This is a genomic window from Pseudomonas sp. GM55, assembly GCF_000282395.1.
In the GTDB taxonomy this organism is placed as follows: Bacteria; Pseudomonadota; Gammaproteobacteria; order Pseudomonadales; family Pseudomonadaceae; genus Aquipseudomonas; species Aquipseudomonas fluorescens_CC.
Window position 1 is genome coordinate 1 of the sequence record NZ_AKJJ01000031.1, and the last position, 57,192, is coordinate 57,192.

Sequence of the window (57,192 nt, forward strand, 5' to 3'; positions counted from 1 at the left end):
CGCTCTGCCAGCCACTGGTACTGGCCGTTCGGTTCCGACGACAGCGCCGGCAAGCCTGCGGTCAAACCGGAGGTGAAACCTGAAGTCAAACCCGTTGCGGTGACCAAGGCCGAAACCGATTCCGGCAGCAAGTGGTGGTGGCCGTTCGGCGGTAGCAAGCAGAGCGCAGCCAAGGCTGTGCCGATGCCGGATCCGAAAGTCACCCAGGCCTGGCTTGACGACTACGAACCGCGCCTGCGCGAGGCGGTCAAGGGCAGTAACATGCAGCTCGAACGCCGCGAAAACGTGCTGGTGGTGACTGCGCCGGTCGATGGCTCGTTCAACCCTGATCGTCCGGCCATGCTGCTGCCGGTCACCCTCGGTCCGTTTACCCGCGTTGCCAAAATCCTTGAAGCCGATCCAAAGACTGCTGTCTTGATCCTCGGCCACAGCGATACGTCTGGCTCTGCACCTGCCAACATCAAACTGAGCCAGGAGCGTGCCCAGGCCGTTGCGGCGATTTTCCGTCTCAGTGGTTTGCAGCGTGATCGCCTGATGCTGCGTGGCCTGGGCGGTGATGCGCCACGTGCCGCCAACGACAGCGTGCAAGGGCGTGCGTTGAACCGTCGCGTGGAGCTGCTGGTGACCCCGCAGAACACCATGGCCGCACTGCTGAGCAAGTACAACATGCCGGCGCCGGCCCCTGTGGCCAAGGTCGTTGCCACTGACATCAAGCCGGTCGCCAAGCCTGTGACTCCGGCCCCGGCGGCTAAAAAGGCGGCTGTTCCAGCAACGAAAAAAGCCCCCGCGAAAAAGGCCCCGGCCAAGAAAACTCCTGCGAAAACCGCAACGCCGGCGAAAAAGACCACGCCAGCCAAAGCCTCCACGGCTGACAAGAAAGGCGCCGCCACCGATACTGCAAAGCAGTGATTCGTTAACCAAAAGGAATGCGCCATGACCAAGGGCCTGGCTGATATGCGTCGTGACTACACCCGTGATGGCCTGACCGAGGCGCAAGCCCCGGCCGAGCCGTTTGCGTTGTTCCACCAGTGGTTTGCCGACGCGGTGAAAACCGAACAGGCGCCGGTGGAAGCCAACGCCATGACCCTGGCCACCGTTGACCAGGACGGTCGACCGCACTGTCGCATTCTGTTGCTCAAGGGCCTGGACGAGCAGGGCTTCACCTTTTTCACTAACTACGAAAGCGCCAAGGGCCAGCAACTGGCCGCGAATCCGTTCGCGGCCATGACGTTTTTCTGGCCGGCCCTGGAGCGTCAGGTGCGCATCGAAGGGCAGGTGGTGAAGGTGACGCCTGAAGAGTCAGACGCCTATTATCAGGTTCGTCCCCTCGGCAGTCGCCTGGGGGCTTGGGCATCGCCGCAGAGCCGCGTGATCGCCGATCGTGGCGAGCTCGAAGCGCTGCTCAAGGACACCGAGCAACGTTTCAGCGACACCCAGCCACATTGCCCGGAACACTGGGGCGGTTATCGCCTGCTGCCGGAGCGCATCGAATTCTGGCAGGGCCGCCCAAGCCGCCTGCACGACCGCCTCAACTACCGCCAGCAGGGCGCCGACTGGATTCTTGAACGTCTGGCACCCTGATCAGTCTACCGACCGGGATAGTCTGCCGCAGCGGCCTCCAGCCACTTCGGCAGATCTCGACGCTTGATCTTCTGCACCCGGGCACTCGCCAACCGTTCGAGCATGAAGGCTTTTTTCTGCTCGTCCTTGCCGGCCAGCGCCAGTGCGAGGTCGCGGTCCATCCAGCGCTTGATCCGCACGTACAGCCACCAATGGAAGTACAAACCGGCAACAGTCGTGACGACGATGATAAAGTAGTCCATAAAAATCCTTGGTCAGCGGGGCAGTTTTCCGATTTTGCCGCTACTGTGTGAGTTCGTGGGGGCGCCTTAACGGGACCTGAATCAAACCAATTTTACCCGGGTGGTGCCGTGACAGACGTCAAGCCGCGGGGTCTAATGAACATCTGTTTCTTTGGAGTTGATGCTATGCGTAAGTCTGTTCTGCTGGTTGCTTCCTTTTCCACGATGGCGATGTTGCTCACTGGTTGCCAATCGAGCCTGACCGGTGACTCCTACTCCCGTGACGAGGCGCGTCGTGTGCAGACCGTTCGCATGGGCACTATCGAAGCATTGCGTCCGGTGAAAATCGAAGGCACCAAAACCCCGATCGGCGGCGCTGCAGGCGCAGTGGTCGGCGGCGTTGGCGGCAGCTCCGTCGGTGGCGGCAAAGGCAGTGTTGTTGCTGCGGTCATCGGCGCAGTCGCTGGTGGCCTGCTCGGTTCGGCCGCTGAAGAAGGCCTGACCCGCACCCAGGGCGTGGAAATCACCGTGCGCGAAGACGATGGCAGCATGCGCGCCTACGTTCAGGAAGTTCAGCCAAACGAAGTGTTCCGTGTTGGCGAGCGTGTGCGCATTGCCAGTGTGAATGGCACCAGCCGCGTTTCGCACTAAGCGCAAACAGTGGATAAAAAAACCCGATCAGGTGACTGATCGGGTTTTTTGTTTTTCAGCTGAGGGGCGTCTTGATTGGCCCCAGGCGTTATCAGTGTTTATCAGGAGGCCAGCGCGGTGTTCTTGCGGCTCGCCATCGCCGTCACCCCATAACCGATCAGCGCAGCTAGAATCGAGCCGGTCAGGATCCCCATGCGGTCCATCCCGGCGAACTCACTCACGCCCGGCTCAAAGGCCAGCGAGCCGACAAACAGGCTCATCGTGAATCCAATGCCGCAGAGAATCGCCACGCCCAGTATCTGGCCCCAATTGGCGCCTTGGGGCAGGGCGGCGATACCGGTTTTCACGGCCAGCCAGGTCAGGCCGAAGACACCGACGGTCTTGCCCAGCAGCAGCCCGATGGCGATGCCCATGGGAACATGGTGAGTGAAGCTTTCGACGGTGACGCCGCTCAGGGACAGGCCGGCGTTGGCGAAGGCGAACAGCGGCAGGATGCCGTAGGCGACCCATGGGTGCAGGGCGTGTTCCAGGGTCAGTAGCGGCGAGGGCTCGGCATTTTTCGTGCGCAGCGGAATGCAGAAAGCCAGGGTCACGCCGGCCAGGGTGGCGTGGACACCGCTCTTGAGCACGCAGACCCAGAGGATCAAGCCAATGATCATGTACGGCCCGAGCTTGACCACCCCAAGCCGGTTCATCCCGATCAGCGCCGCAATACAGGCTGCGGCCAGTGCCAGGGATAAGGTCGACAGCGCGCCGGAATAGAAGATCGCAATGATGATGATCGCGCCGAGGTCGTCGATGATCGCCAGGGTCATCAGGAACAGTTTCAGCGAAACCGGAACGCGCTTGCCCAGCAACGCCAGCACGCCAAGGGCGAAGGCGATGTCAGTGGCGGTCGGGATTGCCCAGCCGTTGAGGGCCGGTGGCGTGTCGCGATTGAGGTACCAGTAGATCAGCGCCGGCACCACCATGCCACCAATGGCGGCGGCACCAGGCAGGACAATTTGCGACGGTTTTGACAGCTGGCCATCGAGGACTTCACGCTTCACTTCCAGGCCGATCAGCAGAAAGAACAGCGCCATCAGGCCGTCGTTGATCCAAAGCAACAAGGGTTTGGCGATTTTCAGCGCGCCGATCTGGGCCACCACGGGGGTGTCCAGCAGGCCGTTGTACAGCCATGCCAACGGGGAGTTGTTGATAATCAGAGCCAGAACGGCAGCGGCGATCAGTAACAGACCGCTGGCAGCTTCCAACTGAAAGAAACGCGTGAAAGTGCTACGCAGAGGCAAGGTCGCTCTCCATCTGTGAATTCAAAAGGTGTTACACCCTAACAAGTACTGTTAGTTGTTAAAACAAAAGTTATATTCTTTTTTGTTATATGTCGTTACAACGTAATCCGGCAGCAGGGACCTGAGCCTAGCAGTTGCCGGGCGTATTGGATCTCAGCTGTACCTGTGCTGTATGTAGGTTTTTTCCTAAGCTTGATGGTTGAGCCCTGTGACAAGGCCGACTCCTGCCTGATTCAACGAGAACACCATCATGAGCGACAACCGACAGTGGTCCCGCGAAGCGATCCGGATCATCGAAGCCGACTTCCAGCGCAGCGCCGACACCCACCTGATTCCCTTGCCGCTACCGGGTTTTCCAGGCATCGAGTTGTACTTCAAGGATGAATCCAGCCACCCCACGGGCAGCCTCAAGCACCGCCTGGCCCGCTCGCTGTTTCTGTATGCACTGTGTAACGGCTGGCTCAAACCCGGTGCGCCGGTCATTGAAGCGTCCAGCGGTTCGACGGCGATTTCCGAAGCCTACTTCGCGCGCATGCTGGGCTTGCCGTTCATTGCGGTGATGCCGGCGACCACGTCCAGGGAAAAGATCGCGCAAATTGCCTTCTACGGTGGCCAAAGCCACCTGGTGGACGACCCAACCCAGATCTACGCCGAGTCCGAGCGACTGGCTCGCGAACACGACGGGCACTTCATCGACCAGTTCACCTACGCCGAGCGCGCCACCGACTGGCGGGCGAACAACAACATTGCCGAGTCGATCTTTCATCAGATGCGTTTCGAGCAGCATCCCGAGCCGAGCTGGCTGATTTCCAGCCCCGGTACCGGGGGCACCACGGCCACCCTGGGCCGATACGTGCGTTATCGCCAGCATTGCACCCGCGTGCTGTGTGCCGATGCCGAGCGTTCAGTGTTCTTTGATTACTACCAGACTGGCGATGCCAGCCTGCGTCTGGACCACGGCTCGCGCATCGAAGGCATCGGTCGGCCGCGTGTGGAAGCGTCGTTTCTGCCCAAGGTGATCGACGCGATGGTCAAGGTACCGGATGCTTTGTCACTGGCGGCCATGCACTACCTTGCGGAGCGTCTGGGGCGCCATGTGGGCGGGTCGAGCGGGACCAACCTGATCGGCGCACTAATGGCCGCTCAGCACATGAAGGCGACGGGGGAGACGGGGTCGATGGTAGCGATTCTGTGTGACGGCGGTGAGCGCTACGCCACGACCTATTACGATCCGAAGTGGCTCAAGGCCCAGGGGTATGAGTTGAGTGGCTTGATGGCTGCGGTAGCGGCGACGGTGGAGCGGGGTGAGGCGCTGCCGGCCTCGGTTTTGCGCGCCAATATCTGAACTTACAAACGCTGAATAAACCTGTGGGAGCGGCGGTGCGGCGATCCGACTTGCCCGCGATGACGGCATCATATCCAACATAATTGTTGGCTGATCTGCCGCTATCGCGGGCAAGCCCGCTCCCACAGGGTTTCGTGTTGTTACAGGGATTGCGTATCAGGCCTCGAGACCGAGGATGTCCCGGGCCACCGCTTCAGCAATGCGAATCCCGTCGACACCCGCCGACAGAATCCCGCCCGCATACCCGGCACCTTCACCGGCCGGGAACAAGCCTTTCACGTTCAGGCTCTGCATCGACTCGTTGCGGGTAATACGCAATGGCGACGACGTACGCGTCTCGATCCCGGTCAACACCGCATCGTGCAGCGAGTAACCGCGAATCTGCTTCTCGAACGCCGGCAAGGCTTCGCGAATCGCTTCGATGGCGAACGCCGGCAACGCCAGCGCCAGATCACCCAGGGCAACGCCCGGCTTGTAGGACGGCTCGACGCTGCCCAATTCGGTGGACGGTTTGCCTGCGATAAAATCGCCGACCAGTTGCGCCGGGGCTTCGTAATTGCTGCCGCCCAGCACAAAGGCGTGGGATTCCAGGCGTTCCTGCAGCTCGATACCGGCCAGCGGGCCACCCGGGTAATCGACTTCCGGAGTGATACCGACGACGATACCGGAGTTGGCATTGCGCTCGTTACGCGAGTACTGGCTCATGCCATTGGTCACGACGCGGTTCGGTTCGGACGTCGCTGCAACGACCGTACCGCCCGGGCACATGCAGAAGCTGTAGACCGAACGACCGTTCCTGGCGTGGTGCACCAGTTTGTAGTCGGCGGCGCCCAGTTTCGGGTGGCCGGCGTACTTGCCCAGGCGCGCGCGGTCGATCAGCGACTGCGGGTGCTCGATGCGGAAACCCACCGAGAATGGCTTGGCTTCCATGTACACGCCACGACCGTGGAGCATGCGGAATGTATCGCGGGCGCTGTGGCCGAGGGCCAGGATTACGTGTCTGGAATGGATCTGCTCGCCGCCGTGGAGCTCGACGCCGACCAGTTGGCCGTCCTCGATCAACACGTCGGTGACACGCTGCTGGAAGCGCACTTCGCCGCCAAGGGCGCGAATCTGCTCACGCATGTTTTCCACAACACCGGTCAGACGGAACGTACCGATGTGCGGTTTGCTGACGTAGAGGATTTCTTCCGGCGCGCCGGCCTTGACGAATTCGTGCAGGACCTTGCGACCAAGGAACTTCGGATCCTTGATCTGGCTGTACAGCTTGCCGTCGGAGAATGTCCCCGCGCCGCCTTCACCAAATTGCACGTTGGATTCCGGGTTGAGCACGCTTTTGCGCCACAGGCCCCAGGTGTCCTTGGTGCGCTGGCGTACTTCGGTGCCGCGTTCGAGGATGATCGGCTTGAAGCCCATTTGCGCCAGCAGCAGCCCGGCGAAAATCCCGCACGGACCGAAGCCGACGACGATCGGACGCGCATTCAGGTCGGTCGGTGCCTGGCCTACCGCTTTGTAACTGACATCCGGCGCCACGTTGACGTTACGGTCGTCGGCGAACTTGTGCAGCACCGCCGCCTCGTCGCGAACTTCAAGGTCGATGGTGTAGATGAAACACAGTTCGGAGGACTTTTTACGCGCATCGTAGCTGCGCTTGAACAAGGTGAAATCGAGCAGGTCATCGCTGGCAAGCCCTAAGCGCTGCACGATGGCAGGGCGCAGGTCTTCATCGGGATGGTCGATCGGCAACTTGAGTTCGGTGATTCGTAACATGGCGGGATCCGGTTCGCGGGGCGCACAACTGCGCCAGGGCGTTTGAAGCCCGCGATTATAAGCCCCAAAGGCAGCGTCCAGTGAGGCAAAAACCGCCTCTCGTCGAATCAGTCGTCGCGCGATCCGCCGAAATAACCGCATCCGCGCTGAACCTGGCCGTCAATTCGCAGCTCGGCGCTCATGTGCTGGATGCTGCCGGTGCTGCTGTCGACGCAACGTTGCGGTGCAACCCACAGTTCGATGTGCTGGTTGTTGGCTTCGGTGCTGAGGTTGAAACGGCCATCGCCCAGTTGCTCCTCGACGTAAGGTACGGCCAGCGGCTGGCCGGCGCGGTCGATGACCATGCCTTTGCCGCTGACTTTCACGTTCCACTCCGGGGTGTGGCCGGCGGCGCGCAGAATCAGCAGTTTGAAGTTCGGATCATCGCACGCGGTGCCCGAACGCTCGACGCGGTACAACTGCTCCAGATCGAGCTGGCCGTCGCCACCACTGCCGGCCACAACCCGTCCGCGCACGTCGGCAAACAGCTTGCCCTGCTTGTCCGCCAGGTTTGCGGCCTGCTGCAGGACACTGGTACCGCCCGTGTCGTTGACCACGTAACGGTTTGCCTGGTTACACGGCTGGAACACCAGTTTGCCGTCCGCTGCGGTCAACTGGCCTTGCATGCGTGTCTGGCCGACATGGGAGGTGCTCTGCCGTTCCCCCTCGAACAACTGGCAAGCGGCGAACAGCGGAAGCAGGGCAACGAGGACTAAGGAACGGGCAACACGCATCTTGGGGTCTCCTGACAGGTGCCGCCACGTTACTCAGGCTGACCGTTCATCACAAGGCTGGAGTTGGTCTCTGGCAAAGTGGAGGGCGATTTCCGGCAACATCTTGTGAATTATTTCGATGCCGAGTATCAGGATGCCAAAGCTAAGCTGCCGCGTTTTTGCAGGGGGCGGATATGAAGAACGCAATGGGCTGGAAGATCTGGTTGTTTTTGATTGTGATGACAGGAGCCTCGGGCAGTCAGGCTGCCGAGATCAATTTGTCTTCGGCAACCGACTTCACCCGAATGGAGTTGCTATTGAAGGACAACGACAGACTTCATTCGGCGTTTGAAATGAACGTCACGCTCAGTCCTGAAGCAACTGAGCGTATGCAGCGCATTACCCGTGAGTCGATAGGCCATAAATTGACGCTATCGATCAATGGCTGGAAGGTTTCTACGGCGACAGTGCATTCGGTCTTGGGCTCGCAGTTCAGGGTGTCCATCCCGAAAGCCGTCGCCAAAGACCTCTTGCCCACGTTGGTTGATTGAGCTTGAACCGGCTCAGCCTACGTGAAAGGTCTGACCCGTTTGCAGGCCTTCCACGCTCTTGGCGTAGGCCAACGCCACGTCCGCCGCAGGAACCGGCTTGAAGCCGCGGAAGTATGGCGCGTATTTGCCCATGGCTTCGACGAGGACGTTAGGGCTGATCGAATTCACACGCAGGCCGCGCGGCAGTTCGATGGCGGCGGCCCGGACGAAGCTGTCCAGCGCACCGTTGACCAACGCCGCCGAGGCACCGCTGTAAATCGGATCGTGGCTGAGCACGCCAGTGGTGAAGGTGAACGAAGCGCCGTCGTTGGCGAACTCGCGGCCGATCAACAGCAGGTTGACCTGGCCCATGAGTTTGTCTTTCAGGCCCAGGGCGAAGCTCTCTTCGGTCATCTCATTGAGCGGGGCAAAGGTCACGTTGCCGGCGGCGCACACCAGTGCGTCGAATTTGCCGGTCTGCTCGAACAGTTTGCGAATCGAGGCGCTGTCGCTGATGTCCACTTGGAAGTCGCCGCTGGTGCGACCGATGCGGATGATTTCATGGCGTGGCGAGAGTTCTTTGTCGATGGCCGAACCGATGGTGCCGCCTGCGCCGATCAATAGAATTTTCATGGAGGTTGATCCTCGTTGTGGATTGAACGAGGTATCAGTTTAGGGTGGTTTTTTTCGTAGATAAGCGCGCTAATAGGCAACCTTTGGTTTTCAAATGGAAACAATCCGTGAGCGAGATGGATGACCTGGCCGCGTTCGCCGTATTGATCGAAGCGGGAAGTTTCACCCTGGCGGCGCAGCAGCTCGGTTGCAGCAAAGGCCAACTGTCCAAACGCATCAGCCAGTTGGAAGCGCAGTTCTCCGTGGTGCTGCTGCAACGCACCACCCGCCGCCTGAGCCTGACCGCGGCCGGTGCCGCGTTGTTGCCTCAGGCACAGGCGCTGGTGGTGCAAGTCGAGCGGGCGCGCCAGGCCCTGGCGCGTCTGAAGGACGACATGGCCGGCCCGGTGCGGATGACAGTGCCGGTATCACTCGGGGAAACCTTCTTCGATGGCCTGCTGCTGGAGTTTTCCGCCAAATACCCTCAAGTGCAGATCGAACTGGAGCTCAACAACAGCTACCGCGACCTGTCCCGTGACGGCTTCGACCTGGCGATTCGCTCTGACGTGGCCATTGACCAGCGACTGGTGGCGCGCCCGCTGCTGGCGTGGCAAGAGCTGACCTGTGCCAGCCCGGCTTATCTGGAGCAATACGGTGAACCGCAAACGCCCCAGGCGCTGGCCGAACATCGTTGCCTGCTCAACAGCCATTACAGCGGCCGCGAAGAATGGCTGTATCACCAGCAGCACGAGTTGTTGCGGGTGCGGGTGTCAGGGCCGTTCGCCAGCAACCACTACAATCTCTTGAAGAAAGCCGCACTGGTCGGTGCCGGTATTGCGCGCCTGCCATCCTACTGTTTGCCAACAGAACTGGCCGACGGGCGTTTGCGATGGCTCCTGCGCGATTATCAGACCCGCAGCATGCCGATGTACCTGGTGCATCCGTATCAGGGCGGATTGCCCAAGCGCACGCAGGTGCTGGCGGATTATTTGATTGGGTGGTTCAAGCGTAGTGGGGAGGCGTTGGATCGGCTGTAAATCTTCACTCGCACGTCCTGTAGGAGCGAGCCGGCTCGCGATGGACGTTAATGATGACGAGGGCTGCCTGAATGTACGTGGCGCCCTCCAGTTCTTCGCGAGCAAGCTCGCTCCTACAGAAGAGGGTTTGCGTAGTCAGGGAGGTTGGCAGGCATAAAAAACGGCCCGCGAAGGCCGTTTCTTTTGTTTACCGCAAAGGCTTAGCCACCGAGGTACGCGTCACGTACTTTCGGATCGGTCAACAGTGCTTCACCGGTGCCTGTCATCACCACCCGGCCGTTCTCCAGAACGTAGGCGCGGTCAGCGATTTTCAGCGCCTGGTTGGCGTTCTGCTCGACCAGGAACACGGTCACACCGTCCTTGCGCAGCTGTTCGATGATGTCGAAGATCTGCTGGATGATGATCGGTGCCAGGCCCAGGGAAGGCTCGTCGAGCAGCAACAGCTTGGGCTTGCTCATCAGCGCCCGGCCGATGGCGAGCATTTGCTGTTCGCCGCCGGACATGGTGCCACCACGCTGGGCGAAGCGCTCTTTCAGGCGTGGGAAAAGTCCGAGGACCTTGTCCATCTGCTCCTGATAGTCGCCCTTGGCGGTGAAGAAACCACCCATGGACAGATTTTCTTCCACGGTCAGGCGGGAAAACACCCGACGACCTTCCGGTACCACGGCAATGCTCTTGCGCATGATCTGCGAGGAGTCCTGGCCGACCAGTTCCTCACCCATGTAGCGGATGCTGCCGCTGTGGGCTTGCGGCGAACCGCAGAGCGTCATCAGCAGGGTCGACTTGCCGGCACCGTTGGCGCCGATCAGGGTCACGATCTCGCCCTGGCGGACTTCGACGTTGACGCTGTGCAGGGCCTGGATCTTGCCGTAGAAGGTGGAAACGTTTTCGAACTGCAGCATTTACGCTTCCCCCAGGTAGGCTTTGATCACTTCAGGATTGTCACGGATCTGTTCCGGCGTACCGTTGGCCAGCGGTGTGCCCTGGTTGATCACGAAGATGTGGTCGGAAATGCTCATGACCAGTTTCATGTCGTGTTCGATCAGCAGCACGGTCACATCATGCTCTTCACGCAGGGTGCCGATCAGTGCCTTGAGGTCTTCGGTTTCCCGTGGGTTGAGGCCGGCGGCCGGTTCGTCGAGCATGAGGATCCGCGGACGGGTCATCATGCAGCGGGCGATTTCCAGGCGACGTTGCTGACCGTAGGCCAGGGTGCCGGCCGGACGGTTGGCGAACTCCTTGAGGTTGACCTTTTCCAGCCAGAACTCGGCGTATTCCATGGCCTCGCGTTCGCTTTTGCGGAACGACGGGGTCTTGAACAGGCCGGACAGGAAGTTGGTGTTCAGGTGACGGTGCTGGGCGATCAGGAGGTTCTCCACCGCCGTCATGTCCTTGAACAACCGCACGTTCTGGAAGGTTCGCACCACGCCTTTGCCGGCGATCTTGTGACCGGGCAGGCCTTCGATCGCTTCACCGTTGAGCTGGATGCTGCCGGCGGTGGGTTTGTAGAACCCGGTCAGGCAGTTGAACACGGTGGTCTTGCCGGCGCCGTTGGGGCCGATCATCGATACCACTTGTTTCTCTTTGACGCTCAAGGCTACGCCATTGACCGCCAACAGGCCGCCGAAGCGCATGCTCAGGCCGTTTACATTCAGGATCTCACGGCTCATTTGCGCAGCTCCATGTGGGGGCGTTGCATCGGCAGCAGACCTTGAGGACGCCAGATCATCATCAGCACCATCAAGGCGCCGAACATCAACATGCGGTATTCGCTGAAGTCACGCATCAGCTCGGGCAACAGGATCATCACGACAGCTGCGAGGACCACGCCCAACTGCGAGCCCATGCCGCCCAGCACCACGATGGCGAGGATGGTGGCCGACTCGATGAAGGTGAACGACTCCGGTGTGACCAGCCCTTGACGCGCGGCGAAGAAGCTACCGGCAAAACCGGCGAAGCAGGCACCCAGGGTGAAGGCCGACAGCTTGATCACGGTCGGGTTCAGGCCCAGGGCACGGCAGGCGATTTCGTCTTCGCGCAAAGCTTCCCAGGCACGGCCAATCGGCATGCGCAGCAGGCGGTTGATCACGAACAGCGCGAACAGCGCCAGCAACAACGCAACGAGGTAGAGGAAAACCACCTTGCTGACGGGGTTGTAGGTCAGGCCGAAGAACTCGTGGAAGGTCTGCATGCCTTCAGCGGCCGTTCTATCGAAGCTCAGGCCGAACAGTGACGGTTTGGGAATGTTGCTGATGCCGTTCGGTCCACCGGTGAGGTCGGTCAGGTTGCGCAGGAACAGACGGATGATTTCACCGAAGCCCAGGGTCACGATCGCCAGGTAGTCACCGCGCAAACGCAGTACCGGGAAACCCAGCAGGAAGCCGAAGGTGGCCGCCATCAGCCCGGCAATCGGCAGGCAGATCCAGAAGCTCAGGCCGTAGTAGTGCGACAGCAGTGCATAACTGTAGGCGCCCACGGCGTAGAAGCCGACGTAACCGAGGTCGAGCAGGCCGGCCAGGCCGACCACGATGTTCAGGCCCAGGCCGAGCAGCACGTAGATCAGGATCAGCGTGGCGATGTCCACCGCGCCGCGTGAGCCGAAGAACGGCCAGACCAGTGCAACGACGATCAACGCCATGATGATCCAGCGCTGGGTTGTCGGCAGGGTCAGGAAGTGGCTCGCGCTGGCCGGGATCAGTTTACCCTTGGGCATGGAGCGCATGGCCGCCGAGTATTGGCGATCGAACAGCACACGCAGGAACATCAGCACCGAGCAGGTGGCGATGATGAACAGGGTCGAGGTGCTGGCACCTTGCACTTCGAGGCTGATACCGGCGATGGACAGTTTCAGACCGAGTACCGGATAGGCCACGGCCCATACCAGCAAGGCGCTGAACAGCGCCTGTTTAAGATTCCTAGTCATACTTTCTCAACCTCCGGACGGCCCAGCAGGCCGGTTGGCCGGAATAACAACACCAGAACAAGCAGCCCGAAAGCCACAACGTCCTTGTACTGATCGCCGAAGATATCGGCGCCAAAGGCTTCTGCCACCCCCAGCACCAGCCCACCGAGCATGGCACCAGGAATGCTGCCGATGCCGCCCAGAACCGCCGCGGTAAAGGCTTTGAGACCTACCAGGAAACCGGCGTTGGGGTTGATCACGCCGTACTGCATGCTCAGCAGTACAGCCGCCACGGCCGCCAGGGCGGCACCGATGACGAAGGTCAGGGCGATGATGTTGTTGGTGTTGATGCCCAGCAGGTTGGCCATCTTGATGTCTTCGGCACAGGCCCGGCAGGCGCGTCCCAGGCGTGAACGCGAGATGAACCCGGTGAGGCAGAGCATCACCACCAGGGTCACCACGAACACCAGGATCTGCATGTAGGAGATCAGCACTTCCTGTGCGCCGCCCGGACCGAAGCTGAAGCTGCCCGGAATCAGGTTGGGGATCGATTTGTCCTTGGAGTCCTGCGAGAGCAGTACGGAGTTCTGCAGGAAGATCGACATGCCGATGGCCGAGATCAGCGGGATCAGGCGGTTACTGCCCCGCAGGGGGCGGTAGGCGATCCGTTCGATGCTGTAGCCGTAGGCACTGGTGACAACGATGGTCGCCAGGAAAGCGGCGGTCATCAACAGCGGCAGTGAATCAAAACCCAGCATGGCCAGTCCGGCAAGGACGATGAAGGCCACGTAGGAGCCGATCATGTAGACCTCGCCATGGGCGAAGTTGATCATTCCAATAATGCCGTAAACCATTGTGTAGCCAATGGCTATCAGGGCATAGGTGCTGCCAATGGTCATCCCATTAACCAGCTGTTGGAAGAAGTGATAGATCTCAGGCATTACAGCGCTCCTAAAAACCTGATACGCATTTCACTGGTGGAGTCATGTTCCAGCCCGGGCGATGTGGTCTGTGGCCACTTTTACTCGAGCGTTTGCCAGCGAACCGCTGGTGACGGTTTTAAGATTTTCAGGTAAGCCAGCTCCCGGATCACGGGACTCCGGCTCATTAATCTCGTAAAACAAAGCCCACTGCTTGCGCAGTGGGCTTTATGACTCATGGAGCCCGCTTACTGAGGCGAAACTTCGGTCTTTGGTTTACCGAAATGCCACTGATAGACCACGAACTTAAAGTCCTTCAGGTCGCCCTTGTCGTCGAACGACAGATCGCCGGTAGGGGTCTTGAAGGTGCCTTTGTGGATGGCTTCAGCCACCTTGGCGGTGTCTTCGCTCTTGGCGGCCTTGATACCTTCGGCGATCACTTCGACGGCCGAGTAGGCCGGGAACACGAACGGGCCGCTCGGGTCCAGCTTCTTGTCGGCGAAGGCTTGTACCAGCGCCTTGTTGGCAGGGTCCTGGTCGAAGGATTTCGGCAGGGTCACCAGCAGGCCTTCGGAAGCGTCCTGGGCAATTTGCGAGATGGAGTCGTTGCCGACGCCTTCAGGCCCCATGAACTTGGCGTTCAGGCCCTTTTCCTTGGACTGGCGCAGGATCAGGCCCAGCTCCGGGTGGTAGCCGCCGTAGTAAACGAAGTCGACGTTGTTTTGCTTGAGCTTCTGGATGATCGAGGAGAAGTCCTTGTCACCGGCGTTGAGGCCTTCGAACACGGCAACCTTGACGCCTTTGCCTTCGAGGGTTTTCTTCACGGCGGTGGCGATGCCTTCACCGTACTGCTGTTTGTCGTGCAGTACCGCTACGACCTTCGGCTTGACGTGGTCGGCGATGTAGTTGCCGGCGGCAGGGCCCTGGGCGCTGTCCAGACCGATGGTGCGGAACACCAGTTTGTAACCACGGGTGGTGATGTCCGGGTTGGTGGCGGCCGGGGTGATCATGATCACGCCTTCGTCTTCGTAGATGTCCGAAGCCGGTTGAGTGGAGCTGGAGCAGAGGTGACCGACAACGAATTTCACACCATCGTTGACCACTTTGTTGGCGACGGCCACGGCTTGTTTAGGGTCGCACGCGTCGTCGTATTCCTTGGCTTCGAGCATCTTGCCGTCGACGCCGCCCTTGGCGTTGATCTGCTCGATGGCCATCTTGGCGCCGTTGAACTGCATGTCGCCATATTGAGTGACCGGGCCGGTTTTAGGGCCGGCGATGCCGATCTTGATGGTGTCAGCTGCGAACGAATGGCTGGCAACCCCGGCCAGAACCATAGCGGCAAACAGTTTGGAAATCTGCTTAGTAGCCTTAGTCATAGTGCTCCACTCTTACTGTTGTAATTTTTATAGTCCTGGCGCCGAAAGCAGCAGAACCGGGTCAGATATCTGCGACATTCCCCCGGAAAAGTCCCTCGGCAACTGTACCGGTACAGTGTAGAGCGCCGATTGTCGGCCTGGGAAGGCGGCGCCGGGGGACAAAACCTGCAAGTGTCGCTTTATTGAAAGAAAAAGACAGAATTGCGGCGGGGGTGTTGAAAGGCTTATAGCCGGATTCAGTGCATTCCCTGGCTTTCCTGCGCTTTTCATTTCGGTCACTCAATTGCATCCGGGTTTTTCTGCCAGTCCACCGACGTTATCATTCGCGTCGATTTCTTTTCCGGACAGTCCCATGAATCAAGAACCTAGCACCCTCTATGCCAAGCTGCTTGGTGAAACCGCATCTATTTCCTGGAAAGAGCTGGAGCCGTTCTTCGCCAAGGGTGCCCTATTGTGGGTCGATCCCGACCTGGATTTGATCGCCGCCGCCGAGGCCGTGGCCCAGGATGAAGGGGAGAAAGTGGCTGCCTGGCTGGCTGCTGACAAGCTCGCCAAGCTGTCTGAAACGCGGGCGCTGGATCTTTTTGAGCGTGATCCACAGTTGTGGGCCGTGGTTGTTTCGCCGTGGATTCTGGTCCAGGAAAGGGCGCAGGCTTAAAAGGTTGCACCTGATTGGTGCGCTCCTTTCACAGGGGAAAGTGTGTAGCCGAGTAGCGTGATGGCACGTTGCCGTAGAGAAAGGCCACAGCCTCACGGTGACGTAAACGTAACGGGAACAGTTGGGAGGGCAGCTGAACAGTTGCTCAATTGTTTCTGGATGTTGATGTTTTGTTGAATCCGAGAACGCCTTCGCGAGCAGGGCTCGCTCCCACAAGGTCATCACTGAACCCTGTGGGAGCGAGCCTGCTCGCGAATGTTGCGACGAGGTTTAGAAGGTTTTACCGGTATGGTTATTCAACGAAATGACCTTGGTCTTGCCGATGCGGTGACGGTAGATCTCGCGCAGGTACTTGATCGCTTTCTTCACACAGTCGCGTGACAGGCGGATGTCGTTGATCGAGACGAACTTTTCCTTGTCGTTGATCAGCTCGCGGTATTTCTTCTCGTACATCGGCTTGATCGCGTACCAGTTGGTATCGAGGATCTTTGCCGGGTTCTCGAATTCGTTGAGCAAGTCGTCGATGCGGCCTTCGTCGAATTCCTCCTGGACGATGAAGTCCAGAATCGAGTTGTCCAGGGTTTCGTCGAAACGGTAGGCAGACTTAGCAAAGCAGCGCTTGATGAAGGCCACGATCAGCGTCAGGAAATCGTCCGACAGGCACGGGCTCTTGGCGATCAGGGTGGTCAGCGACAGGTTGGCCGAGGCACCGATCACCAGCGCGTAGCGCTTGAGTGTGGTGTTGGGGAACAGGCTGTTGAGGTGCGTCTTCAACCGGTTCAAATCCATGTAGGACAGCTTGTAGTCCTTCGGCAAGGAAACGATCGACACTACCGACGAGCAGTTCTTGAAGAAGTGCAGGTCATGCAGGGCCGCCGCGTCGTAACCCGAGTTCTTGTACTGCTCCAGCGACGCGCGATAGCGCTTGGACTCGATCGGCAGCAGGCTGATGCCTTCGATGGCCTGGGTGACCTTGTTGAAGTGCGGCAGGTCGATCGAACGGAAGAACAGGTCGTCGATGTTCAGGCGCTGCGGCTCTTTCTCGAAGACCTTGAATTTGTCGCTGCTCGGCGGCGGGGTTTCCGGCACCACGGACTCGGCATAGGCAATCGCCACCGGGCCGGCCAGGCTCATGAACAGGTCGTTGGCGTCCAGGCGGATGGTTTCGCCAATGTCGATGCCGGCACGACGGAAATAGTTCTGGTCGTAGTCGGTGGTGACCGCCTGGGCCGTCAGAATGTTGAAGATCTGCTGCGAGATGTATTGGTTGGCATGCTTTTCCATGGCATTGACATCAATGTTCTGGATATTGCCGTCATCGTTCTCTTCGGCGTAACGCATGATGTCGTTGGAAATCAGCATCATCGCGTTCCATGGGCGGATGCGGCCCATGACGCTGGCTTCGCTGCTGTCTTCGTTGGCGAAGTTGTAGGAGAAGTCCCACTCTTCCGACAGGTACTTGCACAGCAGGCGACCGGCGTTGATGTGCAGCGCCTCGGACATTTCACTGCGGTGATCGGAAATGTTCGGCAGTACACAGATGCCACTGGTGAAGATCGGTTCGAAAACGAAGGAGTGGCCGCTCTTGCTGTCGTGCTCGTCCATCGGTTTGGTGTCGAACGTTTTGTTCATGTACGAGTGCTGCTGGGCCAGGCCGAATTCCGAGGCCATGCCCGAGCCGGTACCGCCACCGGCACTGAAGATCGAGAAATACAAGCGCGACTGGTTGGCCTTGATGCCGCAGCTGTCGATCAGGTACGAGTGAATCATTTTCCAGTCAGGGCTGGAGAAACGCTGGGTGTCCTTGTTCAGGATGATCTTGGCCAGGTACTGGCCAAGGATCGGCGCGTTACCGGCGCCACCGGCGTGGACTTCCGACAAATCCATGATTTTCATCTTGCTGTAGTCACGCAGGAAGCCGCTTTTTTCGCCCTTGCGCGAGAAACGGATGCGTCCGGCGATGTCCTTGTCCAGGTCGCCGAGCATCACCAGCGGCTCGACCAGAAACACCGGCTTGGTGTTTTTGTTATGGCCCAGGCGCAGGTTGTTGCGGATCCACTGGGCCGGGCTGTAGCCCTTTTCGGCAAAACGCTTGTCCGGCGACAGGCGATCTTCGTTGTTGAATTCGTTGAGGTAGAACTTGCGGGCGTTGTACACCAGCTCCGCCACGTCCAGCGCAATGTTCGAGCCGCAGCGGCCCAGGCCGATCAGGCACACCGACGGGAACTCCTGGTCGTTGTGCTGTTCGCTGTCGCCTTCCAGATGCGGTGGGCGCGGGAACACCATATCGCGCAGGCCATCGAGGTTATCGAGGATGCGGTCGGTGTTGGTTTCGGTGAAGTACAGGTATTGCTGGGTCGCCAACGGACGGGATTGAATCAATGGCTTCGGTGATGACGGGCTGTTGGCCGCGGGGCTCAACGTCAGATCGGTTACCGCAGTGGCCGGGTTGTTTTTAGAAGTCATTGTTCGCCATCTACCTGGGCTGATTGGTTGGCCGACTCACTGTCGTCGAACCGTCACGGAATAGAATCGCGTCTTTTTTCAGCGCGTACTTGGACCATGCCTTGGTCTTTAGCCCGAGCATTACTCGGAGTGAATCCTTTCCTAAGTCATGATGGATCGGCCAATATCTGGCGATCTTTAATCAAAAGGAGGCTAAATGATGTCAATGCTCCCTTCGCTGGGGTTTGCCGGGATCGGCCTGATGGGGCTGCCGATGTGCCGGCGCCTGCTGGCCGCGGGTTATCCGCTGGCGGTATGGAATCGCAATCCGGACAAGTGCAAGCCGCTGGTGGAGGCAGGCGCACGCCAGGTCGCCAGCCCGGCCGAATTGTGCCAGCACGCCGACATGGTGATGTTGTGCCTGGCGGATACGTCGGTCGTACGCGAGGTAGTGTTTGGTCCGACAGGCATTGTCGAGGGGGCAAAAAAAGGCCAGCTACTGGTGGATTTTTCCAGCCTGGAACCCAACGCCACACGGGAAATGGCCGCAGAACTCGCCGGTAAAACCGGCATGGGCTGGCTCGATACGCCGGTGTCCGGTGGCGTGGTCGGTGCCGAGGCGGGAAGCCTGGCAATCATGGTGGGCGGCGAGTCACGGGACCTGGATCGGGTGCGCCCCGTTCTGCTGAGCCTGGGGCAGCGCGTGACGCACATGGGCGGCGTCGGGGCCGGGCAGGTGACCAAGGCGTGCAATCAGATGATCGTCGCCTGCAATGCATTGGTGATTGCCGAAGTGGTCGCGCTGGCCGAACGTTCCGGTGTTGATGCAAGCCTGATCGCCGAGGCGCTGGCCGGCGGCTTTGCCGATTCGAAACCGTTGCAGATCCTGGCCCCGCAGATGGCTGGAAGCCGTTTCGAGCCGGTCAAGTGGCACGTGCGCACGTTGCTCAAGGATCTGGATACGGCGGTGAAATTTTCCCGTGAACAAGGCTCGGCGACACCGATAAGCGGTCTGGCCGCGCAGTTGATGCGCCTGCATGGGAGTCAGGGTTTTCTTGAAAAAGACCCGTCTACGTTAGTGCAGATGTACCGCGAGCCAGACTCAGCGTCGTGACGGTGCAGGTGTGTTTGCGCTGGTTGATTTCGTTCAGCACCGGATGCAGCTCGGCCAGTGGCACCGGCCGACTGAGCAAGTAGCCCTGAACGAAGTCACAGCCATGGTTTTCCAGGAACTGGTATTGCTCGAAAGTTTCGACCCCTTCGGTGACCACTTGCAGGTGCAGGGTATGGGCCATGACGATAATCGCCTGGACAATTTCCATGTCCTGGGTGGCCTTGGGGATGTCCTGGATGAACGAGCGGTCGATTTTCAGCGTGTTGAGGGGCAGGCGCTTGAGGTAGGCCAGGGATGAATAGCCGGTGCCAAAGTCATCGATCGACAGCGACACGCCGAGGGCGCGTATCCGCCGCAGTAGCACCAGGGTGTTGGCGATATTGCCCATCAAGGCGTTTTCCGTGACTTCCAGTTCCAGTCGGTGGGGCTCCACACCGGCGGCCCGCAATGCGTACTCGATTTCATCGGCCAGTTCTTCGCGCGCCAGGTTCAGGGGGGAGCAATTCACGGCGATCTTGAGCTCTTCACAGCCTTGGCGCGACAACTTGCCCAGATCCTCGCAGGCCTTGCGCAGCACCCAGTTGTCCAGCTCGGCGATCAGGCCGTTGGCCTCGGCGATGGCGATAAAACGATCCGGTACGAGTAAACCGTGGACCGGGTGTTGCCAGCGGATCAAGGCTTCGAGCTTGCTGACCTGACCGGTCTTGAGGTCATAGATCGGTTGGTAATAGAGCATCAGGCCGGTGTCTTCACGCAGGGCGTGGCGCAACTCTTCTTCCAGTTGCAGCTCAAGCGTGGCGCGGGTTTTCAGGTTGGCGCTGAAAAAATTCAGGCTGTTGCGGCCGCAGCCCTTGGATTGATACAGCGCCAGGTCGGCGTTCTTCAGCAGTTCCTCACATGTCATGCCATCTTCCGGAAACATGCTGATGCCGATGCTGGTGGTCATGACCATGCGCCGGCCGGCCAGCTCGATGGGTTCCTTCATTTTGAGCATGATGCGTTGGGCCAACTGCCGCGCTTCGTCACGGTCATGCAGGTCAATGAGCAGGCAGAACTCGTCGCCACCGAAGCGTGCGACCACATCCTCGTGACTGCGAATCGAGCTCTTGATGTGCCCGGCAAGCACTTTGAGCAGTTCGTCACCGGCATCGTGGCCAAGGCTGTCGTTGATCCGCTTGAAATGATCGATGTCCAGGAACAGGACCGCCAGCATCCCGCCTTTGTTGGCTTTCTCGATGAGCTTTTCGGCGAAGACCTGGTTGAATCCGCGGCGATTGATCAAGTTGGTCAGCGGATCGTAGTGCGCCACCTGTTGCAGCGACATGCGCGCCTGGTCCAGCTGGCTGAGCAGGGAGTTGACTCGCTGCAGGTCGTGGTCCTTGTGTTGCAGTTTCTTGTCTGCCAGTGCCGCGCTGATGCTGCTGCCGATGATCAGCAGGGTCATGACCGTCACGGTCAACGCCAGTTGCAGATGGCTTTGTTCGCCGGATTGCACTGGCAGGCTGTCGTTGGGCAGTACCAGGTTGAAGGCGGCCATGGCCGTGAGGTGCATACTGAGTATGCCCGCCCCGAGCAACAGGCTGGCGCCGTATTTGAAGAGCTGATGCAGCATGCCGGCGCCATTGCGCAGATACCATGCCAGCAACAAGGCTGCCAGCGCGGCACCGATCGCGAGCGCGATGGAAAGGGCAAACAGACCCGGATGGTAATAGATCGAGGCACTGGAGTGCAGGGCCGTCATGCCCACGTAATGCATGGTCGCTATACCCAGGCCAATTCCGATCGATACCTTGAGGCACTGTTGCAAATTCAAATCAGGGAGGCTGAGGGTATGCATTGCCAGCCATGCGGCGAGCAGCGCGATGGTTAGCGAGAACACCGTGACAGGCAGTTGGTAGTAAAGGCCGATAGGTGCCTGGAAGGCCAGCATCCCGACAAAATGCATGGCCCAGATACCGCCGGCCAGGCATCCGCTGCCCACCCAGCGCCAGCGTGTTTTGGAAGCGGAATTTTCAGCGTGAGCAACCCGTTCGGCCATGTCCAGTGTCGCGAAACAGCCGACACAGGCGACCAGATACGCCAGCAGCACCAGAAAAGGGTCATGTGTGCAATTGAGTATGACCTGCCCACTCTCTGGTAGCTCGGTAATGAAATGCAAACCAAGCCACTCCATAGCATGCCCCATCGTTATCCCGCAGGCCGGTGCAAGGAGCGCCAGCGAATGTCCTGAAGTATAGAGGGCATGGATGGAGTGCAAGCGATAGTGGCACATTGGCACCAATTATTTTGACATTAGCCTAATAGCGATTGGTGCTAATACTTAGGCGATTTGCTTCTGAGGCGTCTCGAATGCGGGTTGCAGGGCCGGCAAGCCGAATGCGGCACGGGCCGCGTCGCAATCGGGATTGACCAGGCCATCGACCCATGAAGCGTCGAATTCCCGGCAGGTGCTGGAGCGCTTTTCGTAAATCGAGCACTGCACCGTACTGCCCACGTCTCCCACCAGGCTGGTGCAGCGCACGGGTTTGCAGCCGGTGCCGATCATCGCGACCCGACTGGGGCTGATCTGCTCGACAAGCTCATCGGGTACCGTCCCCCCGGCAGAAGCGCATTCACCCCAGAAAAATGACACGCGAAAATGAGAACAGCAGGCACCGCAATTCAGACACGGACTGGCTTCGGACATGGGCGATTATCGTAAGGAGGAGTGGAGACACAGGGGGGAGCAAGGCCGCTATTCTAGGCTTCGCCAACGGCTTGGGAAGGGGGGGAGAAAGGTATTTTTCAACGAGCGGACGGACTGCGAAATACCCATCCTGCGAAAGCTTCACCCCTGTGGGAGCGGGCTTGCTCGCGAAGGCGGTGCGTCAGTCACCGCTTGTATTGAATGTGCCAGCCTTTTCGCGAGCAAGCCCGCTCCTACAGGTTGTGCGCCATGGGTTGGTATCAGCCTGGCGAATAATGAAAGACAGGTGTGGCCGGCCTGTCTAGATTGCAAAGTCCGGGGACAGTGACGCCCCAAAAACAATAAAAGAGACGGACCCATGCAGAACTCGACCCAAGCGGCCAATGCCTGGCGCATCCTGTTCCTGTTGTTCCTGGCCAACCTGTTCAATTTTTTCGACCGTACCATCCCGGCCATCATCATCGAGCCCATTCGCATGGAATGGCACCTCAGCGATTTCCAGTTGGGGATCATCGGTACGGCCTTCACCATCGTCTACGCCATTGCCGGCTTGCCATTGGGGCGGATGGCCGATACCGGCTCGCGCAGCAAGCTGATGGGCTGGGGGCTGGCGGTGTGGAGCGGGTTGACCGCCGTCAACGGTATGGTGGGCAGCTTCTGGAGCTTTTTGATCGTGCGCATGGGGATCGGCATCGGCGAGGCCAGTTACGCGCCAGCCGCCAACTCGCTGATTGGCGACTTGTTTCCGGCGCACCGCCGGGCGCGGGCCATGGGCATCTTCATGCTCGGGCTGCCATTGGGGCTGTTGCTGGCGTTCTTCACCATCGGCGCGATGGTCAAGGCGTTCGATAGCTGGCGCGCGCCGTTCTTTATCGCGGCGGTGCCCGGGCTGATCCTCGCGATCTTCATGTTTTTCATCAAGGAACCGAAGCGCGGCGCCGCCGAGAGCGTTCAGGTGTCGCAGGAAAAGATCGATCGGCCGATCTGTCGGGTATTGGCTGTGCCGACCTTCCTGTGGCTGGTGATGGCGGGCCTCTGTTTCAACTTCGCCACCTATGCCTGCAACTCGTTTCTGGTGCCGATGTTGCAACGGTATTTCCTCATGCCGTTGCAGGATGCCGCGGTCGCCACCGGAGTCATTGTCGGTGTGACCGGGTTGGTCGGCCTGACCCTCGGTGGCTGGATCGCAGACAAGATTCACCAGCGGATTGCCAACGGGCGGCTGTTGTTTGCGGCGTTCAGCCTGATGATTTCGACGGCCTGCACCGCGTGGGCGCTGCATTCCGGGCGCATCGAGATCGGTGTGTTTGTCGCCGTATTCAGCGTCGGCTGGCTGTTCGCGTACAACTTCTACACTTGCGTGTACACGGCGATTCAGGATGTGGTGGAGCCGCGGTTGCGGGCGACGGCCATGGCATTGTTCTTTGCCGGGTTGTATCTGTTGGGCGGGGGCCTGGGACCGGTCGTGGTCGGGGCCTTGTCAGATCACTTTGCCCACTCGGCGATGCTGGCGGCGGGTGCCGGGCAGATGACCGAGGCGTTCAAGGCGGTCGGCCTGCATGATGCGATGTACCTGATTCCGGTGGCGCTGTTTTTTACCGTGGTGTTTCTGTTCCTGGCTTCGCGGTGTTTTGTGCGCGATGCCATGCGGATGAAGGAAGGGTTGGTGGCGGTGGTTGAGCCTGAAGGTTCTGTGGCGACGGCCTGATCGCTTTCGTCGGAGCGCCGCCCGGAGCAAGCCCGCTCCCACAGGTTTGGTGTTGTTCACAGGATTTGTGTTCGACACCGACCACTGTGGGAGCGGGCTTGCCCGCGATGAGGCCATCCGCATCACTACAGGAATCAGACAAATAAAAAGGCCCGCATCGCTGCGGGCCTTCTTTTTTACCAGTGGGCAGGGGACTTAACCCGCCACCAGCACCCGGATCGCTTCCAGTCGCAGCGCAGCCTTGTCGAGCATGGCCAGGCCTTGCTCGCGTTGATTGCGCAGGGCAACCAGTTCGCTGTCGCGCACGGTCGGGTTGACCGCTTGCAACGCGGTCAGGCGCGCCAGTTCTTCTTCGGTATCGGCGGCCAGGCGACGCTGCGCCTCGGCGACACGCTCAGTGTGGCGAGGCAGGATCTTCGCTTCGCCGGCATTGATCCGTGGCGTCAGCTGGTCGCGCTGGGCCTGGATGAACTTGTTGGCGCTGGCACGCGGCACGCTTTCGAGCTGATCGTTCAAGGTTTCGAACGACACACGGGCCGCCAGGTCGTTGCCATTGGGATCAAGCAGGCAGCGCAGGGCGGCCGGCGGCAGGTAGCGGCCCAGTTGCAGTGAGCGCGGGGCGACCACTTCGCTGACATACAACAGTTCCAGCAATACGGTGCCCGGTTTGAGTGCCTTGTTCTTGATCAGCGCCACGGCGGTGTTGCCCATGGAGCCGGACAGCACCAGATCCATGCCGCCCTGAACCATCGGGTGCTCCCAGGTGATGAACTGCATGTCTTCGCGAGACAGCGCCTGGTTACGGTCGTAGGTGATGGTCACGCCTTCGTCGTCGCCCAGCGGGAAGCTGGCGTCGAGCATTTTTTCGCTCGGCTTGAGGATCAGCGCGTTTTCCGAGTGGTCTTCGCTGTCGATGCCAAAGGCGTCAAACAGGGTTTCCATGTAGATCGGCAGCGCGAACTGATCGTCCTGCTCAAGGATATCTTCCACCAGTGCATCGCCTTCGCCCGCGCCACCGGAGTTCAGCTCCAGCAAACGGTCGCGGCCGGTGTGCAACTCGGCTTCCAGGCGCTCACGCTCGGTGCGGGCTTCGTCGATCAGCGCCTGCCATTCGACATCGTCGGCTTCTTCGAGCAGCGGCAGCAGGCGCGGGCCGAACTGGTGCTGCAAGGCGTTGCCGGTCGGGCAGGTGTTGAGGAAGGCATTCAGTGCTTCGTGGTACCACTGGAACAGGCGCTCTTGGGGGCTGGTTTCCAGGTAAGGCACATGCAGTTCGATGACGTGTTTCTGACCGATCCGGTCCAGTCGACCGATACGTTGTTCCAGCAGGTCCGGGTGGGACGGCAGGTCGAACAGCACCAGGTGATGGGAGAACTGGAAGTTGCGACCTTCACTGCCGATTTCCGAGCAGATCAGTACTTGCGCGCCAAACTCTTCGTCGGCGAAGTAGGCGGCGGCGCGGTCACGTTCGAGGATGTTCATGCCTTCGTGGAACACCGTGGCCGGAATGCCGGAGCGTACGCGCAGGGCGTCTTCCAGGTCCATGGCGGTTTCGGCGTGGGCGCAGATCACCAGCACTTTGGTGCGTTTGAGCATCTTCAGCTGATCGATCAGCCATTCGACACGCGGGTCGAATTTCCACCAGCGTTCTTCTTCGCTGGCATCCGGTTGGGCCTGGAAGCTGACTTCCGGGTACAGCTCGGCGTGATCGCCCAACGGCAGTTCGAGGTATTCATCCGGGCATGGCAGCGGGTACGGGTGCAGCTTGCGCTCCGGGAAACCCTGCACGGCGGCGCGGGTGTTACGGAACAGCACGCGGCCGGTGCCGTGACGGTCGAGCAATTCGCGCACGAGGCGGGCGCTGGCTTCGGTGTCGCCATCGTTGACGGCGGCCAGCAGTGCTTCGCCTTCGTTACCGAGGAAACCGTGGATGGTCTTGTGCGCTTGCGGCGAAAGGCGTCCCTTGTCCAGCAGCTCCTGAACGGCTTCAGCCACCGGGCGATAGTTTTCGCTCTCGGCGCGGAAGGCCTGCAGGTCGTGGAAACGGTTCGGGTCGAGCAGGCGCAGACGAGCGAAGTGGCTGTCCTGGCCCAGTTGTTCCGGAGTGGCGGTCAGCAGCAGCACGCCGGGAATGGTTTCGGCGAGTTGCTCGACCAGCGAGTATTCAGGGCTGACCTGATCTTCGTGCCACACCAGGTGGTGAGCTTCGTCGACCACCAGCAAGTCCCAGCCTGCCGCGAACAGCGCGTCCTGGGCTTTCTCGTCGTCCACCAGCCACTCAAGGGCGACCAGTGCGAGCTGGGTGTCTTCGAACGGGTTGCTGGCATCGCTTTCGATGAAGCGCTCTTCGTCGAACAGCGCAACCTGCAGGTTGAAGCGACGGCGCATCTCTACCAGCCACTGGTGCTGCAGGTTTTCCGGAACCAGGATCAGCACACGGCTGGCACGGCCCGAGAGCAATTGGCGATGGATCACCAGGCCGGCTTCGATGGTTTTGCCCAGGCCCACTTCGTCGGCCAGCAGAACCCGAGGTGCGATACGGTCGGCGACTTCACGGGCAATGTGCAACTGGTGCGCGATCGGTTGTGCACGCACGCCGCCCAGGCCCCAAAGGGAGGACTGCAACTGGCGGCTGGTATGTTCCAGGGTGTGATAACGCAGGGAGAACCAGGCCAGCGGGTCGATCTGGCCGGCGAACAGACGGTCGCTGGCCAGGCGGAACTGGATGAAGTTCGACAGTTGGGTTTCCGGCAGGGTGACCACGTCGTTCTGCCCGTTGAGGCCGTGGTAAACCAGCAGGCCATCAATGTCGTCGACTTCGCGGACGATCAGTTTCCAGCCTTCGAAGTGCGTGATGGTGTCACCCGGCGAAAACCGCACGCGGGTAAGAGGCGCATTCCGTAGCGCGTACTGGCGAGTGTCGCCAGTGGCCGGGTAGAGCACGGTCAACAAGCGGCCGTCCTGTGCCAGAACGGTGCCTAAACCCAGCTCGGCTTCGCTGTCACTGATCCAGCGTTGTCCCGGTTGATACTGCTGCGCCATGCTGCCTGACTCCCACCTTGAAAAAGCGGGCTATCTTAACGGAATGAGGGCTTCAGGGCCAAAGGACTCTCAGAAAAACTCACAGTCTTACGTTAGCCCACGTATGCATGACGCGCCGCTCAGCGCACTGATGAGTGCCAATTGAGTCACAGTTTGCGACCGATGGCTCAAGTCGCCATCCCCGCAGCCGACAGCCTGCTGACAGGAGACCGAAAACCATGCTGCCACCGATGCTCCCCCTGAGTGCCGTGCCGATCACGTCACAAACCGACCCGATCCGCCAGCGGCCGGATATCCCACCGGTGGTGCCGGTGCAGGAAAGCTCCAGTGAAAGCACCATTGACCTGCAAAAGCGCAATCCTGAAGAGGACGGGGCAGTGCTGCGCGAGGAGCAGCGCCGCAAGCAGGAGCGGCGCCGTCGTGAAGTCGATAATGACCCCGAGGCTCACCTGGCGATTCCCGGCGATGAACTCAATGCCGACAACACCGTGCCGGTGGTGCCACTGATGGAAGATCAGCCGCGGCAGGGGCTGTGGGTCGATATCGAGATTTGAGCGCAGGCTGGTCAGCGCGGTCGTCAGGCCGCATTATTGGCGCAGGGTTGCCGAACGCTACGGCGGCTGACACTCATTTCAAGCGATGCACTGACCGCCATGAGCCAAGACGACAAACTGATTGACCTCAATGCTGAGCGCGCCAAGCGTGTTCATGACCTCAATGACAAGCGGCTCAATGAAGTTCGCCAGGCATTCGAGCAGGCCATGCCGTTGGGCAAGGCCAAAAAAAAGCCGAAAAACAAACCGAAAAAACGCTGACCCCCACCCCGCATTCATTGATGCGGGTCAAACTTTTCCCTTCCTCTTGCCCGGTCTCGGGCGACATTGATCCCGGTCAATATTCTCTCCTGCCCGTTTGGTTAACTTAGCCCTATCGCAACAGGGCAAGTGCAGGAGACGCGTCATGTTTTTCGACAACGTGGTGATCGCCGGGGTGCTGACTGTCAGCCTCATGTTGGTTTTTTTTGCAGGGTTCGGATTTTTTATCTGGAAGGATTCGCACAAGCGGAAGTAACCGCAGGTCTTTCTGGATGTAATGAGCACGCAAGGCATTTTGGGCAACTTCGGTTGCCCTTTTTTTTGCCTGCGAAAAACTGTCGGTAAACACGTAACCCTGTAGGAGCGAGCTCTGCTCGCGATGGACGCCAACGATGACGCGGGCTGCCTGAATGTACGCGTTGTCCTTGCGGTCATCGCGAGCAGAGCTCGCTCCTACAGTGATTTTTTGCGATTGGCGGATATAAAAAAGGCGCGGTCCTTGCGGAGCGCGCCTTTTTCGATGCAGCTGTATCAACTACCCAGTGCCTTCGAAGCCAGCCAGAACAACCCGGCCGACAGGGCCACGGTGGCTGGCAGGGTCAACACCCAGGCCAGCAGGATGGTTCTGACGGTGCCACCTTGCAGGCCGCTTTTGTTGGCGACCATGGTGCCCGCCACGCCGGAGGACAGCACGTGGGTGGTGGAAACCGGCAGGCTGAAGATGTTCGCCATGCCGATCAGGCTGGCAGTGGTGATCTGCGCCGACATGCCTTGGGAGTAAGTCATGCCTTGCTTGCCGATCTTCTCGCCAATGGTCAGTACCACGCGTTTCCAGCCGACCATGGTGCCCAGGCCCAGGGCCAGTGCTACCGCCAGAATCACCCAGAACGGGGCGTATTCAGTGGTCGTGGTCAGGTCTTTGCGCAACTTGTCCAGGTCAGCCTTTTCACGCGCCCCGAGTGTTGGCAGCTTGCTGACTTTCTTCGCGGTGTCGTCCAGGCAGAGCAGGTAACGACGTACTTCGATACGGCTTTCCGCCGACAGCGAATGGTAGTCGGCTACACCATTGAGGGTGCCAAGCAGGGCGGTAATGGTCGGTTCGGTCTGTTGCGGGTTGCAACGGAACTTCTCCGGCAAGTCGCCATCCAGGCTCTTGCCCAGGGCCAGGAACTCGCCCAGGGTTTCGGAGTTGCGCTGGTAGAACTGGTTCAGGTGCAGGGTCGCGTCGCGAGTCCGCTCGATCTGATAAGTTGTGCTGTTCAGGTCGAGGACGAACTGGGCCGGCACGATACCGATCAGCACCAGCATGATCAGGCCGATACCTTTCTGGCCATCGTTGGAACCGTGCACGAAACTCACAGCCATGGCCGAGATCACCAATACCAGGCGATTCCAGAACGGCGGGTGTTTCTTGTCGTCGATCTTGCGGCGCTGTTCCGGCGTCTTGTGCATCTTCGACAGCGGACGCCACCATTTAAGACCGATCAGGATCAGCGCGGCGATCAGGAAGCCGGCCATTGGCGAGAACACCAGCGACATGCCGATATCGATCGCCTTTTGCCAGTTCACCCCGTCGGCCAACGGAATTTCGTTGATCAGGGCGTTGGCCAGGCCCACGCCGAGGATCGAACCGATCAGCGTGTGGGAGCTGGAGGCAGGGATACCGAAGTACCAGGTGCCCAGGTTCCAGGTGATGGCTGCGGCGAGCAACGAGAACACCATGGCCAGTCCGTGACCGGTATTCACATTGATCAGCAGTTCTACCGGCAGCAGGTGGACGATGGCATACGCCACGCCAACCCCGCCCAGCAGCACGCCGAGGAAGTTGAACACACCGGAGAAGAACACCGCCAGGTGAGGCGGCATGGCTTTGGTGTAGATAACGGTAGCCACCGCGTTAGCGGTGTCATGAAAGCCGTTGATGAACTCGAAAGCGAGGACAAAGGCCAGGGCGAGCAAGAGGCTCACAAGCACCCAAGCATCCAGTCCGCTGAATAAATCGATCATGAAGGTTTTCTGACCCGGTCATAAGGGGGCGCGATTATGCCAGAAAAGACTGCTAATCAATGCACTAGCTGCTCATCGGTTACATTCTTCAACGATTTTTTTTGCCGCAGCACCTAAAAACCCAGGCTTTTGCTGTGTTTTTTAAGTGATTGATTTTGTTGGAAAAGTTCGCCGTCACAAAACCTTCACGCCCCGGCAAGAGGGGCTTGAATGGTCGTACGAAAAATCTGAGAAATAGGTCCGATATCAGAAATCCGCCTGATTCCAAGGCGGTGATGGCCGCTGCCCGCTTGTAGCGGGCACGCAAGGCAACATCAATACATCCCGCTTTTAACGGGTGCAGAGGCAAGCCCTTGTAAGGATCAGGCCAAAGCAGTCACGGCTCTTCGGCTTTGAGTTCCTTTTCCATTTTTTGAAGTTCTTGCTGGAAAACCTGATCCTGAACGGTGGCGCGTTTACGCCAGGGTTTACGTTCCGGTTCGGGTTGAGCGGCGTAAGTGGTGACTTCTCCGCCGTAAACTTCCTTGTAACGTTGTTCCTGGCGCTCTAGTTCCGCGCGCAGTTCGTCTTTCGTCACAGTGCTACCTGATTGAGTTTGGATAAATTCTGGTGAAAACGCGCTGTATCAAATCGAATGATCACGTTCATCGGATGGGCAATGCCGGTCAAGGCATCGTTTTGGCAACGGCGTGATCAATACTTCCATGTCACAGGCGGCTACGACACCAGAGATAAATAGCTGACGTAGCTTCAGTTCCCTGTTTCAGCAAGCGCACTGGCAAGGCTGTGCAGTGCGGATCTGGCGCTTGCTACGGGCAACGGCGATGGAACATCGCATTGCCGGGCAGCGGGTTCGGCAAGTAAAAAACCGAAGCGCTACTGAATTGTATTATAGCGGCCGATTTGAAGAACACTATCTCCAAAGAGTTAAAAGTGAATCCTGGTGTGTGACCGTTTTGTTGCTCAAAACTTGCGATTCACTGGAACGTCGACTGATACCACATTACCGAGATGCCTTTCTGACGTCGTTAAGTCGAACAAGTTACGGTATTTGGATTGCCTCATTAAGTCCTGTGTCGAGTCGATGTAAGCAGAGGTTCGTGACTCAGTGAAAAAACGGACATCAGCGGATCGGGTGATTGGCACGGTGGATTGCGATTATCGGTCGAGCGTTCGATAATCGCCCGGAGATGGCGGGCCGGGCTTGAGTGCCAGGCGGCAGCCCTTTGTAATAGTCGCTGATCCGAGTGGGTAAAAGGACCTTGTATGAACGATCAAATGCGCAATTCCTTCGCTTCAGTGGCTCCCCCCATCGTTGCCTCACCGGCCAAACGGATCCAGGCACTGACCGGCGACCCGGATTTCATGACGTCTCTGGCCCGTGGCCTGGCCGTGGTGCAAGCGTTTCAGGAGCGCAAACGGCACCTGACCATCGCCCAGATCAGTCACCGCACGGAAATTCCCCGCGCCGCCGTGCGACGTTGCCTGCACACCCTGATCAAGCTCGGCTACGCCACCACCGACGGCCGCACCTATTCGCTGCTGCCCAAAGTGCTGACCCTCGGCCATGCCTATGTGTCATCAACACCGCTGGCGGTTTCCGCCCAGCCGTACCTGGACCGCATGAGCGAGCAACTGCACGAGGCCTGCAACATGGCGACTCTGGAAGGTGATGACATTCTGTACATTGCCCGCTCCGCGACCACCCAGCGCCTGATTTCGGTGGACCTGTCGGTGGGCGGGCGCCTGCCGGCCTATTGCACGTCGATGGGACGGATTCTGCTGGCCGCGCTGGATGACACTTCGCTGGGCGAATACCTCGATCACGCCGAATTGCAGGCCAAGACCAGCCGTACGATTCACACCCCCGAGGCACTGCTCGAATGCCTGCAAGAGGTGCGACAGCAAGGCTGGTGCATCGTCGACCAGGAACTCGAGCAAGGGCTGCGTTCGATTGCCGTCCCGGTGTATGACGCCTCCGGCCAGGTGGTCGCGGCCCTCAATGTCAGCACTCACGCCGGGCGAGTCAGCCGCAATGAACTGGAACAGCGTTTTCTGCCTGGCCTGCTGAGTGCCAGTCGCGACCTGAGTACCCAGTTGTTCTCCTAAGCTGTTCGATAAACGCACAGAGTCGCGTTTGGCGAATTGACGCTGTTTCCTGTGGATCATTACTGTCGCGACTGCGTCAGCCCCGGCTGGCCCCTTTTCGACTGTGATCCACGGAATAAAAATAATGAACCAGCCTCAGTCTGCTGTAGGAAACTGCCTCGACGTGCAGTCCTTCATCAACACCCAACCCATATCGCGCTACCAGTGGCGGGTGGTGATCCTGTGTTTTCTGATTGTCTTTCTCGACGGCCTCGATACCGCGGCCATGGGCTTCATCGCGCCGGCGCTGTCTCAGGATTGGGGGATCGATCGTGCCAGTCTTGGCCCGGTAATGAGTGCAGCCTTGATCGGCATGGTCTTCGGTGCACTGGGCTCCGGTCCTTTGGCTGATCGCTTCGGGCGGAAAGTCGTATTGGTCGGGGCGGTGCTTTTGTTCGGCGCCTTCAGCCTGGCCTCGGCCTACAGCAGCAATGTCGATCAGTTGCTGGTGTTGCGCTTCCTGACCGGCCTGGGTTTGGGCGCCGGCATGCCGAATGCCACGACCCTGCTGTCGGAATACACCCCGGAGCGCAAGAAGTCCCTGCTGGTGACCAGCATGTTCTGCGGTTTCAACCTCGGCATGGCCGGCGGCGGATTTATCTCGGCCAAGCTCATTCCGGCCTTTGGCTGGCACAGCCTGCTGCTGATCGGCGGAGTTCTGCCACTGATCCTCGCCGTCGTTTTGCTGCTTTGGCTGCCGGAGTCGGCGCGTTACCTGGTGGTGCGTAACCGCGGTACGGACAAAGTGCGCAAGGCACTGGCGCCGATTGACCCGACAGTGGTGGCCCAGGCATCCAGTTTCAGCGTGCCGGAACAGAAAACCGTGAAGGCGCGCAATGTGTTCGCGGTGATTTTCTCCGGCACCTACAGCGTCGGCACCTTGCTGTTATGGCTGACCTACTTCATGGGCTTGGTGATCGTTTACCTGCTGACCAGTTGGCTGCCGACGCTGATGCGTGACAGTGGCGCGAGTATGGAACAGGCCGCCTTCATCGGTGCACTGTTCCAGTTCGGTGGCGTGTTGAGTGCGGTGGGCGTGGGCTGGGCGATGGACCGGTTCAATCCGCACAAGGTCATCGGCACTTTCTACCTGCTGGCCGGGGTGTTTGCCTACGCGGTAGGGCAGAGCCTGGGCAACATCGCGCTGCTGGCGACGCTGGTGCTGGTGGCCGGGATGTGTGTCAACGGTGCGCAATCGGCAATGCCGTCGCTGGCTGCGCGATTTTATCCGACTCAGGGGCGAGCCACCGGGGTGTCGTGGATGCTCGGGATCGGCCGCTTCGGCGCCATCCTCGGGGCGTGGATGGGCGCGACGCTGCTGGGGTTGGGCTGGAACTTCGAGCAAGTGCTGACGGCGCTGGTGATTCCGGCGGCACTGGCGACCACGGCGGTGGTGATCAAGGGCATGGTCAGTCATGCGGATGCGACCTGAGGCTGATTCCCGGATTTTGCAGTGACTTCTCGGGCCTCATCGCGGGCAAGCCCGCTCCCACAGGGATAAGTGTGATCCTTGTGGGAGTGGGCTTGCTCGTGATGCTTTTGGGGATAGGTAGCCAGACAACAATGTGTTCGATAATCGAACGCTCAGTCGATTATCGGATTGTTTGGCCTTTTTCAGAAGCTTAACCTTCAGTCATTCCGGCGCTGCGCATCGGCGCCTTCTTCCACTGTCGGTTAACAATAAACGGGAGCCTGCCCCAATGGCTGAAATCCTTTCGCTGCACGACGCGGTGAAGCAATTCGTAAACGACGGCGATACGGTCGCGCTCGAAGGCTTTACCCACCTGATCCCGACGGCGGCGGGTCACGAAATCATTCGTCAGGGCAAGAAAGACCTGACCCTGGTGCGGATGACCCCTGACTTGATCTACGACCAGTTGATCGGTGCCGGTTGTGCCCGCAAGCTGATTTTCTCCTGGGGCGGCAACCCGGGTGTCGGTTCCCTGCATCGCCTGCGTGACGCAGTGGAGAAACAGTGGCCGCATGCGCTGGAGATCGAAGAACACAGCCATGCCGACCTGGCCAATGCCTACGTCGCCGGCGCTTCCGGCCTGCCGTTCGCGGTCCTGCGTGCCTACGCCGGTTCCGATTTGCCGAAGGTCAACCCGTTGATCAAATCGGTGACTTGCCCGTTCACTGGTGAAGTGCTGGCCGCCGTGCCTTCGGTGCGCCCGGACATTACCGTGATTCACGCGCAGAAAGCCGACCGCAAGGGCAACGTGCTGCTCTGGGGCATCCTCGGCGTGCAGAAAGAGGCCGCACTGGCCGCCAAGCGCTGCATCGTCACCGTTGAAGAAATCGTCGACGACCTCAATGCGCCAATGAACGCTTGCGTGCTGCCCACCTGGGCCTTGAGCGCTGTGTGCCACGTACCTGGTGGTGCGCATCCGTCCTACGCCCACGGTTACACCGAGCGCGACAACCGTTTCTACCAGGCCTGGGATCCGATTGCCCGCGACCGTGAAACCTTCACCGCGTGGATCAACGAATACATCCACGGCAGCGCTGACTTCAGCGAGTTCCAGGCCAAACTGGCCGCCGCTTCGGAGGCGAAGTAATGACTTACACCACCAATGAAATGATGACCGTTGCCGCCGCTCGCCGTTTGAAGAACGGTTCGGTGTGCTTCGTCGGCATCGGCCTGCCGTCGAAAGCGGCCAACCTGGCGCGCCTGACGTCCTCTCCGGATGTGGTACTGATCTATGAATCGGGTCCGATCGGTGCCAAGCCGACCGTACTGCCATTGTCGATCGGTGACGGTGAGTTGGCGGAAACCGCCGACACCGTGGTCCCGACCGGCGAGATTTTCCGTTACTGGCTGCAGGGCGGACGCATCGACGTCGGCTTCCTCGGCGCGGCGCAGGTCGATCGTTTCGGCAACATCAACACCACTGTGGTCGGCGATTATCACGCGCCGAAAGTACGCCTGCCAGGTGCCGGTGGCGCGCCGGAAATTGCCGGTTCCGCCAAGAGTGTGCTGATCATCCTCAAGCAGTCGGCGCGTTCGTTCGTCGATAAACTCGACTTCATTACCTCGGTCGGCCATGGCGAGGGCGGTGATTCGCGCAAGCGTCTCGGCCTGCCGGGCGCAGGCCCGGTCGGGATCATCACCGACCTGTGCATCATGGAGCCGGAGGAGGGTACCCACGAATTCGTAGTCACCGCGCTGCACCCGGGCGTGACCCGTGAGCAAGTGGTTGCCGCCACCGGTTGGGCCATCCGTTTTGCCGACAACGTTGAGCAAACCGCCGAGCCGACCGAGGTCGAACTGACCGCGCTGCGTGATCTCGAAGCTCGTACCGCTGCCGCCCACGGCCAAGCCCCCGGAGAAGCGTGATGCGTGACGTTTATATCTGCGATGCGATTCGTACCCCCATCGGCCGTTTCGGCGGTGGTCTGTCGACGGTGCGTGCCGACGACCTGGCCGCCGTGCCGATCAAGGCCTTGATCGAGCGCAATCCGTCGGTGGACTGGAACGCGGTGGACGAGGTGTTCCTCGGCTGCGCCAACCAGGCCGGCGAAGACAACCGCAATGTCGCGCGCATGGCGCTGCTGCTGGCCGGGCTGCCGGAAACCATTCCCGGCGTGACCCTCAATCGTCTCTGCGCTTCGGGCATGGATGCTATCGGCACCGCGTTCCGCGCCATCGCCAGCGGCGAGATGGAACTGGCGATTGCCGGCGGCGTCGAGTCGATGTCCCGCGCGCCGTTCGTGATGGGCAAGGCCGATGCAGCGTTTTCGCGCAACATGAAGCTGGAAGACACCACCATCGGCTGGCGCTTCATCAACCCGCTGATGAAAGCCCAGTACGGCGTGGATGCGATGCCACAGACTGCCGACAACGTGGCTGACGACTATAAAGTGTCCCGCGAAGATCAGGACGCCTTTGCCCTGCGCAGTCAACAACGCACCGCCGCCGCGCAAGCCGTCGGGTTCTTCGCCGAAGAAATTGTCGAAGTACGGATTGCCCACAAGAAGGGTGAAACCGTGGTCAGCCAGGACGAGCATCCTCGCGCCGACACCACCCTGGAAGCCCTGACCAGACTCAAACCGGTCAACGGCCCCGACAAAACCGTCACCGCCGGCAACGCCTCCGGAGTGAACGATGGCGCCGCGGCGCTGATCCTGGCCTCGGCCGAAGCCGTGAAGAAACACGGCCTGACCGCCCGCGCCAAAGTGCTGGGCATGGCCAGCGCCGGTGTTGCGCCGCGGGTGATGGGCATCGGCCCGGTGCCGGCGGTGCGTAAACTGACCGAGCGCCTCGGTGTGGCGGTCAGCGATTTCGACGTGATCGAACTCAACGAAGCCTTCGCCAGCCAAGGCTTGGCGGTACTGCGTGAACTGGGGATCGCGGATGACGCGGCCCAGGTCAACCCGAACGGTGGCGCGATTGCCTTGGGTCATCCGTTGGGCATGAGCGGCGCGCGACTGGTGTTGACTGCGTTGCATCAGTTGGAAAAAACCGGTGGCAAGAAAGGTCTGGCGACCATGTGCGTCGGCGTCGGCCAAGGTCTGGCTTTGGCGATCGAACGGGTCTGACACACCCCGTCGGCTAACAAGAACTGAGGAAAGTGTAATGACTGACAAGCCTGGATACCGCCGCCCGCAGGCGGGCACTCAGCCGGAATACCTGCATCCGACCTATCAATCCACCAATCTGCGCTCGCCGTCCAAGCCGTTGGTGTTCCTGCCCCATTCATTGTCGGAAATCACCGGGCCGACCATCGGTGCCGAGCGCGTCAACGAGAAGGATAACGACCTGACCGCCCAGCATGAGGGGCAGCCACAGGGTGAGCGCATCATCATTCACGGCCGCGTACTGGATGAAAACGGTCTGCCGGTGCCGGGGATTCTGGTAGAGATCTGGCAGGCCAACGCCGCCGGTCGCTACGCCCATGCTCGCGACTTGCACGATGCTCCGCTGGACCCGAATTTCACTGGCACCGGCCGCACCGTGACCGACGCCGATGGCTTGTATCAGTTCCAGACCATCAAGCCCGGCGCTTATCCATGGGGTAACCACCACAATGCGTGGCGCCCGGCGCACATCCACTTCTCGCTGTTCGGGCCGAGCATTCTGACGCGCCTGGTGACGCAGATGTATTTCCCGGGTGACCCGCTGCTGGCGTACGACCCGATCTACAACTGTGTGCCCGATACCAGCGCCAAAGAGCGTTTGATCGCCACGTTCGATCTGGAAAAAACCATCCCTTCCTATGCCCTCGGTTATCGCTGGGACATCGTATTGCGCGGCCGCGATGCCACGCCGATGGAGAAATAAGATGACGCTGACTGCGACCACGTCCCACACCGTCGGGCCGTACTACCACATCGGCCTGACCTGGCTGAACCGCGAAAACCTGACCGTCGAACAAACCCTTGGCGAGCGCGTGGCGATCACCGGGCAAGTGGTCGACGGCAATGGCGACATCGTCAACGACGCGATGCTGGAAGTCTGGCAGGCCAACGCCGCCGGCAAGTATGACCACCCCGAAGACGACCAGGACAAACCCCTGGACCCGAACTTCGAAGGCTTTGGTCGGGTGCCGGTGGATGCCGAAGGACGCTTTCGCTTCACCACCATCAAGCCGGGCACGGTTGAGGGGCTCAAAGGCACGACTCAGGCACCGCACCTGGTGGTGCTGGTGTTTGCCCGTGGCCTGGTGAAGCACCTGCTGACACGGATTTACTTTGAGGGCGAGGCGGCGAATGTGAACGATCCGCTGCTGGAGTGCGTGCCGGCCGAGCGTCGGGGTACTTTGTTGGCGAAAAAGGATGCGAGCGGTGTGTACCAGTGGAATGTGGTTCTGCAGGGTACCGATGCCGAGACGGTGTTCTTCGATTATTGAGTGAACACCGCAACACCTTGTAGGAGCTGGCTTGCCAGCGAAGGACGCGAGAGCGACACGGTCAATCCATCGATACGCGTAATCGTTGACGACCATCGCTGGCAAGCCAGCTCCTACAAGGGATATAGGTTGCTGATCCATCTGTGGAACGGGACTGTTGCAAAGTGTGTCTAGACTCTCACTGTCCCCATTGAGTGAAAAACAATGACAACACCAACCGCTACACCCGCGCTATATACCGGCGAAGAGCGCAGAAAACGGATCTTTGCCATTGTCGGCGCCTCGTCCGGCAACCTGGTCGAATGGTTCGACTTCTATGTTTACGCGTTCAGTGCGCTCTATTTCGCGCCGGCCTTTTTCCCCTCCGACAACCCCACGGTGCAGTTGGTCAATACTGCGGGCGTGTTTGCCGCCGGATTCCTGATGCGACCGATTGGCGGCTGGATTTTCGGTCGCTTGGCAGACAGGCACGGGCGCAAGAATTCGATGGTGATCTCGATTCTGATGATGTGCTTCGGCTCGTTGCTGATCGCTTGCCTGCCGACCTACAGCAGCATCGGGATCTGGGCGCCGATTCTGTTGCTGTTTGCGCGTTTGTTGCAGGGCCTGTCGGTCGGTGGCGAGTATGGCACCACCGCCACCTACATGAGTGAAGTCGCCCTCAAGGGGCAGCGTGGTTTCTTCGCTTCGTTCCAGTACGTGACGCTGATTGGCGGGCAACTGCTGGCGGTATTGGTCGTGGTGATCCTGCAGCAGTTTCTCAGTGAAGACGAGTTGCGAGCCTACGGTTGGCGGATTCCATTCGTGGTGGGTGCCATGGCGGCGCTCGTTTCGCTTTATCTGCGCCGTTCGCTGAAAGAAACCACCAGCAAGGAAATGCGCGAGAACAAGGACGCCGGCAGCATCAGCGCACTGTTCCGCGACCATAAAGCCGCGTTCATCACCGTACTGGGTTACACCGCCGGCATGCCGGCCAAGACCGCCAGCTACATCATGACCGGCGCGCTGTTCCTCTATATGTGCATGCAACCGGTTTTCGGCATGCTCGCCGACAAGATCGGCCGGCGTAACTCGATGCTCTGGTTCGGCGCCCTCGGCACACTGTTCACCGTACCGATCCTGTTGAGCCTGAAAAGTGTCGGCAGTCCGTTCCTGGCCTTTGTGTTGATTACCCTGGCGCTGGCGATCGTCAGTTTCTACACCTCCATCAGTGGCCTGGTGAAAGCCGAGATGTTCCCGCCAGAGGTGCGTGCACTGGGTGTCGGCCTGGCGTATGCGGTGGCGAATGCGATCTTCGGCGGTTCGGCTGAATACGTGGCCTTGAGCCTCAAGGCCGGGGGGATGGAAAACTCCTTTTACTGGTACGTCACGGTGATGATGGCGGTGGCGTTCCTGTTCAGCCTGCGTCTGCCGAAACAGGCCGCGTACCTGCATCACGACCTTTGATCTTCTCGCGCGGGCCGTAGCGGCCCGCGCCTCCAGGAATTGTTTATGAACCAGCGACCGGGCAATCAATTGTTCGATGCCTATTTCACTGCCCGCGATATGCGCGACGTGTTTTGCGATCAGGGCCGGGTCCAGGCCATGCTTGATTTCGAAGCGGCACTGGCCCGGGCCGAAGCGCGGGTCGGGTTGATTCCGTCGAGTGCTGTCGCGCCGATTGAAGCGGCTTGCAGCGCCAGACTCTACGACTTTGCAGCGTTGGGCGAGGCGATTGCCACGGCGGGTAACTCGGCGATTCCGTTGGTCAAGGCGCTGGGCAAGCAGATCGCGGCCACCGATGTCGAGGCCGAACGTTACGTGCATCTGGGCGCGACCAGTCAGGATGTGATGGACAGCGGCCTGGTGCTGCAACTGCGCCGTGCACTGGCACTGATCGAAAGCGATCTGGCGCAACTGGGCCAGACCCTTGCGACGCAGGCCCAACGTTATGCGGCCACGCCGCTGGCCGGGCGCACCTGGTTGCAACACGCAACGCCCGTCACCCTCGGCATGAAAATCGCTGGCTGGCTAGGGGCGGTGACACGCAGCCGCCAACGCCTGGCCGAACTCAAACCCCGGCTGCTGGTGCTGCAATTCGGCGGTGCTTCCGGGACCCTGGCGGCCTTAGGGGAACAGGCCATGCCGATTGCCCGGGCGCTGGCCGAAGAACTGCAACTGACCTTGCCCGATCAGCCATGGCATACCCAGCGTGACCGCGTGGTGGAGTTCGCTGCGGTACTCGGCCTGATCGCCGGCAGTCTCGGCAAGCTCGGTCGCGACGTCAGCCTGTTGATGCAAACCGAGGCCGCCGAAGTGTTCGAACCCTCGGCACCGGGCAAGGGTGGTTCCTCGACCATGCCGCACAAGCGCAATCCGGTGGGCGCGGCGGTGCTGATCGGCACGGCGACGCGCGTACCCGGTTTGCTCTCGACGCTGTTCAGCGCCATGCCCCAGGAGCACGAGCGCAGCCTCGGCCTGTGGCATGCCGAGTGGGAAACCCTGCCGGAAATTTGCTGCCTGGTGTCGGGTAGCTTGCAGCAGGCGCTGTTGATCGCCCAAGGACTGGAAGTGGATGCCGGGCGCATGGCCCGTAACCTCGATTTGACCCAGGGGCTGGTACTCGCCGAAGCAGTGAGCATCGTCCTGGCGCAACGGGTTGGGCGCGACACCGCGCATCATCTGCTGGAGCAATGCTGCAAACGTGCCGTGGCCGAACAACGTCATCTGCGCGCGGTACTCGGCGACGAGCCGCAAGTAACGGCCGAACTGTCGGCTGAAGAACTCGATCATCTGCTGGACCCCGCCCATTACCTCGGCCAGGCCAAAACCTGGGTCGAGCGGGCGGTGGCTGAACATTCTGCATTGACTGCCTGAAGGAGACTGCTGTGGCTTTTGTACAACTCGCCGAGGGCGAACTGCATTATCAACTCGATGGACCGGTCGATGCGCCGGTGCTGGTGTTGTCCAACTCCCTGGGCACAGACCTGCACATGTGGGATGCGCAAATCCCGGCGTTCTCCGAGCATTTTCGCGTGCTGCGTTTCGACACCCGCGGCCATGGCCAGTCTTTGGTAACGCCGGGGTCTTACAGCATCGAGCAACTGGGCCACGACGTGCTGGCGTTGCTGGATGCCTTGCACATTGAGCGCGCGCATTTCTGCGGTCTGTCCATGGGCGGGCTGATCGGCCAGTGGCTGGGCATCAATGCCGGCGAGCGCCTGAACAAGCTGGTGGTGTGCAATACCGCGGCGAAAATCGGCGATCCATCGGTATGGGACCCGCGTATCGACATGGTGCTGCGGGATGGTCAGGCGGCCATGGTTGCCCTGCGCGATGCGTCGATCGCCCGCTGGTTCACCCCGGATTTCTCCGAGGCCAACCCGGCGGCGGCCAAGCAGATTACCGACATGCTGGCGGCCACCTCGCCCGAAGGTTATGCGGCCAACTGTGCGGCCGTGCGCGATGCGGATTTCCGCGATCAATTGTCTTCGATCAAGGTGCCGCTGCTGGTGGTTGCCGGTACAGAAGACGCGGTCACGCCGCCATCCGGCGGGCATTTCATTCAGGAGCATGTGCAGGGCGCCGAATACGCCGAATTCTATGCTGCGCACCTGTCCAACGTGCAGGCCGGCGCTGATTTCAGCGAACGCGTACTGGCGTTCCTGCTGGCTCGTTGAGGGAAATTCCGTGGACGAGAAACAACGTTACGACGAAGGTATGAAAGTCCGTCGCGCGGTACTGGGCGACGCTCATGTCGACCGCAGCCTGACCACCCTGACCGAGTTCAACTCGGAGTTTCAGGAGATGATCACCCGCCATGCCTGGGGCGACATCTGGACCCGCGAGGGCCTGCCGCGCCATACCCGCAGCCTGATCACCATCGCCATGCTGATCGGCATGAATCGCGAGGGTGAACTCAAACTGCACCTGCGCGCTGCGGCCAACAACGGTGTCAGCCGTGGCGAGATCAAGGAAGTGATCATGCAGAGCGCCATCTATTGCGGGATTCCGGCAGCCAATGCGACGTTCCACTTGGCCGAGTCGGTGTGGGATGAGTTGGGGGTTGAGTCGCGGGAGTAGATCCGGCGATTTTTGTTGCTTGAGCCGACGCCATCTTGAGCTTGTTCGCGATGGTCGTTAACGATAACACGTGCTGTCTGGATTCACGCGGCGCCCTCAAGACCATCGTCGGATCGCCGCCCGGAGCAAGCTCGCTCCTACACGGCAAAAGAAAACCCCCGACCCGCCAGAGGCTGATCGGGGGTTTCTAGTAAGCGTCTTGCGACGCTTACCGGCTCAGCTTATTGGCAAGCTTCGCAATCCGGCTCGTCGATGGCGCAAGCCTTCGGTACTGGAGCAGGGCCGGCTGGCGCTGCCAGGACCGAATCTTCACCGTGGTTGCCGCCGCTGGAAACAGCGTTCAGCTTGCCGGTGTTGATGGTCGACTTCTCGGTGCTGGTTGCAGCCAGGGCACGGAGGTAGTAAGTGGTCTTCAGACCACGGTACCAGGCCATGCGGTAGGTCACGTCCAGCTTCTTGCCCGAAGCGCCGGCGATGTACAGGTTCAGCGACTGAGCCTGGTCGATCCACTTCTGACGACGGCTGGCGGCGTCGACGATCCACTTGGTATCCACTTCGAATGCAGTCGCGTAGAGCTCTTTGAGTTCTTGCGGGATGCGCTCGATCTGCTGCACCGAACCGTCGTAGTACTTCAGGTCGTTGATCATGACCGAGTCCCACAGATCGCGAGCCTTCAGGTCGCGAACCAGGTACGGGTTGATCACGGTGAATTCGCCCGACAGGTTCGATTTCACATACAGGTTCTGGTAGGTCGGTTCGATCGACTGCGAGACGCCGGTGATGTTGGCGATGGTCGCGGTCGGTGCGATGGCCATGATGTTGGAGTTACGAATGCCTTTCTGTACACGGGCGCGAACCGGAGCCCAGTCCAGGGATTCGTTCAGGTCAACGTCGATGTACTTCTGGCCACGCTGCTCGATCAGGATTTGTTGCGAATCCAGCGGCAGGATGCCTTTGGACCACAGCGAACCCTGGAACGTGTCGTAAGCGCCACGCTCGTCTGCCAGGTCGCAGGAAGCCTGGATCGCGTAGTAGCTGACCGCTTCCATCGACTTGTCGGCGAACTCGACGGCAGCGTCGGAACCGTAAGGAATGTGCTGCAGGTACAGCGCGTCCTGGAAGCCCATGATGCCCAGGCCGACCGGACGGTGCTTGAAGTTGGAGTTCTTCGCTTGCGGCACCGAGTAGTAGTTGATGTCGATCACGTTGTCGAGCATGCGCACGGCGGTGTTCACGGTGCGTTGCAGCTTGGCGGTGTCCAGCTTGCCGTCGACGATGTGGTTCGGCAGGTTGATCGAGCCCAGGTTGCAAACGGCGATCTCGTCCTTGTTGGTGTTCAAGGTGATCTCGGTGCACAGGTTCGAGCTGTGGACCACGCCGACGTGCTGCTGCGGGCTGCGCAGGTTGCACGGGTCTTTGAAAGTCAGCCATGGGTGGCCGGTTTCGAACAGCATGGACAGCATCTTGCGCCACAGGTCTTTGGCCTGGATGGTCTTGAACAGCTTGACCTTGCCCGGGTACTCGGTCAGGGCTTCGTAGTACTCGTAGCGCTCTTCGAAGGCCTTGCCGGTCAGGTCGTGCAGATCCGGCACTTCGGACGGCGAGAACAGGGTCCACTTGCCGTCATCGAAGACGCGCTTCATGAACAGGTCAGGGATCCAGTTGGCGGTGTTCATGTCGTGGGTACGGCGACGGTCATCACCGGTGTTCTTGCGCAGCTCGATGAACTCTTCGATGTCCATGTGCCAGGTTTCCAGGTAGGCGCAGACAGCGCCTTTGCGCTTGCCACCCTGGTTAACGGCAACGGCGGTGTCGTTGACCACTTTCAGGAACGGCACGACGCCCTGGGATTTGCCATTGGTGCCCTTGATGTACGAGCCCAACGCGCGAACCGGGGTCCAGTCGTTGCCCAGGCCGCCGGCGAATTTCGACAACATGGCGTTGTCGTGGATCGCGTGGTAGATGCCCGACAGGTCGTCCGGCACGGTGGTCAGGTAGCAGCTCGACAGCTGTGGACGCAGGGTGCCGGCGTTGAACAGGGTCGGGGTCGACGCCATGTAGTCGAAGGACGACAACAGGTTGTAGAACTCGATGGCACGGTCTTCACGGGCTTTCTCTTCGATCGCCAGGCCCATGGCCACACGCATGAAGAAGATCTGCGGCAGTTCGAAGCGCACGCCATCCTTGTGGATGAAGTAGCGGTCGTACAGGGTCTGCAGGCCCAGGTAGGTGAATTGCTGGTCGCGCTCGTGGTTGATCGCCTTGCCCAGTTTTTCCAGGTCGAATTCGGCCAGCACAGGGTTCAGCAGTTCGAACTCGATACCTTTGGCGACGTAGGCCGGCAGTGCCTTGGCGTACAGGTCGGCCATTTCGTGGTGAGTGGCGCTTTCGGCCACGCCGAGGAAGCCCAGGCCTTCGGCACGCAGGGTGTCCATCAGCAGGCGCGCGGTCACGAACGAGTAGTTCGGCTCGCGTTCAACCAGGGTACGGGCAGTCATCACCAGAGCGGTGTTGACGTCGTTCAGGGCCACGCCGTCGTACAGGTTCTTCAGGGTTTCGCGCTGGATCAGGTCGCCGTCGACTTCTTCCAGGCCTTCGCACGCTTCGGTGACGATGGTGTTCAGGCGGCCCATGTCCAGCGGCGCCAGGCTGCCGTCGGCACGGGTGATGCGGATCGACGGGTGAGCGTTGACCGCTTCCTCGGCCGGCGCACGCACGGCACGTTCCTTGGAACGGGCATCACGGTAGATCACGTAGTCGCGAGCCACTTTCTGCTCGCCGGCACGCATCAGGGCCAGTTCGACCTGATCCTGGATTTCTTCGATGTGGATGGTGCCGCCCGATGGCATGCGACGCTTGAAGGTCGCGGTGACCTGTTCGGTCAGGCGGGCAACGGTGTCGTGGATTCGCGACGAGGCGGCAGCGGTGCCGCCCTCAACTGCGAGAAACGCTTTGGTGATGGCGACGGTGATTTTGTCATCGGTGTAGGGAACGACAGTGCCGTTACGCTTGATCACGCGCAGTTGGCCAGGCGCGGTGGCGGACAGATCCGAATTCGAATCAGCGGCCGGCGGCAAGGTGCCCTGCGGGTTCTCGCGAGTTGTGTCGGTTTGCATGGGGGAGTGTCTCCACATTCTCTATGTTTGTTTGGGCACCATCACGGTGCCCACCGTTCCGTCCTGAAGCACTACAACCGGCGAGCGCCGGGCATAACAACTTCGGGACAGTAGGAAGGGGGCTTTATCGGGCGCCGCTTCCATGCCGAAGTCTTTGGTTTCACGCCTTGGGCCTGAAACCGGGATCCATTGCAGGTGACAGTCGGGACTGCAACACCCGTACCGTTTTCACCACTCGGGGCCGAAATACAGTAGCCATCCGCACGCGCGGTTTGGTCTTTCGAAAATACGTTTGGTTCAACCGGACAGAGGCAATAATAGCGCTTGAAATTGGTGTCTGGTTTGTGTTTGGTTTTTTGCGCAAAACCCCATATCTAGGGTTTTTTTAGCGCCGGGCTACAAGATAATGCGTTTTAGGGGGGGATTGCAACGTACTGCCTGTGGATAAACCTGTGCGTAAATTGTGTGTGAAAGAGGGAACCGGCGTGTAGGCCGCGACACTGCTGGACCGGACCTTTTTTCAGCGATTTTCTACGATCGAAAATGCTCGTTCGGATTTTTAAGGGCGCGAACCCTATCACAAAAAACCCTATTGTCCGAACGCATTTCCCCGCTTGTGTTCTCGACGGGCGGCGTTTATACAATCGGCCCAGCGTGTATACATATTTATCCCCCCGAATCATTACAAAAAGACGGGCGGATCCTTCCTTATAAGTGTTTTTGGCAAGCAGAGGTCATCCGTGGAGCAAGAAGCCTGGCAGGTATTGATTGTGGAGGACGACCAGCGACTGGCCGAACTGACCCGCGATTACCTGGAAGCCAATGGCCTGCGTGTATCGATCGAAGGCGATGGTGCGCTCGCTGCGAACCGCATCATCAAGGAACAACCGGACCTGGTGATCCTCGACCTGATGCTCCCCGGTGAAGATGGCCTGAGCATTTGCCGCAAGGTCCGCGCCCGATATGACGGCCCGATCCTGATGCTCACCGCCCGCACCGATGACGCTGACCAGATTCTCGGCCTGGACCTGGGGGCTGACGACTACGTGTGCAAACCGGTACGCCCGCGTCTGCTGCTGGCGCGCATCCAGGCCTTGCTGCGTCGCAGTGAAACGCCCGAAGTCGCCCCGGAAAAACAGCGCCGTCTGCAGTTCGGCCCGTTGATCGTCGACAACGCCTTGCGCGAAGCCTGGTTGCAGGGCAACGGCATCGAGCTGACCAGCGCCGAATTCGACTTGCTCTGGCTATTGGTGGCCAATGCCGGGCGCATCCTCTCCCGGGAAGAGATCTTTACCGCACTGCGGGGCATCGGCTATGACGGTCAGGACCGCTCCATCGATGTACGCATCTCGCGCATCCGCCCGAAGATCGGCGATGACCCGGAGCATCCACGGCTGATCAAGACCGTGCGCAGCAAAGGCTATCTGTTCGTTCCCGAGGCTTGCGTAGACCAGACCCTGTGAACTCGATCTTCCTGCGCATCTATGGCGGCATGTGTGCCGCGCTGATTCTGGTGGCGGTGCTCGGTGTGCTGGCGTTGCACCTGCTCAATCAGGTGCGTAGCGAACAGTACCGCGAGCGCCTGGCCCACGGCACGTTTTCGCTGATGGCCGACAACCTGCAACCGATGAACCGGACCGAGCGCCACCGGGCCTTGCTGGTATGGGAGCGGCTGCTGGGCATTCCGTTGGCACTGAAAACCTTTACCGAGACTGACCTCGACCTGACCCAGCGCACTCGTGTGTTGCACGGCCAGGCATTGGTGGAACAGACCGGGCCGCACGCGGCGAAGGTATACAAGCTGGTCAGCGACAAGGAGCAGTTGATGCTCACCGGGGAAGTGCAGCAGATCAGCGAACAACTGGCCCGGGCGACCATCTACCTGTTGACCGATGAACTGGTGCGGACCCCGGTAGCCGACCAGCCCTTGCGCCTGGCGCAATTGAAGGAAAGCAAGGGCTTTGGCTTCGATCTGCGCCTGCTCACGGTTGACGAGGCGGACATGGACGAAGACCAGAGCCGCCGGGTGTCCGAGGGCGACACGGTGATGGCGCTGGGCAAGGGGGGCGATTCGATCCGGGTGTTTGCCGGCATGGTCGGCACGCCGTGGGTCCTGGAAATCGGCCCGTTGTACCAGATGAATCCTTATCCCCCGGAATGGCTGGTGCTGATCGCCGCGCTGGGCCTGACGCTGATCGGCCTGATCGTTTATCTGCTGGTGCGTCAGCTCGAGCGCCGCTTGCGTGGCCTGGAGGCCGCGGCCACGCGCATCGCCAAGGGCAGCCTGGAAACCCGCGTGCCGGCGCGTGGCGCGGATTCCGTGGGGCGCCTGGCGTCGGCGTTCAATGGCATGGCCGAGCACTTGCAACAGTTGCTGGCGATCCAGCGCGAACTGGTACGTGCGGTGTCCCACGAATTGCGCACGCCGGTGGCGCGTCTGCGTTTTGGCCTGGAGATGATCGGCTCGGCCACCACGCCACAAGCCCTGGAAAAATACTGCCAGGGCATGGACCACGACATCGAGGACCTCGACCGGCTGGTCGACGAGATGCTGACCTACGCGCGGCTCGAGCAGGGTTCTCCGGCACTGAACTTTCAGCGGATCGATCTGGATGCCTTGGTCAATCAAGTGATTGAAGAGCTGGCGCCGTTGCGCGCCGACGTTACGGTACAGCGCGGGTTGTGCCTGTCGGCGGCCGATAACGACGACGCCTGGGTCGAGGCCGAGCCGCGTTATCTGCACCGGGCGATCCAGAATCTGGTGAGCAATGCCATGCGCCATGCGCAATCACGGGTGACCATCAGCTATCAGGTGGGGCAGCAGCGATGCCGGGTGGATATCGAGGATGACGGGCCGGGGGTGCCGGAGTCGGCATGGGAGAAGATCTTTACGCCGTTCCTGCGTCTCGACGACAGCCGCACCCGTGCTTCTGGAGGCCATGGGTTAGGCCTGTCCATTGTGCGGCGCATCATCCATTGGCATGACGGGCGGGCGCTGATCGGCAAGAGCAAAAGCCTGGGTGGGGCGTGCTTTAGCCTGAGTTGGCCGAGGAATCAGGAGAAGCGCTGAGATGTGCGGTGGATGCTCGACCGCCATCGCCGGCAAGCCGGCTCCTACAGAATGAATTCGCCGCTGACCTGTAGGAGCCGGCTTGCCGGCGATGGCGTCCTCAGGCCTTGATGCTGACCAGACTCAACAACTGCCCATCCTTGACCCCGAACTGCGCATCCAGTTCGGTGCCGTTGCGCCATTCGCGGGACAGATCGGTGAGCAGCCGCAACCGCACCTCTCCCGACCCGGACCACTCCAGCACTTCGGCGTGTTCGAAATAAAACCGTTGCTGAACGATCGGATAGAGCGCCTTGAACAGGCTTTCCTTGACCGAGAAAGTCAGGGTGACCAACAACGCCCGTAGATCGTGATCACCGGCCGCCATGCGCTGTAGCTCTGGCGGATTGAGGATTTCCCCGGCCAGGCGTTCGGCCCGATCGGCATTGAGCAGGTTTTCCAGATCCATGCCCAAGCCGCGCCAATGGCTTTTGTTCGCGACAATCGCCGCGGCCCGGCCAGTGCTATGGGTGATCGAACCCGTGATATGGGCAGGCCAGACCGGTGCCCGGTCTTCACCGATGGCGGGAATGAAGCCCAGGCCTTCGAGCCGCTGTAACGCGGCCCTGGCACACACCCGCCCGGCGAGAAACTCCGCCTGCCGTTTGGCGACAGAGCGCTGAATGCTCGCCGGCGCTTCCACAGCGCTGCGCTGAAAGTCATCGCTGGCCAGTCGGGTGCTATCGAAGTGAGTGCTCAACAGGACCGTATCGGGCAGCACAAACGGCAGCGGCCAATGGTCATCAAGGGGGGTGCAGCAGGCGGGCAGGGCGGGGGTGGAGTTCATGTGGGGCATTTTGCCGGGTTGCCCTGGGGCTGGGTAGTAGCAGACGGCTTTTGTGGCGAGGGGGCTTGCCCCCTCGCCACAGATATCAGGGTTGACCAAAGATCCTTTTGAAGAAAGCCTGCATGTCCGCCCAGGATTTTTCATCCGCAGCCTTGTTGTAGCCAATGTCCGGCCCGCCATGATCGCCATGGCCAAGTCGATCGGCATCCGGGTTGGTGAAGCCGTGTCTGGCGCTGTCGAGGCTGACGAATGTGTAGTCGGCGCCGGCCTTGTCCATCTCGCTCTTGAAAGCCGTGATGTTTTCCGGGGTGACGATGCTGTCCAGTGCTCCGTGTTCCACAAGGATCTTCGCCTTGACGCTGCCTGGCGTTGCCGGCGTTTTGGTTGTCAGCGCGCCATGGAAACTCACCACGCCAGCCAATGGCACGCCCTGTCTTGCGGCATTGAGCACCACGCCACCGCCGAAGCAATAGCCGATGGCGGCGATTTTATGCGGATCGGTTTGCGGTTGTTGCTTGAGCAGGTCGAGCCCGGCCTGAAACCTCGCGCTTGACACGACACTGTCTTTTGCCACGGCTTGCATGAAGGCCATGGCGTCTTTGGGGTGCTCGGTATTTTTGCCATCACCGTACATGTCAATGGCCAGGGCGCTGTAGCCCAGGCCGGCAAGGTCGCGGGCGCGGCGCTTGGTGTAGTCGTTGAGTCCCCACCATTCATGCACCACCACGACGCCGGGGCGCGGGCCCTTGAGGGCATCGTCGTAGGCGAAGTAGCCAATCATTTTCGTGCCATCGGTACTTTGGTAGGGAGTTTCCCGGGTCTGGATGGCGGCCTGGCTAAGCCCGCTCAAGGCCAGAAGGAGGACGGCGAGGAACATGCGCATGGTCGGAACTCCTGATGAAACGTGTCGAAACATTCGGGAGGGGGCGGTTCAGCCAAGGTTCAGAGTGCGTTCAGGGGGAGTTCAGGGCTCGGTGCGTAACCTTGCCTCGTACCCAAAAAACAAACGGCACATGAGGACACTCCCAATGACTGGATTCAAAAAACTGCTTCTGGCATTCACTGTACTGGGCGCAAGCACCACAGCCTTCGCGTCCGACGACAACTTCGCCAGCCTTACTCTTGGACAGACCAGCGACAAGGTCAAAAAATCCCACGCCCTGAACGACAACCTTAATCACCCGAATGCCGATGGCGTGATCGGCAAGGACACCACCTGGGGTGTCCGTCTGGGCCAGCAAAACACCAAGGGCCGGTACTACGCCACTTACGACAATGTGTCGGGCTCGCACAACGGCATTAAACTGCGTCAGGAAAACCTCTTGGGCAGCTACGATCTGTTTTACCCGGTGGGCGGTAGCACCAAGCTGTTCGGTGGTGGCACGGCCGGCCTGACCAAAATGACTCAGGAGTCGCCAGGCTTCAGCCGCGACAGCGATATCGGCTATGCCATCGGTGGCCAGGTGGGTGTGCTGCAACAGGTTTCGCAGAACACCTCGATTGAACTGGGTTACCGTTACCTGCGCAGCAATGCCAGTACCGAGATGAGTGAGCGCGGTGGCAGCAAGCAGGGGTCGCTGGACCTGACCAGCAGCGCCCAGACTTACCTGTCCGCCAACTACGCTTTCTGAAAAGCGTTGCGTGAGCGGCCTGCGCCGGATCAACCCGAGGGGCTGATCCGGCGTTGCCATGTTAGCTATCGAGGTGCGACGTTGCGCCTCTGGAGATGTTGATTTGCCCGGGAGAGCGTTATGAAACTGCTGGTCGTCGAAGATGAAGCGCTGCTGCGTCATCACCTGAAAACCCGCCTGACGGAGAGCGGCCATGTGGTCGAGTCCGTGGCTAACGCCGAGGAGGCGCTGTACCAGGCCGCGCAGTTCAACTTTGACCTGGCGGTGATCGACCTCGGGCTGCCGGGCATGAGCGGACTCGACCTGATCCGGCAGTTGCGCTCAGGTGGCAAAACCTTCCCGATCCTGATCCTCACCGCGCGTGGCAACTGGCAGGACAAGGTCGAAGGCCTGGCCGCCGGTGCCGACGATTACGTGGTCAAGCCATTTCAGTTCGAAGAACTGGAGGCTCGCCTGAATGCCTTGCTGCGCCGCTCCAGCGGCTTCACCCAGTCGACCATCGTTGCGGGTCCGTTGCTGCTGGACCTGAACCGCAAGCAGGCGTCCCTTGACGATCAGCCGTTGGCACTGACCGCGTATGAGTACCGCATTCTCGAATACCTGATGCGTCACCATCAGCAAGTGGTGCCCAAGGACCGCTTGATGGAACAGCTCTATCCGGATGATGACGAACGTGATCCGAATGTGATCGAGGTGCTGGTCGGTCGTCTGCGCCGCAAACTGGAGGGGCCGGGCGGGTTCAAACCGATCGACACCGTGCGCGGCCTGGGTTACCTGTTCAATGAGCGTTGCACTTGATCCGTTCACTGCGTATTCGATTGATGCTCGCTGCCACGTTGTTGGCGGTGTTGTTCATGCTGGCGTTGCTGCCGGCGATGCAGGGTGCCTTCAGCCTGGCGTTGCAAGACTCCATCGAGCAGCGTCTGGCATCGGACGTGACCACGTTGATCTCTGCCGCCCGGGTGGAGAACAACAGCCTGCAAATGCCGGTGCAACTGCCCGACGAACGCTTCAATCTCACCGACAGCCGATTGCTCGGTTACATCTATGACCGTGAGGGGAATCTGGTCTGGCGTTCGAAGGCGACCCGGGAAGAACACATCAATTACAAGCCGCGCTACGACGGACGTGGCAACGAGTTTGCGCGAATCCGCGAAGAAAATGGCCAGGAGTTCTTCGTCTACGACGTCGAGGTCAAGTTGCTCGGCGGCAAAAGTGCAGCCTTCAGCATCGTGGCACTGCAGCCGGTTCGTGAGTACGAACTGACCCTCGAAGGCCTGCGGGAAAATCTTTATCTGGGTTTTGGAGCGGCATTGCTGGTGCTGCTGGCGTTGTTGTGGATCGGACTGACTTGGGGCTTGCAGGCATTGCGGCGCTTGAGCCAGGAACTGGACCAGATCGAAGGTGGCACCCGCGAAAGCCTCAGTGAGGAACATCCCCGGGAATTGCTGCGTCTGACCGGTTCCCTCAATCGGTTGCTGCACAGTGAGCGTGAACAGCGCAGTCGCTACCGTGATTCCCTCGATGACCTGGCCCATAGCCTGAAAACGCCGCTGGCGGTGTTGCAAGGCGTCAGCGAAGACATGGCCCAGCGTCCGGAGGATCGCGATCAGGCCTGGGTTCTGCAAACCCAGATCGAACGCATGAGCCAGCAGATCAGCTACCAGTTGCAGCGCGCCAGCCTGCGCAAAAGCGGTCTGGTACGTCATCAGGTGCGCTTGCACCCGGTGCTGAAAAGCCTGTGCGACACGCTCGACAAGGTCTATCGCGACAAGCGCGTGTACGTCGCGTTCGACCTGCCCGACCCGTGCTACGTACCGATCGAGCAGGGCGCTCTATTGGAGATGATGGGCAACCTGCTGGAAAACGCCTATCGCCTGTGCCTGGGCGAAATACGCATCAGCGTGCATGAAACCCTCGGCGGCATCGAATTGTGTGTCGAGGACGACGGCCCCGGGGTACCACAGGATCAACGCGCACGGATTCTCGAGCGCGGCGAGCGCCTGGACCGTCAGCACCCGGGGCAGGGCATCGGCCTGGCGGTGGTCAAGGACATCATCGAGAGCTACAGCGCCAAGCTGACCCTGGGCGATTCACCGATGGGCGGGGCGGCGTTCCGGATTCACTTTCCGGCGGTTTGACCCGGAGTTCAGTTGTGCTCATTCGGGCCTCTTCGCGGGCCAGTGAGCACTCCAGATAAATTTGCTCTTGAGCCTCAGCTCTCCTGCGCCCGATAAGCCCCCGGCGTCAGCCCCGTCCACTTCTTGAACGCCCGGTGGAACGCCGATGGTTCGGAAAACCCCAGCTGCTCGGCGATCTGTTGCAACGACAGGTCAGCGCGGCTCAGGTGATAGATCGCGATGTCCCGGCGCAACTGGTCCTTCAATTCCTGAAAGCTCGAACCCTCTTCCCGCAAATGCCGACGCAAGGTCTGCGGGCTGATGTGCAGCTGCGTGGCTACGGTTTCCAGGTCGGGCCAGCGTGAACTGTCGCGACTGAGCAGGCGGCGCAAGCGGCTGCTCAAGCTGTCGCCATCGTCCGGGCGCGAGAGCAAGTCGGCAGGGGAGCGCTCGAGGAAATGCTTGAGAGTGCGTTCATCCTGCAACAGCGGCATGGCCAGGTAGCGGCTGTGAAACAACAGGCTGCTCTGGGGGCTGGAAAACTCGAGCGGGCAGGAAAACAGCAGGTCGTATTCGGCGCCGTGTTCCGGCCGGGGATAGCTGAACGTGGCCTGTTCCAGGCGAATGCGCTGGCCGATCAGCCAGCTGCCGAAACGGTGCCAGATCACCAGCAGGCTTTCGCTGAGGAAATGATCCGGGTCCCAAAGTTGCGAGTCGTCGAGGCTGAGGCGGACCCATTCATCTTCGCGGCTCAGGGTCAAACGCGGAGCCCCGGGGAATAGGCTATAAAACAATAAGCCACGATTGAGTGCCTTATCCAGGCTGCGGCAGTGAATCACGGCATGGCACATCATTGCGAAGCTGCCCGGCTTGCTTGGGGTTTGCCCGAATCCCAGGTACTCGTCGTCCAGTGCCAGCCATAAGGCCTGAATCAGTTGGGTGAATTGCTCTGGAGCGATGCGCGCCCGGGGCTCGTCCAGCAACTCGGGGCTGATCCCCAGTTGTTGTAGCAGGCCCGAAAAATCGTAGCCGTGCCGACGCGCACCACCAAGGGCGGCGCGGGCGAAATGACTGGCGATGGTGCGTTCGCGCATGACAGCAATTCTGACCGTTGAACGACGGATGGTAGCTGTGCACCGCGGACGTGAACAGGGCGGATATCCGCCAAATTGCAGGACGACTTTTAATGGAAGGGCGGAAATCCGCCACATGATTGTAACCGTCCGGTGACAGGGAAATCGCTGCGACCCCTGATATCAAAAGGCTTGCTGGGATTTTGCACAAGGTGGCACGGGCCTTGCGATACAACATGCAGATGCCTGCCGTTGCGCAGCTCGAAAAAACAAATCCCTCCAGTGCAGGAGGGTTCGCAATTGCGGTGTTGCGGGCAACAGCTGGATGTTGTCACCGGGCACCCTTGAGGAACTTTGCAATGACGACTCGTCAGCCACTGTATAAATCCCTGTATTTCCAGGTGATCGTTGCAATTGTCATCGGTATCGCACTGGGTCATTACTACCCGCAGCTCGGTGTGGCCGTTAAACCGTTGGGTGACGGGTTCATCAAGCTGATCAAAATGATCATCGCCCCGATCATTTTCTGTACCGTTGTCAGCGGTATCGCCGGCATGCAGACCATGAAGTCGGTCGGCAAGACCGGTGGCTATGCGCTGCTGTACTTCGAGATAGTTTCGACCATTGCCCTGCTGGTCGGCCTGGTCGTGGTCAACATCGTGCAGCCAGGCAATGGCATGCACATCGATGTCACCACCCTGGATGCCTCCAAGGTTGCCGCTTATGTTGCGGCTGGTGCTGACCAAAGCGTCGTCGGCTTCCTGCTGAACGTGATCCCGACCACCATCGTCGGCGCCTTCGCCACCGGCGACATCCTGCAAGTGCTGATGTTCTCGGTGATCTTCGGTTTCGCCCTGCATCGCCTGGGTGCCTACGGCAAGCCGCTGCTGGACTTCATCGATCGCTTCGCCCACGTGATGTTCAACATCATCAACATGATCATGAAGCTCGCGCCAATCGGTGCCTTCGGTGCCATGGCGTTCACCATCGGTGCCTACGGTGTCGGCTCGCTGGTGCAGCTGGGTCAACTGATGGCGTGCTTCTATATCACTTGCCTGCTGTTCATCCTGATCGTACTGGGTGGTATCGCTCGCGCCCACGGCTTCAGCGTTCTGAAAATGATCCGCTACATCCGTGAGGAACTGCTGATCGTGCTGGGCACTTCCTCTTCGGAGTCGGTGCTGCCACGCATGCTGATCAAGATGGAACGTCTGGGCGCGAAGAAATCCGTAGTAGGCCTGGTGATCCCGACCGGTTACTCGTTCAACCTCGACGGTACCGCCATCTACCTGACCATGGCCGCGGTGTTCATTGCCCAGGCCACCGACACCCACATGGACATCACGCACCAAATCACCCTGCTGGTGGTGTTGCTGCTGTCGTCCAAGGGCGCTGCGGGCGTGACCGGTAGCGGTTTCATCGTACTCGCTGCCACTCTGTCCGCCGTTGGCCACCTGCCGGTTGCCGGCTTGGCGCTGATCCTCGGCATCGACCGTTTCATGTCCGAAGCCCGTGCCCTGACCAACCTGATCGGCAACGCCGTTGCCACTGTCGTCGTGGCCAAGTGGGTCAAGGAACTGGACACCGACGTGCTGCAAGCGGAGCTGGCCTCGGGCGGTCGCGGCATTGCCGACGAGCCTAAAGACGATGTCTTGGGCCACGTCGAAGGGGCAACCCCGACGAACGCCAAGTAAGCCTTGTTGTAATGAAAAACCCGCTTCGGCGGGTTTTTTCATGCCCGGTGTTTGAGCACAACGGTCACTGCAGATGGCGCATAAGGTGATTGCCGCAATGCCAACGGCTGCCTAGGCTGGGTGCATCGTCAAGGGAGAACGCTCATGCTCGGTCCACTGGCATCACTCAAGGTTCTGGATTTCTCGACACTGTTGCCGGGGCCGTTCGCCTCGTTGCTGCTGGCGGACATGGGCGCCGAAGTGCTGCGCATCGAATCACCGACCCGCATGGATTTGTTGCGGGTGTTGCCGCCCCACGATCAAGGCGTGTCAGCCAGCCATGGCTACCTCAACCGCAACAAGCGCAGCCTCGCCCTGGATCTCAAGCAGCCTGAGGCGCTGGAGGTGATCAAGTCGTTGCTGCAGGACTACGACATCGTGCTCGAGCAGTTCCGCCCGGGTGTCATGGAGCGTCTGGGCCTGGGTTACGAAGCCCTGAAGGCGATCAATCCCAAATTGATTTATGTGTCGATCACCGGCTACGGCCAGACCGGCCCCTACAAGGATCGCGCCGGCCATGACATCAACTACCTGGCCTTGTCCGGGCTGGCGAGTTACACCGGCCGTGCCGACACTGGGCCGCTGCCGTTGGGCATGCAGGTGGCGGATGTCGCCGGTGGCTCGCTGCACGGGGTGATTGGCTTGTTGGCGGCAGTCATTGCCCGGCAACAAACCGGTCAGGGCCAGCACCTGGATGTCAGCATGACCGACTGCGCGTTCAGCCTGAATGCGATGGCCGGTGCCGGGTATCTGGCCTGTGGCGTCGAGCCGGGACCGGAAAACCAGGTGCTCAATGGCGGCAGCTTCTACGATTACTACCGCTCCCGGGATGGGCGCTGGCTTTCGGTGGGCAGCCTGGAACCGGCATTCATGAAACAGTTGTGCACGGCCTTGGGGCTGGAAGAACTGGCCGGCCTCGGTCTGTCACCGCAACTGGCGCATCAGCAACAGCTTAAGGGCGCGCTGAAGGTCGAATTCGAAAAGCATGACTTTGCCGAGTTGCTTGCGTTGTTCGCGGAGCTGGATGCTTGTGTCGAGCCAGTGTTGAGCCTGGGAGAAGCACTAAGTCATCCACAGTTGCAGGCGCGGGAGTTGGTGGTGCAAGTACCGCGGGGCGACGGATCAAGCCAGGCGCAGATGGCGTGCCCGCTGAAGTTTTCGCAAGGTTTGCCAGAACCGCGGCATGTTGGCTCGGCGTTGGGGCAGCATACCGATCAGGTGTTGGGGGAGTTGGGGTTTAGCGTCGAGCGAATAGAAGAGCTGCGGCGTGGCAAAGTGATTCTATAGCGCTGCAGAGGCCGCCATCGCGAGCAGGCCGATACAAATAGCGAGAGTCCCGCTATTCGACCCGCATCTCCCCACTGAACACCAGCGTATGGCGACACCGTCGACACAAGTACCTGCGTCCCTGGCGCACCAGGCTGTGGCGCTGGGCCGAGAACGGGAAGTCGCTGTCGGCGCACGGGCACTTGTAGATGTAGCGGGTCACGCTGCGGCGTTTGACGTCATAGGTGTGGCAGCGGTTGGGCGGCAGTTCGTATACGCCGCGCATGATCAATTGCCACTCTTCGCCATGGGGCTGGATGCGGTCGCCGAACAACTGATGGGCAATCAGGTGTGCGACTTCATGGGCTACGGTCTGTTTGAGGAAATCTTCGGCGTTTTCCCGATACAGCTGCGGGTTGAAGCGCAGCAGGTTCTCGTGCAAATGCGCGACACCGGCTTTTTGCCCGCGCAGCTTGAGGCTCACCACGGGGCGCTTGAAAGGTCGTTTGAAAAAGGATTCGGCTAGTTGGAAACAGTCTTCGACGCGGGAATTGAGTTGCTCGGGCATGCTTGATGGATCTCCAGAGCGGTCGAGTATGCCGCAACCCTTTGACCTTGCGAATCGCCAAGGTGCCGAATGGTCGTGTGCCTCCTCGTTCCTGAAGAATGAAAAGGCCGCCTTGCGGCGGCCTGTATCCTTGGTTTCTGATTATCAGTGGTGGGCGGCTAATTGGTGTAGACCGGCCCCACGCCGAGTCCCCAGACAATCACAGTGAACGCCATGATGGCGACCAGCACCACCAGGCCTACGGCGAGCACCGAACTTGAAAACAGAAA

52 protein-coding genes (1 of these 52 only partly in view) are annotated in these 57,192 nt (G+C 60.1%); 30 read left to right on the plus strand and 22 right to left on the minus strand.

The annotated features are described in order from the left end of the window. On the plus strand, positions 1 to 909 hold a 909-nt coding region (locus PMI31_RS04250), incomplete at its 5' end, for an OmpA family protein (protein WP_008016448.1). Positions 910 to 933: 24 nt separating this feature from the next. Continuing rightward, on the plus strand, positions 934 to 1,581 hold the full coding sequence (pdxH, locus tag PMI31_RS04255; protein ID WP_008016449.1) for a pyridoxamine 5'-phosphate oxidase: 648 nt from the start codon (positions 934 to 936) through the stop codon (positions 1,579 to 1,581). A 5-nt stretch (positions 1,582 to 1,586) separates the two neighbouring features. On the opposite strand, the gene PMI31_RS04260 is transcribed toward pdxH, so the two are convergent. Continuing rightward, complete coding sequence (locus tag PMI31_RS04260; protein ID WP_008016450.1) at positions 1,587 to 1,823, minus strand: hypothetical protein; 237 nt, start codon at positions 1,821 to 1,823, stop codon at positions 1,587 to 1,589. A gap of 165 nt (positions 1,824 to 1,988) precedes the next feature. Here PMI31_RS04260 and PMI31_RS04265 point away from each other — a divergent pair, with 165 nt between their 5' ends. After that, positions 1,989 to 2,453, plus strand: coding sequence for a glycine zipper 2TM domain-containing protein (locus PMI31_RS04265; protein WP_008016451.1), 465 nt, complete (start codon positions 1,989 to 1,991; stop codon positions 2,451 to 2,453). Positions 2,454 to 2,554: 101 nt separating this feature from the next. Here PMI31_RS04265 and nhaA read toward each other — a convergent pair whose 3' ends face one another. Further along, complete coding sequence (gene nhaA, locus PMI31_RS04270; protein ID WP_008016452.1) at positions 2,555 to 3,742, minus strand: Na+/H+ antiporter NhaA; 1,188 nt, start codon at positions 3,740 to 3,742, stop codon at positions 2,555 to 2,557. A 247-nt stretch (positions 3,743 to 3,989) separates the two neighbouring features. Between nhaA and PMI31_RS04275 the strand changes: the two genes are divergently transcribed. Next, positions 3,990 to 5,087, plus strand: a complete 1,098-nt coding sequence (locus PMI31_RS04275) for a PLP-dependent cysteine synthase family protein (RefSeq protein WP_177323550.1) — start codon at positions 3,990 to 3,992, stop codon at positions 5,085 to 5,087. Between the two features lie 156 nt (positions 5,088 to 5,243). On the opposite strand, the gene PMI31_RS04280 is transcribed toward PMI31_RS04275, so the two are convergent. Together PMI31_RS04280 and PMI31_RS04285 are read right to left on the minus strand one after the other, a co-directional pair. After that, positions 5,244 to 6,857: an NAD(P)/FAD-dependent oxidoreductase gene (locus tag PMI31_RS04280; protein ID WP_008016454.1), complete on the minus strand. Its 1,614-nt coding sequence runs from the start codon at positions 6,855 to 6,857 to the stop codon at positions 5,244 to 5,246. Between the two features lie 107 nt (positions 6,858 to 6,964). Continuing rightward, positions 6,965 to 7,630: a COG3650 family protein gene (locus PMI31_RS04285; RefSeq protein WP_008016455.1), complete on the minus strand. Its 666-nt coding sequence runs from the start codon at positions 7,628 to 7,630 to the stop codon at positions 6,965 to 6,967. A 173-nt stretch (positions 7,631 to 7,803) separates the two neighbouring features. Here PMI31_RS04285 and PMI31_RS04290 point away from each other — a divergent pair, with 173 nt between their 5' ends. Then, positions 7,804 to 8,160 (plus strand): hypothetical protein, encoded by a 357-nt coding sequence (locus tag PMI31_RS04290; RefSeq protein WP_008016456.1) that lies wholly within the window; start codon positions 7,804 to 7,806, stop codon positions 8,158 to 8,160. Positions 8,161 to 8,172: 12 nt separating this feature from the next. Here the strand turns inward: PMI31_RS04290 and PMI31_RS04295 are convergent, their stop codons facing one another. Further along, on the minus strand, positions 8,173 to 8,772 hold the full coding sequence (locus tag PMI31_RS04295; protein ID WP_008016457.1) for a short chain dehydrogenase: 600 nt from the start codon (positions 8,770 to 8,772) through the stop codon (positions 8,173 to 8,175). Between the two features lie 107 nt (positions 8,773 to 8,879). On the opposite strand from PMI31_RS04295, the gene PMI31_RS04300 reads away from it, so the two are divergent. Continuing rightward, positions 8,880 to 9,788 carry a LysR family transcriptional regulator gene (locus PMI31_RS04300; RefSeq protein ID WP_008052920.1) on the plus strand — a complete coding sequence of 303 codons (909 nt, stop codon included), beginning with the start codon at positions 8,880 to 8,882 and terminating at the stop codon, positions 9,786 to 9,788. Positions 9,789 to 9,988: 200 nt separating this feature from the next. Here the strand turns inward: PMI31_RS04300 and PMI31_RS04305 are convergent, their stop codons facing one another. The 5 genes from PMI31_RS04305 to PMI31_RS04325 form a co-directional block, all read right to left on the minus strand. Continuing rightward, entirely contained in the window at positions 9,989 to 10,690 is a 702-nt protein-coding gene (locus PMI31_RS04305; protein WP_008016460.1) for an ABC transporter ATP-binding protein, read from the minus strand. Further along, positions 10,691 to 11,458 (minus strand): high-affinity branched-chain amino acid ABC transporter ATP-binding protein LivG, encoded by a 768-nt coding sequence (gene livG / locus PMI31_RS04310; protein ID WP_008016462.1) that lies wholly within the window; start codon positions 11,456 to 11,458, stop codon positions 10,691 to 10,693. It lies immediately after the preceding gene. Continuing rightward, on the minus strand, positions 11,455 to 12,711 hold the full coding sequence (locus tag PMI31_RS04315; protein ID WP_008016463.1) for a high-affinity branched-chain amino acid ABC transporter permease LivM: 1,257 nt from the start codon (positions 12,709 to 12,711) through the stop codon (positions 11,455 to 11,457). The genes livG and PMI31_RS04315 overlap by 4 nt, the downstream gene beginning before the upstream one ends. Then, a complete protein-coding gene (livH, locus tag PMI31_RS04320; protein WP_008016464.1) occupies positions 12,708 to 13,631 on the minus strand; it encodes a high-affinity branched-chain amino acid ABC transporter permease LivH in 924 nt (307 codons plus the stop codon). The genes PMI31_RS04315 and livH overlap by 4 nt, the downstream gene beginning before the upstream one ends. Before the next feature lie 227 nt (positions 13,632 to 13,858). Continuing rightward, entirely contained in the window at positions 13,859 to 14,986 is a 1,128-nt protein-coding gene (locus tag PMI31_RS04325; RefSeq protein ID WP_008016465.1) for a branched-chain amino acid ABC transporter substrate-binding protein, read from the minus strand. 352 nt (positions 14,987 to 15,338) lie between these two features. On the opposite strand from PMI31_RS04325, the gene PMI31_RS04330 reads away from it, so the two are divergent. Beyond that, entirely contained in the window at positions 15,339 to 15,644 is a 306-nt protein-coding gene (locus PMI31_RS04330; protein ID WP_008016466.1) for a DUF2288 domain-containing protein, read from the plus strand. A 270-nt stretch (positions 15,645 to 15,914) separates the two neighbouring features. On the opposite strand, the gene PMI31_RS04335 is transcribed toward PMI31_RS04330, so the two are convergent. Then, positions 15,915 to 18,110: a hypothetical protein gene (locus tag PMI31_RS04335; RefSeq protein ID WP_008016467.1), complete on the minus strand. Its 2,196-nt coding sequence runs from the start codon at positions 18,108 to 18,110 to the stop codon at positions 15,915 to 15,917. Positions 18,111 to 18,306: 196 nt separating this feature from the next. On the opposite strand from PMI31_RS04335, the gene PMI31_RS04340 reads away from it, so the two are divergent. Continuing rightward, on the plus strand, positions 18,307 to 19,203 hold the full coding sequence (locus PMI31_RS04340) for an NAD(P)-dependent oxidoreductase (protein ID WP_008016468.1): 897 nt from the start codon (positions 18,307 to 18,309) through the stop codon (positions 19,201 to 19,203). On the opposite strand, the gene PMI31_RS04345 is transcribed toward PMI31_RS04340, so the two are convergent. Both PMI31_RS04345 and PMI31_RS04350 read right to left on the minus strand, forming a co-directional pair. Then, positions 19,160 to 21,376, minus strand: coding sequence for a putative bifunctional diguanylate cyclase/phosphodiesterase (locus tag PMI31_RS04345; protein WP_274517735.1), 2,217 nt, complete (start codon positions 21,374 to 21,376; stop codon positions 19,160 to 19,162). The genes PMI31_RS04340 and PMI31_RS04345 overlap by 44 nt on opposite strands. Before the next feature lie 147 nt (positions 21,377 to 21,523). Beyond that, entirely contained in the window at positions 21,524 to 21,889 is a 366-nt protein-coding gene (locus PMI31_RS04350) for a YkgJ family cysteine cluster protein (protein WP_008016472.1), read from the minus strand. A 358-nt stretch (positions 21,890 to 22,247) separates the two neighbouring features. On the opposite strand from PMI31_RS04350, the gene PMI31_RS04355 reads away from it, so the two are divergent. Further along, positions 22,248 to 23,597, plus strand: coding sequence for a spinster family MFS transporter (locus PMI31_RS04355; protein ID WP_008016473.1), 1,350 nt, complete (start codon positions 22,248 to 22,250; stop codon positions 23,595 to 23,597). Positions 23,598 to 23,792: 195 nt separating this feature from the next. Here the strand turns inward: PMI31_RS04355 and rapA are convergent, their stop codons facing one another. Further along, on the minus strand, positions 23,793 to 26,639 hold the full coding sequence (rapA, locus tag PMI31_RS04360; protein ID WP_008016474.1) for an RNA polymerase-associated protein RapA: 2,847 nt from the start codon (positions 26,637 to 26,639) through the stop codon (positions 23,793 to 23,795). A gap of 218 nt (positions 26,640 to 26,857) precedes the next feature. Here rapA and PMI31_RS04365 point away from each other — a divergent pair, with 218 nt between their 5' ends. From PMI31_RS04365 to ccoM, 3 genes are all read left to right on the plus strand, one after another. Next, a complete protein-coding gene (locus PMI31_RS04365) occupies positions 26,858 to 27,193 on the plus strand; it encodes a hypothetical protein (protein ID WP_008016475.1) in 336 nt (111 codons plus the stop codon). Between the two features lie 99 nt (positions 27,194 to 27,292). After that, the gene (locus PMI31_RS31035; protein WP_008016476.1) at positions 27,293 to 27,454 is read left to right on the plus strand and encodes a hypothetical protein; all 162 of its coding nucleotides are present in this window, start codon (positions 27,293 to 27,295) and stop codon (positions 27,452 to 27,454) included. A gap of 145 nt (positions 27,455 to 27,599) precedes the next feature. Then, complete coding sequence (gene ccoM, locus PMI31_RS31690) at positions 27,600 to 27,710, plus strand: cytochrome c oxidase subunit CcoM (RefSeq protein ID WP_008016477.1); 111 nt, start codon at positions 27,600 to 27,602, stop codon at positions 27,708 to 27,710. Between the two features lie 275 nt (positions 27,711 to 27,985). Here ccoM and PMI31_RS04375 read toward each other — a convergent pair whose 3' ends face one another. Continuing rightward, positions 27,986 to 29,461: an inorganic phosphate transporter gene (locus PMI31_RS04375; RefSeq protein WP_008016478.1), complete on the minus strand. Its 1,476-nt coding sequence runs from the start codon at positions 29,459 to 29,461 to the stop codon at positions 27,986 to 27,988. A gap of 376 nt (positions 29,462 to 29,837) precedes the next feature. Next, positions 29,838 to 30,038, minus strand: coding sequence for a hypothetical protein (locus PMI31_RS04380; protein WP_007986337.1), 201 nt, complete (start codon positions 30,036 to 30,038; stop codon positions 29,838 to 29,840). A gap of 689 nt (positions 30,039 to 30,727) precedes the next feature. Between PMI31_RS04380 and pcaR the strand changes: the two genes are divergently transcribed. The 11 genes from pcaR (at position 30,728) to pcaC (ending at position 41,520) form a co-directional block, all read left to right on the plus strand. Continuing rightward, positions 30,728 to 31,570, plus strand: a complete 843-nt coding sequence (pcaR, locus tag PMI31_RS04385) for a pca regulon transcriptional regulator PcaR (protein ID WP_008016479.1) — start codon at positions 30,728 to 30,730, stop codon at positions 31,568 to 31,570. Positions 31,571 to 31,694: 124 nt separating this feature from the next. Continuing rightward, positions 31,695 to 33,041, plus strand: a complete 1,347-nt coding sequence (locus PMI31_RS04390; protein ID WP_008016481.1) for an MFS transporter — start codon at positions 31,695 to 31,697, stop codon at positions 33,039 to 33,041. Positions 33,042 to 33,309: 268 nt separating this feature from the next. Continuing rightward, positions 33,310 to 34,167, plus strand: coding sequence for a CoA transferase subunit A (locus PMI31_RS04395; protein ID WP_008016482.1), 858 nt, complete (start codon positions 33,310 to 33,312; stop codon positions 34,165 to 34,167). Next, entirely contained in the window at positions 34,167 to 34,946 is a 780-nt protein-coding gene (locus tag PMI31_RS04400; protein WP_008016484.1) for a CoA-transferase subunit beta, read from the plus strand. The genes PMI31_RS04395 and PMI31_RS04400 overlap by 1 nt, the downstream gene beginning before the upstream one ends. Further along, on the plus strand, positions 34,943 to 36,148 hold the full coding sequence (gene pcaF / locus PMI31_RS04405; RefSeq protein ID WP_177323549.1) for a 3-oxoadipyl-CoA thiolase: 1,206 nt from the start codon (positions 34,943 to 34,945) through the stop codon (positions 36,146 to 36,148). Before PMI31_RS04400 ends, pcaF begins: the two co-directional genes overlap by 4 nt. Positions 36,149 to 36,185: 37 nt before the next feature. Next, on the plus strand, positions 36,186 to 36,890 hold the full coding sequence (gene pcaH, locus PMI31_RS04410; RefSeq protein ID WP_008016487.1) for a protocatechuate 3,4-dioxygenase subunit beta: 705 nt from the start codon (positions 36,186 to 36,188) through the stop codon (positions 36,888 to 36,890). Position 36,891: 1 nt separating this feature from the next. Next, a complete protein-coding gene (gene pcaG / locus PMI31_RS04415; protein WP_008016488.1) occupies positions 36,892 to 37,458 on the plus strand; it encodes a protocatechuate 3,4-dioxygenase subunit alpha in 567 nt (188 codons plus the stop codon). 204 nt (positions 37,459 to 37,662) lie between these two features. Beyond that, a complete protein-coding gene (locus PMI31_RS04420; protein WP_008016489.1) occupies positions 37,663 to 38,904 on the plus strand; it encodes an MFS transporter in 1,242 nt (413 codons plus the stop codon). Positions 38,905 to 38,949: 45 nt separating this feature from the next. Beyond that, positions 38,950 to 40,314 carry a 3-carboxy-cis,cis-muconate cycloisomerase gene (locus PMI31_RS04425; protein WP_008016491.1) on the plus strand — a complete coding sequence of 455 codons (1,365 nt, stop codon included), beginning with the start codon at positions 38,950 to 38,952 and terminating at the stop codon, positions 40,312 to 40,314. Positions 40,315 to 40,325: 11 nt separating this feature from the next. Beyond that, positions 40,326 to 41,117 (plus strand): 3-oxoadipate enol-lactonase, encoded by a 792-nt coding sequence (gene pcaD, locus PMI31_RS04430; RefSeq protein WP_008016492.1) that lies wholly within the window; start codon positions 40,326 to 40,328, stop codon positions 41,115 to 41,117. A gap of 10 nt (positions 41,118 to 41,127) precedes the next feature. Continuing rightward, entirely contained in the window at positions 41,128 to 41,520 is a 393-nt protein-coding gene (gene pcaC, locus PMI31_RS04435; RefSeq protein ID WP_008016493.1) for a 4-carboxymuconolactone decarboxylase, read from the plus strand. Between the two features lie 221 nt (positions 41,521 to 41,741). Here pcaC and PMI31_RS04440 read toward each other — a convergent pair whose 3' ends face one another. Beyond that, positions 41,742 to 44,636: a ribonucleoside-diphosphate reductase subunit alpha gene (locus tag PMI31_RS04440; protein ID WP_008016494.1), complete on the minus strand. Its 2,895-nt coding sequence runs from the start codon at positions 44,634 to 44,636 to the stop codon at positions 41,742 to 41,744. Between the two features lie 740 nt (positions 44,637 to 45,376). Here PMI31_RS04440 and PMI31_RS04445 point away from each other — a divergent pair. Further along, positions 45,377 to 46,099: a response regulator gene (locus PMI31_RS04445; RefSeq protein ID WP_008016495.1), complete on the plus strand. Its 723-nt coding sequence runs from the start codon at positions 45,377 to 45,379 to the stop codon at positions 46,097 to 46,099. Then, a complete protein-coding gene (locus PMI31_RS04450; RefSeq protein WP_008016496.1) occupies positions 46,096 to 47,706 on the plus strand; it encodes an ATP-binding protein in 1,611 nt (536 codons plus the stop codon). Before PMI31_RS04445 ends, PMI31_RS04450 begins: the two co-directional genes overlap by 4 nt. A gap of 100 nt (positions 47,707 to 47,806) precedes the next feature. Here PMI31_RS04450 and PMI31_RS04455 read toward each other — a convergent pair whose 3' ends face one another. Both PMI31_RS04455 and PMI31_RS04460 read right to left on the minus strand, forming a co-directional pair. Beyond that, on the minus strand, positions 47,807 to 48,532 hold the full coding sequence (locus PMI31_RS04455) for a 4'-phosphopantetheinyl transferase family protein (protein WP_202949434.1): 726 nt from the start codon (positions 48,530 to 48,532) through the stop codon (positions 47,807 to 47,809). Between the two features lie 85 nt (positions 48,533 to 48,617). Continuing rightward, entirely contained in the window at positions 48,618 to 49,415 is a 798-nt protein-coding gene (locus tag PMI31_RS04460; RefSeq protein ID WP_008016498.1) for a dienelactone hydrolase family protein, read from the minus strand. Between the two features lie 145 nt (positions 49,416 to 49,560). On the opposite strand from PMI31_RS04460, the gene PMI31_RS04465 reads away from it, so the two are divergent. From PMI31_RS04465 to PMI31_RS04475, 3 genes are all read left to right on the plus strand, one after another. Beyond that, entirely contained in the window at positions 49,561 to 50,163 is a 603-nt protein-coding gene (locus PMI31_RS04465; protein WP_008016499.1) for a hypothetical protein, read from the plus strand. A 120-nt stretch (positions 50,164 to 50,283) separates the two neighbouring features. Then, positions 50,284 to 50,961: a response regulator transcription factor gene (locus tag PMI31_RS04470; RefSeq protein ID WP_008016501.1), complete on the plus strand. Its 678-nt coding sequence runs from the start codon at positions 50,284 to 50,286 to the stop codon at positions 50,959 to 50,961. Continuing rightward, on the plus strand, positions 50,958 to 52,304 hold the full coding sequence (locus PMI31_RS04475; protein ID WP_043302206.1) for an ATP-binding protein: 1,347 nt from the start codon (positions 50,958 to 50,960) through the stop codon (positions 52,302 to 52,304). The genes PMI31_RS04470 and PMI31_RS04475 overlap by 4 nt, the downstream gene beginning before the upstream one ends. A gap of 74 nt (positions 52,305 to 52,378) precedes the next feature. Here PMI31_RS04475 and PMI31_RS04480 read toward each other — a convergent pair whose 3' ends face one another. Then, complete coding sequence (locus PMI31_RS04480; RefSeq protein WP_008016503.1) at positions 52,379 to 53,377, minus strand: AraC family transcriptional regulator; 999 nt, start codon at positions 53,375 to 53,377, stop codon at positions 52,379 to 52,381. 338 nt (positions 53,378 to 53,715) lie between these two features. On the opposite strand from PMI31_RS04480, the gene PMI31_RS04485 reads away from it, so the two are divergent. After that, on the plus strand, positions 53,716 to 55,050 hold the full coding sequence (locus PMI31_RS04485) for a dicarboxylate/amino acid:cation symporter (protein WP_008016504.1): 1,335 nt from the start codon (positions 53,716 to 53,718) through the stop codon (positions 55,048 to 55,050). Positions 55,051 to 55,194: 144 nt separating this feature from the next. Then, positions 55,195 to 56,376, plus strand: coding sequence for a CaiB/BaiF CoA transferase family protein (locus PMI31_RS04490; protein WP_008016506.1), 1,182 nt, complete (start codon positions 55,195 to 55,197; stop codon positions 56,374 to 56,376). 52 nt (positions 56,377 to 56,428) lie between these two features. Here PMI31_RS04490 and PMI31_RS04495 read toward each other — a convergent pair whose 3' ends face one another. Continuing rightward, on the minus strand, positions 56,429 to 56,923 hold the full coding sequence (locus PMI31_RS04495) for a SprT family zinc-dependent metalloprotease (RefSeq protein ID WP_008016507.1): 495 nt from the start codon (positions 56,921 to 56,923) through the stop codon (positions 56,429 to 56,431). Positions 56,924 to 57,081: 158 nt separating this feature from the next. Continuing rightward, positions 57,082 to 57,192: the final stretch of a Yip1 family protein gene (locus tag PMI31_RS04500; RefSeq protein ID WP_008016508.1), read on the minus strand. Its footprint extends 492 nt past the window's final position; 111 of the gene's 603 nt are visible here — the last part of the coding sequence; its start codon lies off the right edge, out of view; the stop codon is at positions 57,082 to 57,084.

What these genes read in the sequence shown, in the direction of transcription:
- PMI31_RS04470 (WP_008016501.1), top strand. Translation starts at nt 50,284, where the DNA reads ATGAAACTGCTGGTCGTCGAAGATGAAGCGCTGCTGCGTCATCACCTG.
- PMI31_RS04340 (WP_008016468.1), top strand. Translation starts at nt 18,307, where the DNA reads ATGATGTCAATGCTCCCTTCGCTGGGGTTTGCCGGGATCGGCCTGATG.
- PMI31_RS04455 (WP_202949434.1), bottom strand. Translation starts at nt 48,532, where the DNA reads ATGAACTCCACCCCCGCCCTGCCCGCCTGCTGCACCCCCCTTGATGAC.
- PMI31_RS04485 (WP_008016504.1), top strand. Translation starts at nt 53,716, where the DNA reads ATGACGACTCGTCAGCCACTGTATAAATCCCTGTATTTCCAGGTGATC.
- ccoM (WP_008016477.1), top strand. Translation starts at nt 27,600, where the DNA reads ATGTTTTTCGACAACGTGGTGATCGCCGGGGTGCTGACTGTCAGCCTC.
- PMI31_RS04495 (WP_008016507.1), bottom strand. Translation starts at nt 56,923, where the DNA reads ATGCCCGAGCAACTCAATTCCCGCGTCGAAGACTGTTTCCAACTAGCC.
- PMI31_RS04345 (WP_274517735.1), bottom strand. Translation starts at nt 21,376, where the DNA reads ATGGAGTGGCTTGGTTTGCATTTCATTACCGAGCTACCAGAGAGTGGG.
- pdxH (WP_008016449.1), top strand. Translation starts at nt 934, where the DNA reads ATGACCAAGGGCCTGGCTGATATGCGTCGTGACTACACCCGTGATGGC.
- PMI31_RS04465 (WP_008016499.1), top strand. Translation starts at nt 49,561, where the DNA reads ATGACTGGATTCAAAAAACTGCTTCTGGCATTCACTGTACTGGGCGCA.
- PMI31_RS04260 (WP_008016450.1), bottom strand. Translation starts at nt 1,823, where the DNA reads ATGGACTACTTTATCATCGTCGTCACGACTGTTGCCGGTTTGTACTTC.
- PMI31_RS04265 (WP_008016451.1), top strand. Translation starts at nt 1,989, where the DNA reads ATGCGTAAGTCTGTTCTGCTGGTTGCTTCCTTTTCCACGATGGCGATG.
- PMI31_RS04375 (WP_008016478.1), bottom strand. Translation starts at nt 29,461, where the DNA reads ATGATCGATTTATTCAGCGGACTGGATGCTTGGGTGCTTGTGAGCCTC.
- PMI31_RS04285 (WP_008016455.1), bottom strand. Translation starts at nt 7,630, where the DNA reads ATGCGTGTTGCCCGTTCCTTAGTCCTCGTTGCCCTGCTTCCGCTGTTC.
- rapA (WP_008016474.1), bottom strand. Translation starts at nt 26,639, where the DNA reads ATGGCGCAGCAGTATCAACCGGGACAACGCTGGATCAGTGACAGCGAA.
- PMI31_RS04315 (WP_008016463.1), bottom strand. Translation starts at nt 12,711, where the DNA reads ATGACTAGGAATCTTAAACAGGCGCTGTTCAGCGCCTTGCTGGTATGG.
- pcaR (WP_008016479.1), top strand. Translation starts at nt 30,728, where the DNA reads ATGAACGATCAAATGCGCAATTCCTTCGCTTCAGTGGCTCCCCCCATC.
- PMI31_RS04295 (WP_008016457.1), bottom strand. Translation starts at nt 8,772, where the DNA reads ATGAAAATTCTATTGATCGGCGCAGGCGGCACCATCGGTTCGGCCATC.
- PMI31_RS04420 (WP_008016489.1), top strand. Translation starts at nt 37,663, where the DNA reads ATGACAACACCAACCGCTACACCCGCGCTATATACCGGCGAAGAGCGC.
- livH (WP_008016464.1), bottom strand. Translation starts at nt 13,631, where the DNA reads ATGCCTGAGATCTATCACTTCTTCCAACAGCTGGTTAATGGGATGACC.
- PMI31_RS04355 (WP_008016473.1), top strand. Translation starts at nt 22,248, where the DNA reads ATGCAGAACTCGACCCAAGCGGCCAATGCCTGGCGCATCCTGTTCCTG.
- PMI31_RS04395 (WP_008016482.1), top strand. Translation starts at nt 33,310, where the DNA reads ATGGCTGAAATCCTTTCGCTGCACGACGCGGTGAAGCAATTCGTAAAC.
- livG (WP_008016462.1), bottom strand. Translation starts at nt 11,458, where the DNA reads ATGAGCCGTGAGATCCTGAATGTAAACGGCCTGAGCATGCGCTTCGGC.
- PMI31_RS04440 (WP_008016494.1), bottom strand. Translation starts at nt 44,636, where the DNA reads ATGCAAACCGACACAACTCGCGAGAACCCGCAGGGCACCTTGCCGCCG.
- PMI31_RS04425 (WP_008016491.1), top strand. Translation starts at nt 38,950, where the DNA reads ATGAACCAGCGACCGGGCAATCAATTGTTCGATGCCTATTTCACTGCC.
- PMI31_RS04280 (WP_008016454.1), bottom strand. Translation starts at nt 6,857, where the DNA reads ATGTTACGAATCACCGAACTCAAGTTGCCGATCGACCATCCCGATGAA.
- PMI31_RS04305 (WP_008016460.1), bottom strand. Translation starts at nt 10,690, where the DNA reads ATGCTGCAGTTCGAAAACGTTTCCACCTTCTACGGCAAGATCCAGGCC.
- PMI31_RS04290 (WP_008016456.1), top strand. Translation starts at nt 7,804, where the DNA reads ATGAAGAACGCAATGGGCTGGAAGATCTGGTTGTTTTTGATTGTGATG.
- PMI31_RS04365 (WP_008016475.1), top strand. Translation starts at nt 26,858, where the DNA reads ATGCTGCCACCGATGCTCCCCCTGAGTGCCGTGCCGATCACGTCACAA.
- PMI31_RS04335 (WP_008016467.1), bottom strand. Translation starts at nt 18,110, where the DNA reads ATGACTTCTAAAAACAACCCGGCCACTGCGGTAACCGATCTGACGTTG.
- PMI31_RS04350 (WP_008016472.1), bottom strand. Translation starts at nt 21,889, where the DNA reads ATGTCCGAAGCCAGTCCGTGTCTGAATTGCGGTGCCTGCTGTTCTCAT.
- PMI31_RS04325 (WP_008016465.1), bottom strand. Translation starts at nt 14,986, where the DNA reads ATGACTAAGGCTACTAAGCAGATTTCCAAACTGTTTGCCGCTATGGTT.
- PMI31_RS04400 (WP_008016484.1), top strand. Translation starts at nt 34,167, where the DNA reads ATGACTTACACCACCAATGAAATGATGACCGTTGCCGCCGCTCGCCGT.
- PMI31_RS04490 (WP_008016506.1), top strand. Translation starts at nt 55,195, where the DNA reads ATGCTCGGTCCACTGGCATCACTCAAGGTTCTGGATTTCTCGACACTG.
- PMI31_RS04330 (WP_008016466.1), top strand. Translation starts at nt 15,339, where the DNA reads ATGAATCAAGAACCTAGCACCCTCTATGCCAAGCTGCTTGGTGAAACC.
- pcaG (WP_008016488.1), top strand. Translation starts at nt 36,892, where the DNA reads ATGACGCTGACTGCGACCACGTCCCACACCGTCGGGCCGTACTACCAC.
- pcaH (WP_008016487.1), top strand. Translation starts at nt 36,186, where the DNA reads ATGACTGACAAGCCTGGATACCGCCGCCCGCAGGCGGGCACTCAGCCG.
- PMI31_RS31035 (WP_008016476.1), top strand. Translation starts at nt 27,293, where the DNA reads ATGAGCCAAGACGACAAACTGATTGACCTCAATGCTGAGCGCGCCAAG.
- PMI31_RS04390 (WP_008016481.1), top strand. Translation starts at nt 31,695, where the DNA reads ATGAACCAGCCTCAGTCTGCTGTAGGAAACTGCCTCGACGTGCAGTCC.
- PMI31_RS04480 (WP_008016503.1), bottom strand. Translation starts at nt 53,377, where the DNA reads ATGCGCGAACGCACCATCGCCAGTCATTTCGCCCGCGCCGCCCTTGGT.
- PMI31_RS04460 (WP_008016498.1), bottom strand. Translation starts at nt 49,415, where the DNA reads ATGCGCATGTTCCTCGCCGTCCTCCTTCTGGCCTTGAGCGGGCTTAGC.